The 57,671-nt window shown below is 40.6% G+C and carries 43 protein-coding genes (2 of these 43 only partly in view); 30 read left to right on the top strand and 13 right to left on the bottom strand.

The features are described 5' to 3' along the window. The 7 genes from gcvT to plsY all read left to right on the top strand — a co-directional run. Nucleotides 1-1,001 carry the 3' portion of a glycine cleavage system aminomethyltransferase GcvT gene (gcvT, locus tag IPM71_02410; GenBank protein ID QQS51598.1) on the top strand. The gene continues 82 nt to the left of window position 1, outside the view, so only the last 1,001 of its 1,083 coding nucleotides appear in the window; the start codon falls outside the window, past its left edge; its stop codon occupies nt 999-1,001. A 13-nt stretch (nt 1,002-1,014) separates the two neighbouring features. Beyond that, entirely contained in the window at nt 1,015-1,743 is a 729-nt protein-coding gene (locus IPM71_02405; protein QQS51597.1) for a 2-phosphosulfolactate phosphatase, read from the top strand. Between the two features lie 132 nt (nt 1,744-1,875). Then, nucleotides 1,876-2,946: a 3-phosphoserine/phosphohydroxythreonine transaminase gene (gene serC, locus IPM71_02400; protein ID QQS51596.1), complete on the top strand. Its 1,071-nt coding sequence runs from the start codon at nt 1,876-1,878 to the stop codon at nt 2,944-2,946. A gap of 19 nt (nt 2,947-2,965) precedes the next feature. Then, a complete protein-coding gene (locus tag IPM71_02395; GenBank protein ID QQS51595.1) occupies nt 2,966-3,889 on the top strand; it encodes a 3-phosphoglycerate dehydrogenase in 924 nt (307 codons plus the stop codon). 150 nt (nt 3,890-4,039) lie between these two features. Further along, the gene (locus IPM71_02390) at nt 4,040-5,290 is read left to right on the top strand and encodes a DUF1015 domain-containing protein (GenBank protein QQS51594.1); all 1,251 of its coding nucleotides are present in this window, start codon (nt 4,040-4,042) and stop codon (nt 5,288-5,290) included. 202 nt (nt 5,291-5,492) lie between these two features. Then, on the top strand, nt 5,493-7,100 hold the full coding sequence (pckA, locus tag IPM71_02385) for a phosphoenolpyruvate carboxykinase (ATP) (GenBank protein ID QQS51593.1): 1,608 nt from the start codon (nt 5,493-5,495) through the stop codon (nt 7,098-7,100). 400 nt (nt 7,101-7,500) lie between these two features. Further along, nucleotides 7,501-8,139 (top strand): glycerol-3-phosphate 1-O-acyltransferase PlsY, encoded by a 639-nt coding sequence (gene plsY, locus IPM71_02380; protein QQS51592.1) that lies wholly within the window; start codon nt 7,501-7,503, stop codon nt 8,137-8,139. Nucleotides 8,140-8,234: 95 nt separating this feature from the next. Here the strand turns inward: plsY and IPM71_02375 are convergent, their stop codons facing one another. Both IPM71_02375 and folP read right to left on the bottom strand, forming a co-directional pair. Then, nucleotides 8,235-9,032 carry a TIGR00159 family protein gene (locus tag IPM71_02375; protein QQS51591.1) on the bottom strand — a complete coding sequence of 266 codons (798 nt, stop codon included), beginning with the start codon at nt 9,030-9,032 and terminating at the stop codon, nt 8,235-8,237. Between the two features lie 15 nt (nt 9,033-9,047). Next, complete coding sequence (folP, locus tag IPM71_02370; protein ID QQS51590.1) at nt 9,048-9,947, bottom strand: dihydropteroate synthase; 900 nt, start codon at nt 9,945-9,947, stop codon at nt 9,048-9,050. 75 nt (nt 9,948-10,022) lie between these two features. Here folP and tmk point away from each other — a divergent pair, with 75 nt between their 5' ends. The 9 genes from tmk to IPM71_02325 all read left to right on the top strand — a co-directional run bounded on the left by tmk (nt 10,023) and on the right by IPM71_02325 (nt 24,299). After that, on the top strand, nt 10,023-10,730 hold the full coding sequence (gene tmk / locus IPM71_02365) for a dTMP kinase (protein QQS51589.1): 708 nt from the start codon (nt 10,023-10,025) through the stop codon (nt 10,728-10,730). Nucleotides 10,731-10,752: 22 nt separating this feature from the next. Then, nucleotides 10,753-11,985 carry a DoxX family protein gene (locus IPM71_02360; protein QQS51588.1) on the top strand — a complete coding sequence of 411 codons (1,233 nt, stop codon included), beginning with the start codon at nt 10,753-10,755 and terminating at the stop codon, nt 11,983-11,985. Nucleotides 11,986-12,117: 132 nt separating this feature from the next. Then, the gene (locus IPM71_02355) at nt 12,118-12,870 is read left to right on the top strand and encodes a triose-phosphate isomerase (GenBank protein QQS51587.1); all 753 of its coding nucleotides are present in this window, start codon (nt 12,118-12,120) and stop codon (nt 12,868-12,870) included. A gap of 98 nt (nt 12,871-12,968) precedes the next feature. Further along, complete coding sequence (gene prmA / locus IPM71_02350) at nt 12,969-13,802, top strand: 50S ribosomal protein L11 methyltransferase (protein ID QQS51586.1); 834 nt, start codon at nt 12,969-12,971, stop codon at nt 13,800-13,802. A gap of 191 nt (nt 13,803-13,993) precedes the next feature. Continuing rightward, nucleotides 13,994-18,475 carry a hypothetical protein gene (locus IPM71_02345; GenBank protein ID QQS51585.1) on the top strand — a complete coding sequence of 1,494 codons (4,482 nt, stop codon included), beginning with the start codon at nt 13,994-13,996 and terminating at the stop codon, nt 18,473-18,475. Nucleotides 18,476-18,537: 62 nt separating this feature from the next. Then, the gene (locus IPM71_02340) at nt 18,538-19,671 is read left to right on the top strand and encodes a BamA/TamA family outer membrane protein (protein QQS51584.1); all 1,134 of its coding nucleotides are present in this window, start codon (nt 18,538-18,540) and stop codon (nt 19,669-19,671) included. A 456-nt stretch (nt 19,672-20,127) separates the two neighbouring features. Beyond that, nucleotides 20,128-21,342 carry an IS701 family transposase gene (locus tag IPM71_02335; protein ID QQS52765.1) on the top strand — a complete coding sequence of 405 codons (1,215 nt, stop codon included), beginning with the start codon at nt 20,128-20,130 and terminating at the stop codon, nt 21,340-21,342. 173 nt (nt 21,343-21,515) lie between these two features. Continuing rightward, nucleotides 21,516-23,441 (top strand): caspase family protein, encoded by a 1,926-nt coding sequence (locus IPM71_02330; GenBank protein ID QQS51583.1) that lies wholly within the window; start codon nt 21,516-21,518, stop codon nt 23,439-23,441. A gap of 3 nt (nt 23,442-23,444) precedes the next feature. Further along, nucleotides 23,445-24,299 (top strand): hypothetical protein, encoded by an 855-nt coding sequence (locus IPM71_02325; GenBank protein ID QQS51582.1) that lies wholly within the window; start codon nt 23,445-23,447, stop codon nt 24,297-24,299. On the opposite strand, the gene IPM71_02320 is transcribed toward IPM71_02325, so the two are convergent. Continuing rightward, complete coding sequence (locus IPM71_02320; protein QQS51581.1) at nt 24,296-25,429, bottom strand: glycosyltransferase family 4 protein; 1,134 nt, start codon at nt 25,427-25,429, stop codon at nt 24,296-24,298. The two genes, IPM71_02325 and IPM71_02320, sit on opposite strands and share 4 nt — an antisense overlap. A gap of 105 nt (nt 25,430-25,534) precedes the next feature. Beyond that, entirely contained in the window at nt 25,535-26,026 is a 492-nt protein-coding gene (locus IPM71_02315) for a metallophosphoesterase family protein (GenBank protein ID QQS51580.1), read from the bottom strand. A 39-nt stretch (nt 26,027-26,065) separates the two neighbouring features. Between IPM71_02315 and IPM71_02310 the strand changes: the two genes are divergently transcribed. The 4 genes from IPM71_02310 to IPM71_02295 all read left to right on the top strand — a co-directional run bounded on the left by IPM71_02310 (nt 26,066) and on the right by IPM71_02295 (nt 33,169). Further along, nucleotides 26,066-26,770: a 16S rRNA (uracil(1498)-N(3))-methyltransferase gene (locus tag IPM71_02310; protein QQS51579.1), complete on the top strand. Its 705-nt coding sequence runs from the start codon at nt 26,066-26,068 to the stop codon at nt 26,768-26,770. A 92-nt stretch (nt 26,771-26,862) separates the two neighbouring features. After that, complete coding sequence (locus tag IPM71_02305; protein QQS52764.1) at nt 26,863-28,326, top strand: aminotransferase class V-fold PLP-dependent enzyme; 1,464 nt, start codon at nt 26,863-26,865, stop codon at nt 28,324-28,326. Nucleotides 28,327-28,470: 144 nt separating this feature from the next. Next, nucleotides 28,471-32,352 carry a response regulator gene (locus IPM71_02300; protein QQS51578.1) on the top strand — a complete coding sequence of 1,294 codons (3,882 nt, stop codon included), beginning with the start codon at nt 28,471-28,473 and terminating at the stop codon, nt 32,350-32,352. Between the two features lie 88 nt (nt 32,353-32,440). Continuing rightward, nucleotides 32,441-33,169, top strand: a complete 729-nt coding sequence (locus IPM71_02295; GenBank protein QQS51577.1) for a DUF2807 domain-containing protein — start codon at nt 32,441-32,443, stop codon at nt 33,167-33,169. Nucleotides 33,170-33,762: 593 nt separating this feature from the next. Here the strand turns inward: IPM71_02295 and IPM71_02290 are convergent. The 4 genes from IPM71_02290 to IPM71_02275 all read right to left on the bottom strand — a co-directional run bounded on the left by IPM71_02290 (nt 33,763) and on the right by IPM71_02275 (nt 36,180). Next, the gene (locus IPM71_02290) at nt 33,763-34,014 is read right to left on the bottom strand and encodes a DUF2442 domain-containing protein (protein QQS51576.1); all 252 of its coding nucleotides are present in this window, start codon (nt 34,012-34,014) and stop codon (nt 33,763-33,765) included. Nucleotides 34,015-34,090: 76 nt separating this feature from the next. Then, nucleotides 34,091-34,231, bottom strand: coding sequence for a DUF4160 domain-containing protein (locus IPM71_02285; GenBank protein ID QQS51575.1), 141 nt, complete (start codon nt 34,229-34,231; stop codon nt 34,091-34,093). A 663-nt stretch (nt 34,232-34,894) separates the two neighbouring features. After that, nucleotides 34,895-35,299, bottom strand: a complete 405-nt coding sequence (locus IPM71_02280) for a hypothetical protein (GenBank protein ID QQS51574.1) — start codon at nt 35,297-35,299, stop codon at nt 34,895-34,897. Nucleotides 35,300-35,637: 338 nt separating this feature from the next. Further along, entirely contained in the window at nt 35,638-36,180 is a 543-nt protein-coding gene (locus IPM71_02275; GenBank protein ID QQS51573.1) for a transposase, read from the bottom strand. 502 nt (nt 36,181-36,682) lie between these two features. Between IPM71_02275 and IPM71_02270 the strand changes: the two genes are divergently transcribed. Beyond that, entirely contained in the window at nt 36,683-37,381 is a 699-nt protein-coding gene (locus IPM71_02270) for a hypothetical protein (protein QQS51572.1), read from the top strand. 429 nt (nt 37,382-37,810) lie between these two features. Here IPM71_02270 and IPM71_02265 read toward each other — a convergent pair whose 3' ends face one another. The 3 genes from IPM71_02265 to IPM71_02255 all read right to left on the bottom strand — a co-directional run bounded on the left by IPM71_02265 (nt 37,811) and on the right by IPM71_02255 (nt 45,935). Further along, entirely contained in the window at nt 37,811-44,353 is a 6,543-nt protein-coding gene (locus IPM71_02265) for a VCBS repeat-containing protein (GenBank protein QQS51571.1), read from the bottom strand. A gap of 92 nt (nt 44,354-44,445) precedes the next feature. Beyond that, nucleotides 44,446-44,871, bottom strand: a complete 426-nt coding sequence (locus IPM71_02260) for a T9SS type A sorting domain-containing protein (protein QQS51570.1) — start codon at nt 44,869-44,871, stop codon at nt 44,446-44,448. Nucleotides 44,872-44,873: 2 nt separating this feature from the next. After that, on the bottom strand, nt 44,874-45,935 hold the full coding sequence (locus IPM71_02255) for a hypothetical protein (GenBank protein ID QQS51569.1): 1,062 nt from the start codon (nt 45,933-45,935) through the stop codon (nt 44,874-44,876). 815 nt (nt 45,936-46,750) lie between these two features. Between IPM71_02255 and IPM71_02250 the strand changes: the two genes are divergently transcribed. The 9 genes from IPM71_02250 to IPM71_02210 all read left to right on the top strand — a co-directional run bounded on the left by IPM71_02250 (nt 46,751) and on the right by IPM71_02210 (nt 55,300). After that, the gene (locus IPM71_02250) at nt 46,751-47,359 is read left to right on the top strand and encodes a TetR/AcrR family transcriptional regulator (protein ID QQS51568.1); all 609 of its coding nucleotides are present in this window, start codon (nt 46,751-46,753) and stop codon (nt 47,357-47,359) included. 4 nt (nt 47,360-47,363) lie between these two features. Continuing rightward, nucleotides 47,364-48,743 (top strand): TolC family protein, encoded by a 1,380-nt coding sequence (locus tag IPM71_02245; GenBank protein QQS51567.1) that lies wholly within the window; start codon nt 47,364-47,366, stop codon nt 48,741-48,743. 12 nt (nt 48,744-48,755) lie between these two features. Then, on the top strand, nt 48,756-49,682 hold the full coding sequence (locus IPM71_02240; GenBank protein QQS51566.1) for an efflux RND transporter periplasmic adaptor subunit: 927 nt from the start codon (nt 48,756-48,758) through the stop codon (nt 49,680-49,682). Continuing rightward, complete coding sequence (locus tag IPM71_02235) at nt 49,679-50,599, top strand: ABC transporter ATP-binding protein (protein QQS51565.1); 921 nt, start codon at nt 49,679-49,681, stop codon at nt 50,597-50,599. The genes IPM71_02240 and IPM71_02235 overlap by 4 nt, the downstream gene beginning before the upstream one ends. An 11-nt stretch (nt 50,600-50,610) precedes the next feature. After that, the gene (locus tag IPM71_02230) at nt 50,611-51,342 is read left to right on the top strand and encodes an ABC transporter ATP-binding protein (protein QQS51564.1); all 732 of its coding nucleotides are present in this window, start codon (nt 50,611-50,613) and stop codon (nt 51,340-51,342) included. Continuing rightward, entirely contained in the window at nt 51,339-52,442 is a 1,104-nt protein-coding gene (locus tag IPM71_02225) for an ABC transporter permease (protein ID QQS51563.1), read from the top strand. The genes IPM71_02230 and IPM71_02225 overlap by 4 nt, the downstream gene beginning before the upstream one ends. 26 nt (nt 52,443-52,468) lie before the next feature. Beyond that, nucleotides 52,469-53,584 carry an ABC transporter permease gene (locus tag IPM71_02220; GenBank protein QQS51562.1) on the top strand — a complete coding sequence of 372 codons (1,116 nt, stop codon included), beginning with the start codon at nt 52,469-52,471 and terminating at the stop codon, nt 53,582-53,584. Nucleotides 53,585-53,616: 32 nt separating this feature from the next. Further along, nucleotides 53,617-54,003, top strand: a complete 387-nt coding sequence (locus IPM71_02215) for a hypothetical protein (GenBank protein ID QQS51561.1) — start codon at nt 53,617-53,619, stop codon at nt 54,001-54,003. A 412-nt stretch (nt 54,004-54,415) separates the two neighbouring features. After that, a complete protein-coding gene (locus IPM71_02210; GenBank protein ID QQS51560.1) occupies nt 54,416-55,300 on the top strand; it encodes a DUF3078 domain-containing protein in 885 nt (294 codons plus the stop codon). A 77-nt stretch (nt 55,301-55,377) separates the two neighbouring features. Here IPM71_02210 and IPM71_02205 read toward each other — a convergent pair whose 3' ends face one another. Both IPM71_02205 and IPM71_02200 read right to left on the bottom strand, forming a co-directional pair. Beyond that, entirely contained in the window at nt 55,378-57,510 is a 2,133-nt protein-coding gene (locus tag IPM71_02205; protein QQS51559.1) for a M3 family metallopeptidase, read from the bottom strand. Nucleotides 57,511-57,661: 151 nt separating this feature from the next. After that, nucleotides 57,662-57,671, bottom strand: the end of a protein-coding gene (locus IPM71_02200) for a hypothetical protein (protein ID QQS51558.1). 188 nt of this gene lie beyond the right edge of the window; only the last 10 of its 198 coding nucleotides appear in the window; the start codon falls outside the window, past its right edge — the gene reads right to left on this strand; the stop codon is at nt 57,662-57,664.

Genomic DNA, 57,671 nt, shown 5'->3' with positions numbered 1-57,671 from the left:
AATATTCGGGAGTAATTAAAGAACACATGGCTGTACGCGATGCTGCTGGTATTTTTGATGTTTCGCACATGGGCGAGTTCTGGATTAAAGGTGCGGGAGCATTGCCTCTGCTTCAGAAAATCACCACCAACGATGTATCGAAACTGGCGTTGGGTCAGGCACAGTATACATGCATGCCCAACGGAAAGGGTGGCATTGTCGACGACCTGATTATCTACCACTTTGAGCAGGATAAATACATGGCTGTTGTCAATGCAGCCAACCTCGATAAAGACTGGAACTGGATGAACGAGCACAATACTTTTGGTGCCGAGCTGGAGAATGCTTCCGACCAGATCTCCTTGATAGCATTGCAAGGTCCCATGGCAAGGCAGATATTACAGCAGCTCACTACTTGTAGCCTCGATGGAATAGAGAGTTTTCATTTTAGCGTTGGTCCCGTGGCAGGAGCAGCTGAGGTAATTATTTCTGCTACAGGATACACTGGTGCAGGTGGGTACGAACTATATTGTTACAACGCCGATGCCGCAAAAATCTGGGAAGCACTTTTTACGGCAGGTCAGGAGTTTGGTCTTCAACCGGCTGGACTGGCTGCCCGCGATACCCTTAGGCTCGAAATGGGCTATTGCCTTTATGGAAATGATATAGACGATACCACTTCGCCTATAGAGGCTGGTCTTGGTTGGATTGTAAAGTTTGCAGAGAATAAAAACTTCATTGACCGGGAATTGCTTGCAAAACAGAAAAAAGAGGGTGTGTCGCGCAAACTTGTCGGCATAGAACTAATCGACCGGGGAATTCCACGACACGGATATCCTCTTGTTGATAAAAATGGTCAATCAATAGGAGTAGTTACATCGGGCACCATGTCGCCTATTCTTGAAAAAGGAATAGGCATGGCTTATATCGACAGCAACCATTCTGGCACAGGCAATACTGTTTTTGTACAGGTGCGCAACAAGAATCTCGAAGCCATGGTCGTAAAACTACCATTCATTTAATCAATCAGGTCTCATGTCTCCAAAAAGAAATATCGAAGTTTGTTTCACACCGGCTTCTTACGAAGTGTTTAAAAAAGATTCGGCCATTGTAGTGGTGGTTGATATTCTGAGGGCAACCTCGGCCATTGTCACTGCTTTTATGAATGGGGTCGACCGTATCATGCCGGTTGCTACACTCGAAGAAGCTCAGGAACTAAAAGACCTTGGGTACATGGTGGCTGCCGAGCGTGATGGCATCGTGCGTGATTTTGCCGATTTCGGCAATTCGCCCTATAATTTTACACCTGAAAGAGTAAAAGGAAAAGATATTGTATACAGCACCACCAATGGCACACGTTGTATCATGATGGCAAGCCATAGTTACCGTGTTCTCATTGGATCCTATCTGAATCAGCAGGCATTGGCCGATTTTGTAATAAACGAAAATCGCGACCTGATTATTCTCTGTGCTGGATGGAAAAGTAAATTCAACATCGAAGACAGTTTGTTTGCCGGTTCGCTTGCTAAGATTATGTTGCAGCACCCCGACTACTATACCGATTGTGATTCGACCCAAGCGGCTATCGATTTATGGGAACTGGCGAGCAAAGACCTTATGGCCTACATTGGCAAAAGTGCACAGCGTCATCGTCTGGCTAAAAACGGCCTCGATGATGTAATTGAATATTGCCATACACCTGATCTTACGCGCATTATTCCTGCCTTAAAAGAGAACTACATTGTTGACGTGTCGCGGTTGTAATTCTGTTTACAAACTGTTTGTAACTTTTATACCGATATTGTTATTCAAATAACATTGTTCGCCCTAATTATTTTATAACTTTACATCTCCAATTACAAGTTGTTAATGAGTTAACAATAAAAACAAATCTTTATGAAGAAACACAATTTTAACGCAGGGCCATCTATTCTTTCCGAATATGCTATTCAGGAAACAGCCAAAGGAGTATTAAACCTTAACGGCAGTGGGCTTTCCATTCTGGAAGTGTCGCACCGATCGAAAGAGTTTATTGCTATTATGGATGAGGCTGTAAACCTGGTGCGCGAACTACTTGATGTACCACAAAGCCATTCGGTAGTGTTTCTTCACGGTGGTGCTAGTTTGCAATTCTGTATGGTGCCTTATAACTTACTTAGTAAAAAGGCTGCCTATCTCGATACTGGAGAATGGGCTTCGAAAGCAATTAAAGAAGCCAAACTATTTGGTGATGTAGAAGTGGTGGCTTCCTCGAAAGATAAAACCTATAACTACATTCCCAAAAATTTCGTGATTCCTACCGATGCGGATTATTTCCACATTACAACCAACAACACAATATTCGGTACAGAAATTAAGAAAGATTTGGATGTATCCATTCCACTTGTCGCAGACGCTTCGTCGGATATTATGAGTCGTCCTTTCGATATTTCGAAATATGCCATCTTATATGCTGGTGCGCAGAAAAATATAGGACCCGCCGGAGTGTCGTTGGCCATTGTCCGTAACGATGTTTTGGGCAAAGTTGAACGCAGTATTCCTACGATGCTTAATTACAAAACCCATATCGACCAGGGATCGATGTTTAATACTCCATCGTGCCTACCGGTCTATTCGTCCATGTTGAACCTTCGCTGGCTTAAAAATGAAGGTGGTTTACAGGCAGCATACAAAAGGAATTTAGCCAAGGCCAACCTGCTCTATGACGAAATCGAACGGAACAAAGTTTTTGTTGCCACAGTGCCCAATGCCGAAGACCGCTCGATTATGAATGTAACCTTTGTGATGGCATCCGAATACGCAGAAAAAGAAGCCGAATTCCTTGCGCTTGCTACTTCTAAAGGTATTGATGGAATTAAAGGACATCGTTCTGTGGGAGGATTCAGGGCATCTATTTACAATGCAATGCCTATCAGCAGCGTGCAGGTATTGGTAGATGCGATGAAAGAATTTGAAGCCAAGTTATAATCGATTAACCCGTAAAGTAATGACAAAAGTACTTTTAGCAACCGATAAACCTTTTGCAGCCTCAGCTGTAGATGGAATAAAAGAAATATGCAGCGATGCCGGTTATGAACTGGTTATGCTCGAAAAATACAAATCGAAAGAGGAGTTATTAGCCGCCGTAAAAAATGTAGATGCCATGATCGTTCGCAGCGACATTGTCGATAAAGATGTGATTGCTTCGGCCTCGCAGCTTAAAATAGTTGTGCGTGCCGGTGCTGGTTACGATAACATTGACCTGGCGGCAGCTTCAGCAAAAAATGTAGTAGTAATGAACACCCCCGGTCAAAACTCCAACGCAGTGGCAGAACTGGGAATAGGCATGCTTATTTATTTAAACCGGAACGGATTTAACGGTAGTTCCGGAACTGAATTGCGCAGCAAAAAGTTGGGTCTGCATGCTTATGGTCATATCGGAAAAATTATGGCTCAGATCGGTAAGGGTCTTGGCATGAAAGTGTATGCCCATGATCCTTTTGTAGATCGAGTAATTATTGAGAATGATGGAGTTGTATGTGAAGAAAACGTATCTGACTTGTACAGAAAATGTCAATATATCGCTGTAAACCTCCCTGCCACCGAAAAAACTAAAGGATTTATCGATAGCGATCTCCTGATGTTAATGCCAGAAGGGGCTACCTTGCTCAATACCGCGCGAAAAGAGATTGTTAACGAGGCCGATTTGTTACGTATGTTTGCCGACCGGAAAGACTTCAGGTATGTAACCGATGTGGCTCCTGACTGTAGTGCTGAACTTGAAGCAAAATACCAGGGTCGCTATTTTGCTACCCCAAAAAAAATGGGTGCCCAAACCGAAGAGGCTAATATCAATGCAGGACTGGCAGCTGCCAGGCAAATAGTGTCTTTTATTGCAAATGGCGATACCACCTACAAGGTTAATAAATAATCAGCCCTAAATTACTTTTGCTTTTTTGGCCAGATAGCATTTTTGCCCGGTAATTCAGACGTTTTTTCGTCAAATTACCGGGTATTGCTTTTTATCATCCTATATTAGTGTGCTTTTTATTTAATTTTCACCTGCATAATATTTTTATTCATGGCTAAAGTAAAACCATTTAAAGGACTACGTCCGCCGGTAAAGATTGCAGCTGACCTTGCATGTCTGCCTTATGATGTAATGAACAGCAGTGAGGCTACGGCTATGGCGAAAGGTAAAGATTGTTCGCTTTTGCATGTAACAAGAGCCGAGATTGATTGTCCACCAGGAACAGATATACACTCCGTTGAAGTATATGAAAAATCGGTCGAAAGCTTTAAACTATTTTTAAAAAATGGATGGCTGGTGCAGGATCCGGAACCCAGATTCTATATCTATGCACAAACCATGAACAAGCATACACAGTATGGTATTGTAGGCTGCGCAAGTTGCGAGGATTACGAAAAGGGAGTGATAAAAAAACATGAACTAACCAGACCCGATAAAGAGGAGGACCGGATGATTCTAACCCGACATCTGAGCGCTAATGTCGAACCTGTATTTTTTTCTTATAAAGCAGTACCTGAAATTGATGCCATTGTAGAGGAAGTTGTTCTCACACAGAAGGCTGAATATAGTTTTATTGCGGAAGATGGTTTTGGGCATCAGTTCTGGGTAATCAATGAAGAAAGTAAAAACAAGCAAATTGAACGCCTGTTTCAAGAAAAAGTTCCATCGACCTATGTAGCCGACGGACATCATCGTACAGCAGCTGCAGCGCGCATTGGAGCCGAACGTGCAGCAGCTAATCCCAATCACACAGGTTCCGAGGAGTATAATTTTTTCATGGCCGTACACTTCCCCGATAATCAATTGAATATTATTGATTATAACCGTTTGGTGAAGGATCTGAATGGGCTTACTGTTCAGGAGTTTATCCATGCACTAAAGTCAGGATTTAAGATTGAGAAAATGGGTTTAGAAGTATTTAAGCCAGCCCGATTGCACGAAATTGCTATGTATGTCGAAGGAAACTGGTACTCGCTTCAGGCCAAAGAAGGCACTTTTAACGATGAGGATGTAATCGATTGTTTGGATGTGACTTTGTTATCTAAAATGATTCTCGATCCGATATTGGGTATCAAAGACCTTCGAAACTCCAGGCGAATTGATTTTGTAGGTGGTATTCGCGGATTGAAAGTTCTTCAGGAACGGGTCGACAACGGAGAAATGATAATAGCTTTTGCCCTGTTCCCAGTGAGTATGAAGCAGCTGATTGATATTGCCGACTCGGGCAACATTATGCCACCCAAAACCACCTGGTTCGAACCCAAACTTCGGAGTGGGCTGGTAATTCATCTGCTTGATTAATGGTATTTACATGATTTTTTCAATTAGCAAGATAAATAGAACAACCTCTGTAAGTAACAGGCTTTTTATAATAGCTTCTTTTAATTCAATCTAAATAATAAGGGATTTTGGCCTGCGGCAGGTAAAAAGTTTTGAAAACCAGTTTTTTTTTGCTTATTTGACCGAAATAATCATGTTTAATAATACCTAAATATTAAGTTTTATGCTCACACCCAAAGACCTTGAGGCCTACGGAATAAAGAATGTTTCAGAAGTAGTGCATAACCCTTCATTTGATGTGCTTTATGAGGAAGAATTAAAACCCGGACTGGAAGGATATGAAAAGGGATATCCTACTGAACTTGGTGCTGTTAACGTGATGACAGGTGTATTTACCGGTCGCTCCCCTAAAGATAAATACATTGTAATGGACGATACCACCAGGGATACTATCTGGTGGACCAACCCGGTTTCGCCCAACGATAATAAACCTGTATCGAAAGAGGTATGGCAGGAATTGAAAGAAAACTCGGCGAAACAACTTTCGGGGAAAAGACTCTTTATTGTCGACACATTTTGTGGAGCCAATGCCGATAGTCGATTGAAAGTACGCTTTATTATGGAGGTGGCCTGGCAGGCTCACTTTGTAACCAACATGTTTATAAGGCCCACACAGGAAGAATTAAAAAGTTATGGAAACCCTGATTTTGTTGTGCTTAATGCATCAAAAACTACCAATAGCAAGTATAAAGAACATAGCTTGAACTCGGAAGTATACACCGTATTTAACCTTACCGAGCGCATGCAGGTAATTGGCGGATCGTGGTATGGTGGCGAAATGAAAAAAGGTATTTTTGCCATGATGAATTATTTTCTTCCGCTCAACGGTATGGCTTCGATGCACTGTTCTGCTAATAAAGGTAAAACGGGAGATGTGGCGATCTTTTTTGGCTTATCGGGGACAGGTAAAACTACCTTGTCTACAGATCCGAATCGCGAGTTGATTGGCGATGATGAGCATGGCTGGGATGATGAGGGCATATTTAATTTTGAAGGTGGGTGTTATGCTAAAACCATTAACCTTGACAAAGATGCAGAACCTGATATTTTCAGGGCCATACGTCGCGATGCCCTTCTCGAGAATGTGACTGTTGACAAGGATGGAAAGATTGATTTTACCGATGGTTCAGTCACTGAGAATACACGCGTTTCATATCCGATTTACCATATCGATAATATTGTGCGTCCGGTATCAAAAGCCGGACATGCAAATAAAGTGATTTTTCTGAGTGCCGATGCTTTTGGTGTACTGCCTCCTGTTTCGAAGTTAACACTTGAGCAGACGAAATACCATTTTCTGTCTGGGTTTACAGCAAAACTGGCAGGTACCGAACGAGGCATTACTCAACCCCAGCCAACCTTCTCGGCCTGTTTTGGCAAGGCATTTCTTTCTCTGCACCCCACCAAATATGGCGAAGAGCTTGTAAAAAAAATGCAACAACACGGTGCTGAGGCTTATCTTGTAAACACTGGATGGAATGGAACCGGTAAACGTATTTCTATCAAAGACACCCGCGGAATTATCGATGCGATACTGAATGGAAGCATTGAAAAGGCCAAAACAAAGCTAATTCCAATTTTTAATTTGGAAGTACCCATAGAACTCCCTGGCGTGGATAGCAAAATTCTCGATCCACGAGATACTTATTCAAGATCGTCCGATTGGGAAGAAAGAGCCAAAGACCTGGCCTCACGTTTTATTAAAAACTTTATTCAATACACCGATAACGAAGAAGGAAAAGCACTGGTTAAGGCTGGGCCTCAACTTTAGTAATTTAAACTCTATCTGGTCATAGGTCTGTTTCTGATCCGAAACAGACCTTTTTTATATAGCCAAAACTCGTATAAATATTTTTTCATTTTTTAAGAAATGTTTTTTCTTTTAAATAGGCCTTTTTAAAAATATCTCAAAACTTAAGCCTGCTAAGAAAGGTCATTTCTGTGTGAATGAATTTTCAATCATAAGAACCTTTTTAAACCTTTGGCGTATATATGCTGCTTTCACCTTTAATTTTTATGGAATTAAAGATGTTGTCCACAAAAAAAAATTTTTTAGGTTCTTGCATGGTTTCGACACAGTTTAATTACACAACACACAGATAATCAGTAAAATTTGCTTTTATTATTTTTTAATTATATTTGTACGCTCTAATAAACGAAAAAAACTTATTATGTCATTGATTTTTAAGTTATTATTGGTTTTAGGGGCCTATCTTTTAGGCTCAATTCCTTCTTCGGTATGGATTGGCAGAAGGTTTTACAACACCGATGTTCGTGAACATGGCAGTGGTAATGCCGGTTTTTCTAATACTGTAAGAGTACTTGGTTGGAAAGCCGGATTACCTGTTTTTCTGATGGACATTCTGAAGGGTTACCTTGCAGTGAGTTTAGCCTATATTCCAGCCGATGTGGTTCCCGGTAGTATCTCTTTTATTAACATGCAACTCTTGCTTGGTGCAGCGAGCGTGTTGGGTCATATTTTTCCGGTATACGTAGGTTTCAAAGGAGGAAAAGGTGTTGCTACTCTTTTGGGGTTATTGCTTGCAATACAACCTCAGGTAACGCTAATTTGTATTGGAATATTTGTAGTAATTTTTTTTACTACCCGTTATGTATCTCTCAGCTCTATGGCTGCTGGCATTGCCTTTCCGATACTAAATATCTTTGTGTTTCATACCACTACAATTTCGTTGGTTATTTTCTCCATGATTGTTTCGCTGGTATTGCTTATGACACATCAGAAAAACATCGAAAGGCTTTTAAACCGCGAAGAGTCGAGGGCAAAGATTATCCGTCGCAGGAATCGATAACAAAACAAAACAATAATATTTCAATGCAGTCAGTGTACCTGGCTGCATTTTTTTTGACACCGCAGGTTGTTTTGAATTATAAAAGACAAAAATGTCTAAGCAGTTTGTAAAGGTGCCGGGGCAAACTTGGTAGCCAGAATATCTAAAAGTTCATCTTCCTTTATTGCCGGCAGTAGTTGCCCATGCTCGGCAATGGATATTTTTCCTCGTTCTTCCGAAACGATGATCACCAGGGCATCGGTATTTTCGCTTATGCCTAGCCCTGCACGATGCCTCATGCCGTATACAGGCGAAAGCTCTGTTTTGTTGGTAAAAGGGAGTATGCAACGGGCAGCTGCAATTCTGTTGTTTGCAATAATAATGGCACCATCATGCAAGGGACCGTTCTTCATAAAAATACTCTCAATCAGTCTGCTCGATATCTGGGCATTAATAATATCGCCGGTTTCTACATATAGTTCTAAGGATGAACTACGGGCAAGTACAATCAAAGCCCCAGTTCTGCTTCGCGACATATTGAGGCAGGCCTTTTGAATTGAAGCTAATTCAAATTCATTTTTGGGATGCATTTTCCGATGAAGTAAATGAGTGAGTGAAAATCGTCCCTGGGGGAAATAACGTGTTACTAAATACACCAAGAAACGCCGTAACTCCTGTTGAAAGAGGATAATTATCGCAATAGCCCCTCCTCCAATAAGAGTACCAAGGATAGTGGATAGCAATTTCATTTGAAGCAGGTCGACAAAAAAATAGAGAAATAGAATAGATAGGATCCCTATAAAAATGCTAAAGGCCACTGTCCCCCTGATCAGGAAATATATCTGATACATGATAAATGCCACCAGCAGAATATCGACAATATCGATAATACGTATGTTAATGAATAGAAGCATGATCTAAAAGAATACTTATCTTTTTAAGGAGGTGAGCAAATTAATGCTTTTTTCCGACTCAGCCTTTAGTTTTTCACAAATATCAATGGTATGCTTTGCCTCCTTCACATCGTGCACCCTCAAAATGGAGGTGCCCATTTGAAGGGCAATCGTATTCAAAGCAATGGTGCCGGCAAGCGCATCTTCAGGTCCGGAGCCAAGTTGTTTGTAAATCATCGATTTTCGCGATAGACCTGCTAAAACCGGAAATTCGAATATCCGAAAATTATCTAGCCCTGCTAGTAGTTGATAATTCTGGTCGAGGGTTTTTCCAAAACCAAAGCCCGGATCGATCACAATGTCGTTTATTTTCTTTTGTTGAAGCACAGCCAAACGGTTCGAAAAGAAATCGATAATATCTGTTACAATGTGCTCGTAATGCGGAGCCTGTTGCATATTCTGAGGAGTTCCCTGCATGTGCATGGCAATATAGGCTACTTGATTTTCGGCTACTACATCGAGAATTTCAGGTTCGATTATTCCGGCTGTAATGTCGTTAATAAGGTCAACTTTGTACTTTTCTATCAAAGCGGAAGCCACACCGGCGCGAAAAGTATCGATGGAAATAATAGCATCCGGATAACGTGTACGGATGAATTCCAACGCCGGCTCAATGCGCTCGAGTTCTATATTTTGTGGCACATCAGCGGCTCCGGGACGAGAAGAATATCCCCCCACATCGATGATGTCGGCACCGTCTGTAATCATTTGGTCGAGGTGCCGGTGTAAACTCTTAGGCGTGGTATATTTCCCTCCATCGTAAAACGAATCGGGTGTAAGATTGAGTATACCCATTACAAGGGGTTTGTCCAGCTCAATAATCCTGCTGTTGCAGCGAATTGTGCGTTTTTTGTAAAAAAATGTATCTTTAGCCATGTCAAATCTCGTGAGGGTAAAAATAGTAAAAGGCTAAGAGATATTGATTTATTCGCAAACCTTTCAAACTGTAGCATGAAATTTATTGTGATAGAGGGGCTCGATGGATCTGGAAAAACTACACAGCTTAACCTGGTAGAGGAGTATTTTAAGGCAAAAAAGATAAAATCTAAGTTTCTTCACTTTCCACGAACCGATGCACCATTTTTTGGTGAGCTGATTTCGCGGTTTTTAAGGGGCGAACTGGGAGCCATTGACAAGGTTGATCCCTATGTGGTGGCTATGCTCTATGCAGGTGACAGGCAAGATGCCTCGGAGATGATAAGGAATTGGCTCAATCAGGGCTATGCGGTGATTGCCGATAGGTACCTTTATTCGAACATTGCATTTCAGTGTGCCAAACTAACAGATCTGGCTGAGAAGAAAAAACTGGCTCATTGGATCAAAGACCTGGAGTATAATCATTATAAAATACCTGTTCCGGATTTAAACTTGTTTTTAAAAGTACCCTTCGAATTTACGCGTAACAGTCTTTTAAATAAGCGCAATGGCAGCGACCGCGATTACCTTCTCGGTAATCAGGATATCCATGAGGCAGATCTTGAATTTCAAAAGAAGGTACGCGAAGTTTATCTTTGGCAGATAAAGGAAAATTCCGATTTTCTGGAAATAGACTGCACCGATCAGGCTCACAACATGCTCAAACCACAGGAAGTGTTTTCGAAAATAAAATCACAAATCGACCAGACTTTAGACCAGACAAAACTCAAAAAATCCACCTAAAACATTGTAATCAAATAAGGCTATGAAGGCTATCAGAAATTTTTCGCGAATAATTATTGCACTTCTTTTTATTTTTTCGGGATTTGTAAAGGCAATCGACCCGCTGGGTTCAACCTATAAATTTTCTGATTATTTCGAAGCGTTTGGTATGGGATACCTTTCTCCAATGGCACTTTTTCTGGCTGTGTTGTTAAGCACTGCCGAACTGGTAATCGGGCTCAACCTGCTCATGGGGGTGGTGATGCGCTACACTGCTACAATTTTATTGGTGTTCTTGTCTTTCTTTACCCTGCTCACACTCATTGTTGCCCTTACCAACCCGGTAACAGATTGCGGATGTTTTGGCGATGCACTGGTGCTTACCAATTGGCAAACCTTTTGGAAAAACATTGTTTTTATGGTGCCAACACTGGTTATCTTTTTCAACCGCAAGCGCTTCAGGCCAATTACCTCCCTGGCTGGCGAATGGGGTATGATACTGGTATTTACCTTATCAAGTCTGTTAATCTCGATTTATAACTATCGAAATCTTCCTGCCATCGATTTCAGGCCATATAAAATAGGCACCCACATTCCATCGTCCATGGAAATACCCGAAGGAGCGCCCAGGGATGAATACGAGAATATTTTTATTTATGAAAAACAAGGCAAAAGGCAAGAGTTTGCAGTAGAAAATATTCCTTACTCCGACACAAATTGGAAATATGTCGACCGCAAAACTACCTTGATAAAAAAGGGTTACCAGCCACCCATCCACGACTTTTCTATTGTAACTACAGAAGGACAGGATATTACCGATTCGGTGTTGTATCAATCTGATTATGTATTGCTTGTGATCGCGCACAATTTGAGTAAAGCCAACGAAAAGGCCCTTCGTGATATCAACACTCTTGCCGGAAAGGTAAAGGGAAAAGGAATTGAAGTGTATGGAATGTCGGCTACAACGGGCAGTTCTCTGCAAACACTCAATGACAAGTATAAGTTTAATTACAATTTTCATACAACCGACGAAATTACCCTTAAAACCATTATACGGTCGAACCCCGGAGTGGTATTGTTGAAAGACGGGGTAATTCTAAATAAGTGGCATTATCGTAACCTGCCAGATGCGCAGAGTTTGGCGAAAAACACACTTTCTACTTCCATAAAGGAGATACAACAAGCCAAGCGCAGTGCAAGTATCAGGGTTTCTTTGCTATCGTTGCTGTCGTTGGTTACTGTATTGTTACTTTTGGTGCGGATAGAGAAACAATAAGCCGGGTTGTGGACAGATTTTTTTAGACTTGCAGCCTGTTTTTTTGGCTCAGGCACTATAAATATTTGCTTTCTAACTCATTCGGCTGTAATTTCGCAAGCCTGAAATTAATCATACAACACCTGATAAAAAATGAGAAAAAAAATTGTAGCCGGAAATTGGAAATGCAATACCACCCTGCAAGAAGGTATTCAACTTGCCACCGAAGTAGAAAAGCTTTATACCGAAAAGGGCGATAAAAATGTAGTGGTAGTGTTGGGTACTCCCTTTACACACCTTACCGAGGTAGTAAAATTTACTAAAAATGTGGCCGTATCGGCACAAAACTGTGCCGCCGAAGCATCGGGTGCTTATACCGGAGAAGTATCGGCCCAGATGATAAAATCTGTCGGAGCAGCTTATGTAATACTGGGACATAGCGAACGACGTGAGTATTATGGCGAAACCAGCGCCATTTTGAATAAAAAAGTTGCCTTAGCCCTTGCCAATGGCTTAACCCCCATTTATTGCTGTGGCGAAGCATTGGATATTCGCGAAAGCGGCAAGCAAAACGCTTATGTAATCAATCAGTTGAAAGAAACTGTTTTTCAATTGTCTGAAGCCGATTTCAGGAAGATTGTGATTGCCTATGAACCTATTTGGGCCATTGGCACAGGCAAGACTGCAAGCTCAGAACAAGCCCAGGAAATGCACAAAGCCCTTCGCGAAGCCATCAGCGCACAATATGGTGCGGCTGTTGCCAACGACACCTCGATACTCTATGGCGGAAGCTGCAAAGCCTCCAATGCTCCCGAATTATTTGCCAATGCCGATGTGGACGGTGGCCTGATTGGTGGTGCATCTCTTAAAGCCGATGAGTTTTTAGGCATTGTCAATGCATTCTAATTTCCATCGAAATAGATTAAAAGGCGGTCGGAATTCCGGCCGTTTTTTTTTGGTTTAAATCAGCTCGTTTATGCCAATAATTTCGTAACTTTTAAACTATGAAATACACAGCCATTAATATAGAAATCAGCGAACCCAACGGAGAAAAGCAGGAGATACTTGTGGCCATTCTCGATTCTCTGGGTTTCGAGGGCATAACCGAAACAACCACAGGTGCTGTGGGCTATATTTCTTCTCTACAATACGACCGAGATATGCTCGAATTATCACTTGCCGGGGTAAAAGATACCCTGCATGCCAAAATTGTTCACGAAGAACCAGTGGAGGAAAAGAACTGGAACGAAGAGTGGGAGAAAAATTTCAAGCCGGTAATAGTAGACCACCGTTGTGCCATCAGGGCACCTTTTCACGAGCAGTTCCGGAACATGGAATACGTGATTACACTTTCGCCCAAAATGGCTTTTGGCACCGGGCACCACGAAACCACCAGCCTGATGCTCTCTGCCATTTTAAATATGGATCTTGTCGGTAAAAGAGTGCTCGATATGGGTTGCGGAACTGCAGTGCTGGCTATTCTTGCAGCTATGCGCGGGGCCAAAGAAGTAGTTGCTATCGACAACGATAAATGGGCCTATGAAAATGCTCTGGAGAATATAGCGGTCAATGCTGTTAAAGTGGAAGTTATTCCTGGTGGTGCGGAAGTTATTCCGGTAAAAGAGTTTGATACCATACTGGCCAATATCAACCGCAACATATTAATTGAGCAATCGGCCAATTATGTGAGGGCGCTGAACGATTGCGGGCAATTGTTTGTAAGTGGTTTTCTGGCAGAAGATGTGGAAATAATCGAAGCCACTTTTGTCGATTTGGGCCTCACGCCTGTCAACCACCAGTCGATGGGCAACTGGCAGATGCTGGAGTTTGTAAAATAAGCGCCTTTCGGATGGAGCAGGTCGGAAACCGTTGCTCTCACGGTTTATATAATCTCCGCATTCATCACTCAATTTTTTCTAGCCTTTAATTCAGCTGGTTTAATTTGTTACTTGTCTGTTTGTTAGAATTCAGTTTTCGTCTTTCGGCAATTATCAGTATTTTCACACGATAACTGAATAAGCCCAGATACATGCGCTACCTATTTATTGCTCTTGCCTTTGTGTTTTTAGTGGGTTTTTCCTTTCTCTCGAGGCAGAACCCGAAGTTTAGCGGCGATCCGGCGAATTACCCTAGTGAGCTGAAGGAATTTCTGAAGAACATTTCAGACCAGGACAAACCTACGCTTGAAGCATTTCTAAAGGCGTGGCAGGTTGACAGCTTGTTTAGTTACGCCGAACAATCGAACATAGTGAGGCATAGTCAGAAGATGCTTGAACGCAAAGCCCGACCTTTTCCGCATTTTATTTTGTACATGGATTGTATGCTGGCCATTAAAAACAGCACCCTGAAACAAAGCAACTATACCAACTGGGTAAACAGCATGGATTTGTTGCTCGACAACCGCAAGACCTTGCCGACACGCATTCAATCTTACCTGAGTTTTTCTATCAACCTGCTTCAGAATAATTCTATTTATAAATCAAGTTCCACAGAATGGAAAGCCAGTTCGGACGATTATCAGATATTAATCGAAGAGGAAGCCATATTTGTTGAATTCAAGGCCACGGATCTTACCTGTTTTACTCGCACCGACAGCATAGTATTGTACAAAACCAAAGGAAGAGTAAACCCTCTGGCAAATGAATGGCAGGGGCAGGGCGGTTTGGTAACCTGGGAGCGTGGTGGATTTACTCCCGAAGAAGTGTCGGCAACTATAAAACAATACACCATCGACTTAACCAAGTCGGAATATACTGCTGAGAATGTAAGCTTTACCAATACCAACTATTTTAAAACTCCCATCGAAGGTACCCTCAACGATCAGGTTAAACGCATTGCCTCGCCAGAGCAGGCTACCTTTCCGAAGTTTTATTCCTATACCAAATCCTTCAACATAAAGAATATTTACAAAGGCGTGAATTATGAAGGAGGCTTGTCGATGCAGGGTTCAAAAATGGTAGGCACGGGCACCAGCATTAATCCGGCCCGTATTCATCTTTATCGAAACGATACCCTGGTGGTGGAATGTGCTTCGTTGTATTTTGGATTTAAATCGGACCGGATTGTGAGCGAGCGCACCAGCATCAATATAAAATTAAAGAAAGACTCAATTTTTCATCCCGACTTATTTTTTGATTTTCGCACAGAAAACCGGGAAGTAATTCTTCTCAAAACCGATAACTTCACCTCGCAGGGGCCCTATTCCAACTCTTATCACCGTGTGGAGATGAACTTCGACCAGTTGGTGTGGCGCATCGACGAGAATTATATGCGCTTTACTGCCCCAAGGGGGTCCACCGTAGGAAAAGCTTCCTTTGAATCGGTCAATTTTTTCAATTACAACCGCTACCTCGACATGCAACTGATGGACGAGGAACATCCACTTTTGTCCATAAGGAGTTTTTCGCGCAAAATTAACAGCGAAACTTTTCTGGTCGACGATTATGCCGATTATTTGCGCATGTCGGTCGAACAGGTGAAGCACCTGGTGATGCGCATGTCGTATGGCGGATTTGTCTATTATGAGATCCATACAGGCATGGTAACCATCAAACCCCGCCTTCACGATTACATCGCTGCCAGTGTGAACAAGATCGATTACGATGTGATTAAATTCAACTCCACGGTTGAATCGCCAGTAGAAAATGCCATTTTCGATTTACGCACTTATGACCTGATGATTAACGGGATACCTCGCATACAAGTAAGTGATTCGCAAAGAGTGACAATTTTTCCGAAAAATGCCCGGATTATTATGAAGGAGAACCGTAATTTCCAGTTCGACGGGACCATTGAAGCCGGATTGATAACCTTTACCGGCAGCAACCTCTTTTTCGATTACGATTCGTTTAAAATCAACCTGCAATTGGTGGATGCTGTAAAACTTGATTACAAGACCGATACCATCGATAATTTTGGGTTTGCTGTGGAAAGCACTATCAATTCGATGATAAACGGGCTTACCGGGGAGCTTTTAATTGATCAATCGGATAACAAATCGGGCCGGGTAGATTATCCCGAATACCCTATTTTCAGAAGTCGCGAAAAGTCGTATGTGTATTTCGATGCACCTTCGATCTACGAGGGTGTGTACGATGCCAACGATTTTTATTTTGCTGTCGACCCCTTTGTTTTGGATTCTTTGGCTAACCTGACGGCCTCGTCGATGATATTTGAAGGTGAGTTTGTTTCGGCTGGTATCCTTCCTGCCATTCGCCAAAAATTGGTGTTACAGGCCGACAATTCGCTGGGATTTCAGCATCAGACCCCGGCAGAAGGTTTGCCGCTTTATGGTGGAAAGGGAACTTTCACCAACCAGATCTGGCTATCGAACCAGGGTTTGAAGGGAAATGGAACAGTGAATTACCTTACCTCTACTTCCTGGTCAGACGATTTTATTTTTTTCCCCGATTCTATGCTGGCCCTTGCCCAGCGCTACGAAATTGTAAAGCAAACCACTGCTACCGAATATCCTCAGACATCGTCGTTGAATAACAATATCCGTTGGAAACCATACCAGGATGTGATGTGGGTTTCTAAAACCACCGAAAACTTTAAAATGTTTAACGACTCCACTTTTCTCGTGGGCGATCTTCAGCTTGAACCTACCGGTCTTTCCGGTTGGGGGAAAATGGAACTAAGAAGTTCTGATCTATTTTCGGATTGGTTTAGCTATAAATCGGAAGAGATTCTGGCCGACACCAGCGATTTTTACCTTAAATCGCTTCAAAAGGAAGGGTTTACCGTATTAACTGAGAATGTTGACAGCCGGATCGATTTTCGTCAGCAGAAAGGTTGGTTCAGGTCGAACGACGGTTATTCGCTTGTAACCTTCCCAGAGAACAGGTACATCAGCTACATCGATTATTTTATTTGGGATATGGCGAAAAAGGAATTGGCGATGGGTTCGCAAGCCACTCCCACAATACCGGATTATACCCTGGAAGATGCCGAACCTGAAGGGCCCCGGTTTATTTCTACCGACCCAAAGCAAGATTCACTCAATTTTGTATCTCCGCTGGCCTATTACGATTACCAGAATAACCTGATCAATGCCACGGGGGTAAAATTTATCGAAGTGGCCGATGCCAGAATTTATCCAAAAGATGGCCTGTTAACAGTAAATCCCGATTACAGGTTACGTACCCTTGAAAATGCCTGGCTAAAAGCAGACAGCAGCACACAATACCATCGCTTGCATACGGCTACCATTTCGGTGGCGGGTCGAAAAAAATACTCAGGACTGGCCAACTACAATTATGTCGATGAGAACGGCGACGTGCAGATTATTCATTTCAGCGAAGTAAAATCCGACACTAACCATCGCACCATTGCTACCGGCGAAATTTTTGAGGTAGCCAATTTCAGACTTAGCCCCGTGTATCAGTATCAGGGAAAAGTGCGGCTTTTTGCCAACGATTCACTGCTTACCTTCGATGGAGCAGTGAACATTGAACATGGCTGCGACAAGCTCAAAACAGCCTGGCTTGCCTTCGAATCGACTATCGATCCGAACAGTATTTATATTCCTGTCGATGCTGCTCCTGTCGATGTAAACGGCACCAAGCTTTTTAATTCATTTTTGGTGTATTACGATTCTGTACACATGTACCCGGCATTTTTGTCGGCCCGAAAATCGTACAGCGATAACCCTCTTATTCAACCCCAAGGCTACCTCTATTACGACAAAGCCCGGGAGATGTATAAAATTGGCTCAAAAGAAAAAATCAGCGATTTTAGCCTGAGCGAAGACTATCTTAGTTTTCACCGCGAGCGTTGTGAACTGTATGGCGAAGGAAAAGTAAAGCTTGGAAACGACTTGGGCATGGTGCAATTGACCAATTATGGCAGCATCAGCCACGAGCTCGACGAGCAAAAAACCGAAATCAACCTGGTAATGGGCATCGATTTTTTTATAGATGAATCGATGATTAACCTGATGGGTACTGAGATTGACAGTTTTCCTAACCTCGATGCAGTAAACCTCAGCAGTCCATTAATAGTTAAATCGACCAATGCATGGGTAGGAGAGGAGAAGGCCAAACAGATACAGGATGAGTTAAATCTGTTTGGAACTGTGAAATTCTTACCAAACGAATTAAAGCACACCATTTTGTTGAATGACCTGAACCTGGTTTGGAACGACAACACAAATTCCTATCAGTCGGTAGGGAAAATTGGCATAGGAAGTATCAATGGCATCCAGGTCAATAAGAAAGTGGATGGTTTTTTTGAATTGCGCATTGTACGCAGTGGCGATATTATGGACCTTTACCTTCAGCTCGACCGGCGCAATTACTATTATTTTGGTTATACCCGGGGGGTCATGCAAACCCTGTCGCATAACCGTACCTATGTCGAGACTATTATGAACATGAAAGAGAAGGACCGGAAAATGAAAACACCACGGGGCGCAACCCCTTATAATATTTTAATTTCGACCGACCGGAAAAAGGATAATTTTTACATGCGCTGGCAGGAAGTGCTTGAAGAAAGAAATGGTGAAAAGTAATTTTCTTTTTTCAGATTTAATATGATTGCTTACAAACTGAGAAAGTGGTTTACCATCTACCAATGAGAAGAAGTATAATATTTGCGATATGTTCAGTGTTTCTTGTAGCTAGCATTCCTATCCTAGGCCAGGAACCTGCAAAAAAAGTATCTTCCTATCGCGACAGCCTCGATCATGCTATCGATATGAGCGATTGGCTCGTACAGAAAAAAGGCTTATTGATAATACCCTCGATTATTACTGAGCCGGCTATGGGGTATGGTGTGGCTGGTGCGGCTGTATTCTTCCATTCGTCTTACACCGAAAAGCAAGGACCACCCTCCATGTCTGGTATTCTTGGCGCAGTAACCGAAAATGGAACATGGGGCTTTGGTCTTTTTCATATTGGCTATTGGAAACAAGACAGGCTCCGCTACATGGGGGCAATTGCGAAAATTGATGCCAACCTGGGGTATTATGGTTCAGGAAGATTGGAAATATTAAAAGACGAATCGATTAATTTAAATCTCAATTCATGGTTGGTGTTCCAGCAGTTAAAGGGCAGAATAGGCAACTCTGATTTTTTTGCCGGGGGCAAGTATATTTTTTTTTCGACCGACAACACCTTGGGCGATTCCTTGAGCCTGTCTGAGTTTAATGGTTTAGAGTTCAGTTCAACACTAAGTGAAGCCTCAATCATACTCAATTACGATTCGCGTAACAATGTTTTTTCCCCAAAGAAGGGGTTCTTTATCAATTTCACAACTACCTACAGCGATCCCTGGTTTGGAGGTGAAGGAATCTATGGTCGGCTTGGAACTGATATTCTTGGATATTTTCCAACATCGGAAAAATTGATGGTAGGAATGCGCTATGGGAGTTTGTATGCTCTGGGCGATGTGCCTTTCTGGGCACGCCCTTTTGTGCAACTGCGCGGTGCACCTTTGATGAAATACCAGGACAATGCCGTAACACTTTTCGAAACAGAGGTAAACTGGAATTTCTACAAAAGATGGGATCTGGTAGGTTTTACAGGCATGGGGAATGCTTTTTCAAGTTACAGTGAATTTGAAAATGGGAAAAGCGTGCATACCCTTGGAATGGGATTCCGCTATTTACTTATGCGGAAATTGGGTGCTAAAATGGGTGTAGATGTGGCTATGAGCCAGGACGATTTTGCGGTGTATATTGTCTTTGGAAATGCATGGTTAAGGTAGATATTCGATTTGCTTGCGTTTTGCCATTACAATAAAAAAGGAGCAACAAAACTACCTTTTACACTTAACCCTGGCATTGACATCGATACAATGATTGCTTAACTTTGAAAAAAAGCCGAGGGGACTGTATCGCTACAAATAAAGAGGATTCTTCTTTAACCCTCATAGCAGTATTATGATCAATTACTTAATTCTACTTTAACAGATTAAACAAAACCCTTGTAAACATTGATATTTCAAGGAAATTCAGTATCTTCAATGCACAGAAAAACAGGCTTATCGTTCCGAAAAATGTTTAATACAACGTAAAAATAATAATCGATATGGAAAACACTGACCTCTGTAATAGAGCGAGTTAGTGTTCACCTTAATGATTATCAGCATGTATTTTGTAATTCAACAAAGAAGTTCTTTGACAAAGCACAGCAATATTCATTAGGAATAATACAAAGTCAGATGCGCAATATTGAAAGAATAAGCGAAGATTTGGGAGCTAACTACCATCAAATGCAGCACTTTATAACTGAGTCTAACTGGGATCATCGAGTTTTGATAAATCAAGTAGCCCAGGAAGTAAGCCAGGTTTTACCCAAAAGAAAACTTACAGGATTGATTATTGATGAAAGTGGTTGGGTAAAAAAAGGCGACCATAGCGTAGGCGTTGGACATCAATATTGTGGGAATGTAGGGAAACTATCAAATAGTCAGGTTGCGGTATTTGCTTGTTTAAGTAATGGGGATTTTGCATCAATGGTTGATGCCCGACTATACCTTCCCAAGGCTTGGTGTGACGACAAGACAAGATGCGAAAAAGCAGGCGTTCCTGTAAAGCACCGAACATTTAAAACTAAGCTCGAACTGGCATTAGAAATTATTCGCCAGCAAGTAACCAATGGCATCATCTTCGATTTTATTGGAGGCGATGGTTATTATGGTAACGATGTGGATTTTGCCAGCAGCATAGATTTGCTTGGTTATCTGTACATGCTGGATATCCATAAAGACCAAAAAATATATTTGGAACGTCCTGACTTGGCTATTCCCGAGCGAAAAAGCAATAAGGGTCGTGAACCCAAGAAATTAAAAGCAACTACAGACGAATTAAGTGTATCAAAATATTTACAGACTTTAAATGACGAAAATTGGCAGCGTATTAGTGTTCGTAATACAGCCAAAGGAGTTCTTGTAGCTGACTATCATTTTATAAAGCTTTGGATAATCAATAACAGTAAAATGCAAGTAGAGCAAAGGTTACTGGTTATCCGTAAAACGAAAACCAAAGAAGGCAAGGACGAAATAAAATATTCTTTTACCAATGCTAATCTTGAACAATACACTAAGAAAGCTATAGCCTATATGCAAGCACAACGGTACTTTGTAGAACATTGCATAAAAGAATCAAAACAGATACTCGGGCTAGACCAGTTTCAGACACGAAAATGGCTTGCATGGCAACACCAGGTTGCATTAAACTTTTTGGTCTCGTCATTTATTTTAAAAGAAAAATTGCATTGCTTTGATGATTTACCTTTACTATCGGCTCGTGATATTAAAGAATTTATCACTTTTAAACTTTATAAACAGATGACCGAAGAACAAATGATTGATAGAATTTATGACCGGCATTTAAAACGACAGCGTGATATAAATTACTCATATTCAAAATTGTAAATCTGTTAAAGTAGAATTAATACAATCGATTATGAAACACCCATGTTTTGCAAATGCAACACACATTTATTATGAAATCAGCAACCTGGGTGTTGCATCATACCTTATAAACTAATTTTATTAGGATGAAATATTGATTAAATTTCGTTTACCTCAACAAACCTTTACATCCTATGCAATCATTCCCCCAAATCAACGATCTGTTTCTGAAAGTCAGGAATCGAACCACAATTTTATTGTTTTCTTTACTTCTTGCTGCCTCCATACTGGCAGGTGGCATTGATATTGACCCTTCGACCTTTAGCATGAATGGTTACCCTTGCGGAAGTTCATTTTTACCTGGCGAAAAAGTATTACTTGGGTTTAATGCCCACGATTATTCTTATTCAGGTACCGAAGATGAATTTGAGTATTATGTTTTTCGGATTACCCAGATAGTAGCTATTGACGCGAGTGTAGGTTTGAATGCCGTAAACAATAAGAAAGATGTGTTAACCATTCAAAGTGCGCTAAGTGCCTTGTCTTATTACAAGGGGCCTCAGGATGCCGAGGTAAGCCAAAGCCTCATCGAAGCTATAAAACAATTTCAGCACTCTTTGCAAATCCAAAATCCTGATGGAAGGATAGATCCTGACGGGAATACACTTAAGCACTTGAAAGTACCTCCATACTATGCCATTAAGTTAGCCAGGGATTATAAAGAAGCCAGGATCGACTATCAATTTAATCACGAAATGGAATTGATCTTACCCTCGCGAACCGGCACTTTTCGGCTGGAGTATAACCGCATTGGTTTGTTTAGGCCTTTTGTGTTAGGCGTTAAACTCAGCGATATAAACATACAGCTCAATCAGCAAGCCATTAAAGAAATAGAAACACATGCTACTCAATATTCTTATTCCTTTGCCACTCTTTGTATGTTTAATATTCATTCCAATACAATAGATACTGACAATAGTTTAAAAGTATACTTAAGAGTAAATAATGAGATGCCTGCCGGAAACGGACAGTTTCAGGGTGGGGTAAGTCCTAAACCCCTAGCATTATCGTGGTTTGCAAGAAATATGGAGGGCAGAAAGGATATTTTGTTTCGATACAAACTATTTCCCATCGACAATGACTGGTCGCCATGGACATCTGAGTTGGAGGTAAGCTATTTTTTTATTCCGGCCGGAAGCCATCAGTTTATGCTTGAGTGCCGCTACCTGGAAAATCAGGAAATAAAAACAACCCCTGTGGTACAGTACAATTTCTTTTTAAGCACCCCGATGGTAGCTTCCCCAGAAGCCTATGTCGCTCCCATAGCTGAACCAGGCGTGGAATATATCGATAAGGGCGATATCAGAAGAGTGTCTGCCTCCTCTGCTGAGGTAATTGCCAATGTGTACGATAAGAGTGTAGCCCTTTTAATTGGCGTAGAAACCTTTTCAGATCCTACGCTGGGGGCATTGCCATACACCAAAAACGATATAAGCAACCTGGAGAAAACACTGAGGGCTCAGAAGTTTAGTATAGAAAAACCATCTTCTGATAGTCGTTCCGATATTCTCGCTGCTATTCGAAAAACACTCTCGTCTGCCGGAAAAAATGACCGTGTTGTAATTTATATTTCCTCACATGGCATCGTAGATAACATCAATCCATCGAAAGGATATCTGGTAACCTCCGATTGTTCTCAGATGAAACCCGATGACTGCCTTTCCATATCAGCAATCGAAGAATTAATTGAGGGTTCAAAGAATAATACCAAACACGTATTGCTAATACTCGATGCTTGTTTTTCAGGACTTGGCGTAATTGATAAAAGTGCTACTGGTGGTGCAATCAAAACGGTTGCCACCAAAGAAGGTACGCATATCCTCACCGCCGGCATGAATGACCAGGTGGCAAAAATGTACCATACAATTGAACAAAGCGTGTTTACCTATTTTCTGATAATGGGACTTACAAATCAGACGGCTGATTATACGAAAGATGGTATTATTACCTTAACCGAGTTGCTGGTGTATGTGCAATATAATGTAGCCAATTATACTGGAGCCAAACAAACGCCTATGCTAGGCCGGATATCGGGTTCAGGCGAAATGATATTTGAATAGCTTATGAAGAAGAATGAACAAAAAGTCAGTGGAGGCTTATCCGATATGGATGAACTGAAAAAGCAGCAGCTTGCTGCAGAAGTAAAATCTTTAAAAACGCAAAGGCTCCTATCTGTGCTTACAGCCATTGGTGCTTTAATCGCTTTTATGGTAACCAATCTAACCGAAATAAACCAGCTTTTTACAGGAAAAGGAAGCGTAAGGGTTGCCACAGATGAAATGTTTGTTAGGGAGCAAGGGCTATTCACGTTGTCACATTTGTCGGACGGAGACTATAAAATAATAGCCGATTATCGATATTCTGACATCTCAACAAAAGTAAAGACCGATCCTGGTTCTTATCGAATCTCATTACAGATCGATAGCAATACCCTTTGGACAGGGAATTTTTCAATTGAGAAGAGCGAAGATGAAATTATTTCTGTTCCCCGTATATTTGATGGGCAAATGTTTGTGACAGTGCAGAATAATTCACCCGTGATATTGCCGGAAAGCCAGGTGAATATAAGCGTTAGCTCAAGCGGGAATGGCTATCTGTGGATTTTCGAAAAGATCGATACACAGAATTATGCATTGCGTTACCCACCCGATAAGGAATATACCTCGAACGCCATATCGGCCAATGAGACTTTTCAGTTCCCCGATGCCAACCAAATGGCACTTTTTTCGGGTAGTGAGCTGAAGATGGAGAATTATGTGCTGTTGGTTACCTCGGTGAACGATTGGGAGTATGCCCACGACCTTCTGGAATTGGTTACTGGAGGCAATTCTATTAGCAAGGGTACATTCCGGCAGCGAAAGCTAAATTGGGGTGCTGCACACTTCGAAATAACTATTAATAGTCTAGATTCAAATTAATTATTGACCCTTGCAAGTTCCACTACTTCTGCCAAACGGCTCATCTCGTTTAAATGGGAGTATTCGACAATGGCCTTTTGTTTGGCATTGGCAGACATAGTTTTTATTTTATCAGGGTGCTGAAGTATCCATTCTACCTGTTCACAAAAACTATCGATTTGATCGTATCGGTACAATCTGCCCAATTCGCCATGGTTCAGGATTTCAGGTGAACCTCCGGTGTCGGCTGCGATAATGGGCAATTCCGACAACATAGCCTCGATGGTTACCATGCCGAAAGTTTCGCTTTCTGAAGCAATGGTGAAGATATCCACCGCATTGTAGAAAGACTCGGTATCGGCCGAGAATTCACGGAAGTGTATTTTTTCAGATAGTTTATTTTCAAGCACGTATTGTTTAATCTCCCGCTCATAGGCCTGGCATTCGGCATCGTTGATGGTGGCCGAACCAAAAACAAGTAACTCCACTGCTACATTCTTTTTGAGAAGGCTTTCGATAGCCTTAATTACAAATCCCTGTCCTTTTTTTGGCGATATGCGGCCGATAATTCCAATGAGAGTTACTTTTGGTTCGAGTTGCAATTTTGCAAGCGCTTCGCTTTTCGTGTATTTTCTGTTTGTGTAACGTTCCACATCGGCACAAAGCGGAATAATTTTCACCCGATCGAGTGGGTAACGAGTATTTTTCCCGATTTCCTCTTTTAGCCAGTTAAGCGGACTAATCCAATAATTGATGCTATTAAACCGGAAAGTGTGCAGAAAGTCACGTTTATTAATTCCAATTTGCATTTGCTGGTGGTAAATCACCTTTAATTTGGGAAAGAACAGGCGTTTAGTCCACGAGATGACATCGATGTCGCGGTTGTCGTTTACAATAAGGCTTTCTATTTGATTGGCTTTTAAAATACCGGCAATTTTTTTCGCCGCTGTAAAATCGAAATATTTACGGGGAATCGGAATTTTGATGAGAGAAGCCAGCTTGCCTTCTGCTTCTGTGCCTAGCCTTGAATTATTGCCGGTAATAAGACTAACCTCATAGCCTTTGTCCTGCATGCCTAAAGCCATTTTTAGAACATTCATTTCGAGTCCGCCCCATCCGGTAGTAGTGATAAAAAATGCAAGCTTAGCCATGGCAAAAAATTTAATTTTCAGGTTTCAAACATATTAAAAACAAGTGGTACTGACAAGGGCATACCGTTTTCTAGTTTCTGCAAAGGTATTGTACGACAACACACTCTATTTTTGTATCTCAATTACCTCGAGGTCTTTAAACTGACCCTCTTCGATGGAAAGCCGGATAAGCGTACGTACCTTATGAAAACCACTTATGCCTGCTGCACCAGGATTGATAAAAAGGAGTTGGTGCTTCTTGTCGTACATGACCTTTAAAATGTGCGAGTGACCGGCAATCAGCAATTTTGGAGGATTTTGAACTAACACATCTTTCATCGAGGCATCGTACCGCCCCGGGTAACCCACAATGTGCTTGATAAGTACATCAGCATCCTCAAGCTTAAACCGGTTTAATTCAGCACAGCACTGCCTGATTTCATGACCATCGATGTTGCCAAACACCGCACGCAGCGGCTTGAATTTTTCAAGCTTTTCGAAGGTAAGCAGGTTACCAATGTCTCCCGCATGCCATATCTCGTCGCAAGCCTCAAAATGCCTGAAAATAGGTTCGTCCAGATGTCCATGCGTGTCGGAAAGAATTCCAATTCGTTTCAATGGCTTGTTTTGTTAAATTTGTTCAAAATTACATTTCTTATGCAACTTTTTTATACCCCCGGAACAATTGGCGAAACCTACAAGCTAAGCGAAGAAGAATCGAAGCATTGTATTCGGGTTTTGCGCATGCAAGCAGGCAATACTGTTTACCTTACCCAAGGTGGCGGTGAATTATGCAAAGCAGAGTTGGCCGATGCCAATCCCCGTGGATGTATGCTCAGGGTAGTGGAAAGGTTTGCAGATTATAACAAACGTAACTACAGCTTGCATGTAGCCATGGCACCTACTAAAAACATCGATCGTTTTGAGTGGTTTCTCGAAAAGGCTACCGAAATAGGTATCGACGAAATTACACCCTTGATTTGCTCCCGTAGCGAACGGAAAACAATCAATGCCGACAGGTTGGAAAGAGTGATTGTTGCTGCCATGAAGCAGTCCATTAAGGCCTATAAACCTCTCCTTCACCCTCAGGTATCATTTGATACTTTTGTGAAAAGCCGGAATCAACTCTCGAAAAAATACATTGCCCATTGCCAGGAGGGTTTTAAACAAAATTTCAGGAAGTTACTGGTTCCCAATTCCGAATCGCTGGTGCTGATTGGTCCCGAAGGCGATTTTTCGCCCGAAGAGGCTGGTTTTGCCACGGCAGCAGGTTATGTTCCTGTAAGTCTCGGGCAGGAAAGGTTGCGTACCGAAACGGCAGGGGTTTTTGTTTGTTCGGCTTTTAGTCTTATTCATCAATAAGGATTATTTTCCTTTAAGATATTATTAAAGATGATTTTATATGTATGGGAGAAAATCATTGGCTGCTTCAGCCCTCGCAATTAATTTTCGGCATGCTAGAAGAATACTTTTCAACTTTCAGAAACCAGGTGGTTGGCATCGATGCCAGGTATACCACCCCTTATGGCGAAAAAAAGATTGTGTATGCCGACTGGACAGCCAGCGGACGATTGTATGCACCCATTGAACAGCGACTGCTGCAGGATATTGGGCCCTTTATTGGGAATACGCATACCGGCACTACGGTAACTGGCAAGCGTATGACCGATGCGTATCATTTTGCACTGCAGTACATCAAAAAACATGTCAATGCTGGCCCCGATGACGTAATTATTTCGTCTAACTCGGGTATGACCGGCGTAGTGAATAAACTCCAGCGCATGCTTGGACTTCGCATCCATGAGCGATACCAACGTATGTTACACATCAAGCCCGAAGACAGGCCCCTGATATTGGTGACCCACATGGAGCACCATTCGAACCAAACCTCGTGGATTGAAACACTTGGCGATGTGGTGGTGATACCTTCAGACCGCGAAGGTTTGGTAGACCTCGACGCGCTGCATAAAATTTTGCACCGTTATTACCGCAGGCGAACCAAGATAGCCGCTGTAACATCCTATTCCAATGTAACCGGGGTGGCAACCCCATATTACCAGATAGCCGAAATAATGCACCAGCATCAGGGTCTGTGCTTTGTCGATTTTGCTGCTTCGGCTCCCTACATCGATATCGACATGCATCCTGAAAATCCAGGACAGAAACTCGATGCCATTTTCTTTTCGCCTCATAAAATGTTAGGTGGTCCGGGTGGAACAGGTATTTTAGTGTTCGACCGTAGTTTGTACAAAAACAAAGTGCCCGATTGTCCGGGAGGTGGTACCGTAGAGTGGACTAACCCCTGGGGCGATCACCAGTATGTGGATGATATCGAACAGCGAGAAGATGGAGGAACTCCTGCCTTTTTACAAACCATTAAAGTAGCCCTGGCTATTCGCCTGAAAGAACAAATGGGCGTAGAGAATATACGCCGCAGAGAAAAAGAAATCAACGAGATGGTTTGGGGAGCCTTGACGGGTATACCAAATCTGCATATTCTGGCCGAAAATATCAGGGATAGGCTCAGTATTTTTTCTTTTTACATCGACAAAGTGCACTACAATTTTGTAGTCAAGTACCTGAACGATAAGTATGGCATTCAAACCCGCGGCGGTTGTTCGTGCGCCGGAACCTATGGACATTTTCTGCTGCATGTAGATATCGATACCTCGAAAGCAATTACTTCCCAAATCAGTCACGGCGATTTGTCGCTTAAACCTGGCTGGGTAAGGGTATCATTCCATCCGGTAATGACCAATGCCGAAATTAGTTATATTCTTGAAGCCATCAAGGAAGTGGCAGAACAGGCTTGCACTCTGATGAAGGATTATTTTTACGATGCTACCAAAAACGAGTACTTTCATAAGTCGGAGAAATTCGATGACAATCAAATAAACAGCTGGTTTAGCAATGTTTAAACCAAGTCAAAAAAGAAATAATTATATTTCTTAAAAATGACTGTTGCCACCATGGTATTCTGAAAGAAGGATTTGTATCCTTTCATTTGCGTTAAATTTCATTCATTATTAGTATATTGGAGTTTGTTTTTCAGGTTTAATCGCATGAAGTTTTCATTTGTATTCGCATTCTTGGTTTGTTTTCAGGTAGCTCTCTGGTCTAATCCCGAGTTGAAGTTTTACCATCTCACGCATGAGCAGGGATTGTCGCAAAGTACCGTAAATTGTATTTTAAAAGACCATCAGGGTTTGTTTTGGTTTGGCACCAATAATGGACTAAACCGATGGAATGGATACGAGTTTGAAATATTTTATCATATCGAAAACGATCCAAAGTCCGTTGCACTGGGGCGGATTAATGTATTGTTCGAAGACGAAAACAAGGTGCTCTGGATAGGCACTTCTCAAGGCGGTTTAAGCAGGTATATTCCTGAATCTAATAGTTTCGAAAGTTATACGCTGCACAACAATTCAAAAACCAACAGCCAGTTTAACATTACAGGCATTGTTTCTTATGCAGATGAATTATTGGTTTCTACTTTCGACAAGGGATTATTTTATTTCGATAAGCAAACACTGGTATTTTCATCAGTTTTAATATACGACGAGAAGGGTAACCCGATTTCAAGTCTTACAGATGCCCGCTTGCAAAAAACCAACGATGGAGTCCTTTGGCTTATTGCTTATAATGAAGGTGTTTGTAGAATTTTCAAGGATAAAACAACATCGAAAGGGGAAAGCCTTAGAATAGAGCGATTTCTTGCTCATGAAAACGTGCTTGATGTGTATCAGGACAAAAATCAGAACTACTGGTTTGGCACCTATGAGTCCGGTGCCTATCGCATGGATAGCCAAACTGGCGAATTCTTTCAATTAAAGCACGGAAAGGCAGATTCCTATCATCTGAATCACCCTATTGTGCGTCGTTTTATGGAGGACCGCGAAGGAAATCTTTGGATAGGTACCGGGGGGGGTGGTGTCAACATTTACAATCCGTCAACACAGAAAATAAGTTATTACACTCCTCACCTGGGAAATATTTATGCCATTAATTCCAACATTATCTATTCTATTTTTCGCGACGAAGAGATGAACCTGTGGATTGGCACTTACAATGGAGGTATTTCCTATACCAGCTGGCACAAACAGAGTTTTAATCACATTCGTAGTTTTGGGTCGGAAGGTGAGTTGAATAACAATGCTATTCTTTCTTTTTGTGAAGACCCGGCTGGTCGGCTCTGGATTGGAACAGACGGGGGAGGAATCAATGTGTACGATCCAGTTACTGGTAATCATCGCCTTATTGATAACCCTAAGTTGGCAAAACCAAAAGTGATTACCAGCCTGAAAGCCGATAGCAAAGGAAATATTTATATCGGAACCTACCGGAATGGGCTTTTAGTTTACAATTATTATTCTGGAATTGTACGAGCGTATACCACCAACAATGGTTCAGCTTCTTTAAACAACAACGATGTGTGGGATATTGTCCTGAGTAAGGACGAAAACACAATTTGGCTTGCTACCTTGGGTGGCGGGTTAAATAAAATAGACTTAAAGACTAATCAGGTAAAATGGTATACCGCATCAAACAATGAGCCCAATTCCATTACCGATGATTTTCTGAGCTGCCTATGGTTGGATTCTGACGAAAACCTTTGGATAGGCACCTATCACGAAGGTATATTGCGGATGCCAGCCAGCCAGGAAGGATCTTTTGAGTCTTTCCGTAAAGACACACTGTCGAAACTGAGCAGCAACGAAATCAGAGTTATTTTTGAAGACTCAAAGAAACGCATCTTGGCCGGAACACTTGATGGAGGCCTCAATCTTTTTAATGCCGAAACAAAAAGTTTTTATTCTTATACCATAGCCGATGGTCTGCCTGGAAATACCATTCAGTCCATTCTTGAAGATGCTGACGGAAATATCTGGATAGGGACCAACAATGGTTTGTCGCGTTTGAATATTTTCGAAACCAGCCTGATGGATCTTGAAAACTTTGCCCCTTTCGATGGCTTGCAGGCTTATGAGTATAACCTGCACTCCTCTTTTAAAACAAGAGATGGCATGCTTTGCTTTGGAGGTGTAAATGGTTACAATGCCTTTTATCCCCATGAGATAGAAGAAGGAAACAAGGTAGGTAAGATCGTACTTACACGTTTTTTTATCTTCGATGTAGAGATGGTTCCTGGAGGACAAGAGTCGCCACAGGAAAAAAGCCTGATGTATACCCAACGGATTGAGCTTAAGCATAGCCAGTCTACCATTTCGTTCGCCTTTGCAATGCTCGATTATACGGTGCCGGAATACAACACCTACGAATTCCGATTAAAAGGTTTTGATAAAGAGTGGGTCAAGTCTGGGACCCGCCGCCTGGCTAAATATACCAACCTCGATCCGGGCGAATACCAGTTCGAAGTACGGGGCTTAAACCGTCAGGGCATGCCTGCCGAAGCAAGTGTATCGGTTTCGGTATACATTGCCCCGCCTTTTTACCAGACACCTTTTTTTCGGTTCTTACTGATCCTTTCTGTGGTACTTATTCTGTTAAGTATTTATCGTTTTCGGGTTCGGTCGTTACGTATTCAGGGCGAGTTACTCAAATCGACCGTAGAGGAGCGAACGAAAGAATTACGCATGCTTAACCGGGTGCTCGAACAACAAAATACTGAAATAAACAAGCAAAGTGAAGAACTGATCGCTCAGCAGCACAATTTAGTGGAGGCTAACCAGAAACTTGAAGGCAGTTACCGAAGAATTGAACATCAGAATATTGAACTCGCAGAACACAGGAATAACCTCGAATCGATTGTAAAGGAACGTACGGTAGAATTAGAGCAAGCCAAATTGAAAGCCGAAGAATCAGAACAGTTGAAAATGGCTTTTCTTTCGAACATGAGCCATGAGATACGGACACCCATGAATGCCATTGTAGGTTTTGCTTCGCTTCTGGCTGACGATACCCTTACCGCCAAAGAAAGGCAGGAATATATCCAGCAGGTGAATACTAACAGCGACTCTCTTCTTATACTTATCGACGATATCCTCGACCTTTCTAAAATAGAAGCCAATCAATTGAGGGTTAAGACGGCTGTTTTCGAAGTGAATACTTTTGCCAACGAGCTGTATTTTAACTGGAAGCATCTTCAGTTAGGCAAGAAAGCTGAAATCGTTTTCGAACTGAAAAATCAATTACCAGCCCAGGATATTTTTATTCACAGCGATGAGATCAGGTTAAAACAGATCATGAACAACCTTCTCGACAATGCATTCAAATTCACAGATCACGGTAGCATTGTGCTGGAGGTGAAGCATGAACAAAATGAAATCATTTTTAGTGTTACGGATAGTGGTATAGGCATTTCGCATGAGAACCTGCATCTTATTTTCAATCGTTTCCGTAAGGCCGAAGAAACAGGCAAAAAGCTTTACCGTGGTGCCGGACTCGGCCTTACCATTTCAAATCGCCTTGCCAAAATGCTAAACGGAAGGCTTTGGGTTAGTTCCTCTGCCGGGAAAGGATCTTCATTTCACCTTGCTTTGCCAATTACCGATGAAGATTTTGATATACAAATAAAAGACATTCAGCCCATAAAGGAAGTTTCCGATGCCGATTATGCGGCCTTGCGCATTCTTGTTGCTGAAGATGAAGAGACCAATTATAATTACCTGTATGGGATTCTTAAGAAAAAAGGTGTAAAAGTCGATTGGGCTTGCGATGGTGAAGAAGCGCTTAGAATGAATGCAGTAAGCAGTTATGACATAATACTCATGGACATAAAAATGCCAGTGATGGATGGCATGGAAGCTACCCGGCGTATTAAGGAGATGTTTCCAAATCAGATTATCATTGCGCAAACAGCATTTGCCCGACCTGAAGAAGAACTCGAATTTCGTAAAGCAGGATTTGACGATTATATCGCCAAGCCCATTAAAAGTGAAGACCTTCTGGCTATGATTGCCAAATTCATGCCTTCTGTCTAGTGCATCCTTCCATCCCTTGTTTTCTTAATCGCCTGACAATAGTGCAACTTATCGGCTTATTTCCTGTCGTTAAAGAAAAATACTTGGTATGAATTCTTACTATGGCTTTAGAAATATCTTGTTGATCCTGCTTACTCTATCAATTTTTCCGAGCTGCGAAACTGAAAAAGACCTCAATGGCAATGGTAAGGTTACAACCCGCTCTTACAAAGTCGAAAGCTTTAATCAACTAAACATCGATGGTGTACTTACAGTTTATTTTCAACAGGGCGAGAAATATGCTGTGGAAGTAAAAACCGACGATAACCTGCACGAGATTGTTTCGGTACTAAGCGAAGGGGAATCCTTAAAAATATTTACCAATACTAAAGATAACTTTCAGGCCACGGTGCTCAATGTGTATGTGACTGCACCTTCGGTCGATGCTATTTTACTCAATGGTGTAACAGCTCTTTACATCACAGATACTCTTGTTCAGGATGAGTTATTGGTCACCAAGGAGAATACCGGGGTTTTATCGCTGAATTTAGAGTTGGAGCATTTTCTGCTGAATTCTGACGGAGTAGGAGAAATTCTGCTAAAAGGCAGGGCAGATAAAGCTTACATCCACAATATCATGCTGGGCGACATCCATGCCTTTGAATTTATTGTCCGAAACCTTGAAATTTCCCATCAGGGCACAGGCAACATCGAACTCAATGTGATCGATAAGTTGGAACTGGATTTTCAGGGTGTGGGAAACATTTACTGCAAAGGAAATCCTACAGAGGTGATAAAGAAAGGGAATGGTACCGGAAATGTTTTTCTATTGGAGTAATTTGTTTTGTTATTGCGTTTCGCCCTCCATACACTCTTTTACTAGCGCGCGTTTAGCATTTGCGTAACGCGTGTTCATTTTAATCTAACAACTGTAATTAAACGCCCTCTCTGGTTGTAGTTTGCAACTACAACCCTATATTTCATCTATTTCGATTAAACCTGTCATCTCAGAAAAATTCCTGGCACTACTATACAAGTAATCTTCTGGATTTTCAACCCAGCCTGCTCTTACTGGATTTTCATGAATATAATTAATTCTGGTGCCCAAGTGTAGTTTTGATAACTACACTTAACTATTTGTTTTCAATACCCAAAAAAGATAAAAGGGCGTAGTTGCTGAAAACTACGCCCAGTGCTCTAATTAAGCTTATTACTATTTTTTTGGCATTCTACGCCCTGAAGGGGCCAGCAATAATTAAACGCTAGTTCGAGCTTGCAGCTCGGACTTCCTAAACTCATATAAAAATAAAAAACCAGCAGTTGTGCCAGTTTTTTAATAATATCTATGCTACACCGGCACGAGCTACAAGCTCGCGCCAGCTAGGGGCCAATGCCTTTTTCTTATTTAGTACCTTGCGCCAGTTGTGGAATTTAGTAACCGAATTTCCCTTCTAAAATTCCAATCAGCGATAGGTCTTCGTCTAAATCGGGCCAATTTAGCCCTGTGCCGGAACAAATAATTTCTATATTGTTTCTTTGAGAGTCTGCAGCATTGCGAAGTTTCGTATTTTTTTCAACAGGAAACCGTATTTCCTTATCATCTGACATTTTAATACATATCATGCCATTCTCAAACCATGCGTTGGTGGCAGTAAACATCAGTTCAGTTACCATGTACTTCATGCCATTTTGATTTAATAAATTCTAAATGAGATAGAATGAGTTGTTCTGCGTTTTTTAAATCATTCACCTTCATACCCTATGAAAATTCCAATTCAATGGGTTCTATCCAGTATTTAGCAAAACCTCCTGCCTTTCTTACATGAATATGCATAGGTTCGTTTCCTTCATTCGCATAAAAAAAGAAAACAAAACCAAATTCTCGAAAAACTTCAGGCATAGTGATAAAGTAAACTATTTTACTTCAAAGATACTACAAAAACTACTTTTTGAATTTAGAAATTTAATACAAATATGACTAAGGCACTTAAGTTGCTCATTAGGCCTTTCTCTGGTTGTAGTTTGCAACTACAACCCTATATTTCATCTATTTCGATTAAACCTGTCATCTCAGAAAAATTCCTGGCACTACTATACAAATAATCTTCTGGATTTTCAACCCAGCCTACTCTTACTGGATTTTCATGAATATAATTAATTCTGGTGCCTAAGGGTAGTTTTGACAACTACACTTAAATATTTGTTTTCAATAGCTAAAAAAAGATAAAAGGGCGTAGTTGCTGAAAACTACGCCCAGTGCTCTAATTAAGCTTAGTGCTATTTTTCTGGCATTCTACGCCCAGAAGGGGTTTTTTATTATTATCTATGCTACATCGGCACGAGCTACAAGCTCGCGCCAGCTAGGGGAACAAGCAACTACAAATATTATTTAGCACTTATGCCGGCAATGCTGCCTAAGTGTAGTTTTAATAACTACACTTAACTATTTGTTTTCAATACCCAAAAAAGATAAAAGGGCGTAGTTAATGAAAACTACGCCCAGTGCTCTAATTAAGCTTAGTGCTATTTTTTGGGCATTCTACGCCCAGAAGGGGGATTAAATTTATGTGAAAATAACATATAGTAAAGGAATGCCAACAATTGTAAGGAATATGTATAACATTATTAGCCAAGCATTTCTATTTTTTATCCCGGGTTCTTCATTTTTCCATAAATCATGAAATATTTTATAATTGTCATTTTTTAAACTCGATTTGTAACGCAAATGATTCAAAATTCCTACAACTAATAAAAGCGGAAGACTCCATAACCATTTATTATAATTTTGCATAGGAAATTCGAATTCAAAAATAAATCTTAGAATCATAATAATATCAATTATGATGAACCCTTGTAATACTGCAACTAAATTCGTTGCTTTTTCATCTGAAATATCATCATTCCTTTTTTGTAAGAAAGAATATGTTCTATAAAAAACATAATCAAAGAAATTTAAAAATTTGCACATCGTTTTACATTTAATATTTACCAACTACCTCCTCCACCATATTGTGGGTCCCATTTTTGATCTGCTCTTTCACCTAATGAAAACCCTGTAAAAACATCGAATCCCAAATCTGCAATATATTATAATCCAGCTCCGATTGAACCATATCCAGTAAATGATATTACACCCATCCCTGTGTTGATGTAATCTGATGGTCTAATTTCTTGATTAACTAAAACATTAGTACCAGTAACCAAAAGCCCAAAACCAGCAAACCTATTACTCCAACTTTTTGCAGACTTCAGAGTATTATTTACAACTTTATAACCCCTCTCTGGTTGTAGTTTGCAACTACAACCCTATATTTCATCTATTTCGATTAAACCTGTCATCTCAGAAAAATTTCTGGCACTGCTATACAAGTAATCTTCTGGATTTTCAACCCAGCCTGCTCTTACTGGATTTTCATGAATATAATTTATTCTCGATTCAATCATCTCACTGGTACTAAGCTCCACAGCATGATTCTCGTGTGTCCATAATTGCCTATCACCAGCACGTTTATTGAATTTGGCGTGGTATTTAAAAATCATTTCTAACCACTCACGCCTGCTTTCATTGTTTGTATTTACTGCCTCAAGTATTTGCTTTGATGTGTGTTTTTTAAAATCTCTAACTATATCAGACAATAGTCCCTCTTTGCTTCGCAATATAGCGTGAACATGATTTGTCATGATAACATATGCAAATATTTCCAATCCTTTATTTCGTCTACAATATTCAAAACTTTCAATAATGATATCGCGATATACTTTCCTGCTAAAGATATCTGCCCAACCTACAACTTGAAATGTCAAATAATATGTTGCTTCCTGGTCTTTTATCTGATATGCATTACCCATAAAACAAATATATTGAATTCTACATTTTTCTTTAATACGTAACAGCCAAGCAACTACAAATATTATTTAGCACTAATGCTGGCCATAGTGCCTAAGTGTAGTTTTAATAACTACACTTAACTATTTGTTTTCAATACCCAAAAAAGATAAAAGGGCGTAGTTGCTGAAAACTACGCCCAGCGCCCTATAAGCTTAGTGCTATTTATCTGGCATTCTACGCCCAGAAGGGGGGAAGCTTTCAACTGCTCTAATTAAGCTTAGTGCTATTTTTCTGGCATTCTACGCCCAGAAGGGGAAATTAAACGCCCTGTTTATAGGGCTTATAAGCCAATAATATTAAATCACCGAGTTTAGTCGGTTAATAGTGATATTCTTTATAAAACAACCATGTAATTAGTTTATAAATATCATTTTAAATGATATTTTAGCAAAATGCTTAAAGCTAATGTGTAACTCACGGACTCCTGTTTGACAAACAATTAAGTTTAAAAATAAAACTAAAATGAAAAAAGGCGTAATACTTGCAACTGTTGTTGCCTCATTAATTTCTTGCTCAAAACCGAAAATAGAAGATTTATCGAGCTACTATTTCCCATTTGGTGAACTCAATAGTGGTAAAGAGTACATTTATGAGGTTAAAACAAACAACGAGGTTAGTTCATTCACAATAAGACTTAAAAGTGAAATAGCCGGCAATAAAAAATACTTATACACTCAAAATTTTGTAAATAACAATCTTGTTTCTGATAGCAAAGAGATTGTACACTCAGACAACTCAGTTTTACTAAATGGTAGATTTTACGAACCTGCTAATAATGGCTCGCCAATTGCAATGAAAAGTAAAATAGATGAAAAAGAAAATATTGTATTCTCTTTTAATACTTCTAAGGGAGAAGGTTATTCTTTACAAGTGAGTAACCAAAGTAATTTAAACAACACCACCATTAATTACAGACGAAAACGAGAGTTTGCTGGTTTCTCACAAATATCTTTTCAGGGTAAGAAGATTAATTGTATTATAATAAAATGCAAAGAACAATTCACATACCCCACATCTGAACTGACTTTAGATGTAAAAGAATATTTTGGACAAGGTATTGGTTTAATAAAAACTGAAAAGAAAGCCCCCGGATTGGTCATAGAAACTACTTTAAAACAAATCCTCCCACTAAACGAACAATACCCCTATTCTTTTAATTAATTACGAGATGGATAATATTATACCAGAATTGATTGTTACAAGCACGCTATATGTATTAATATTAGGGTTTAATAAGAGATTGCAAAACATCAACTTTTATTTAATAGCCAGCATAATTGTAATATCGATAATTGTAGGGGCTTTTTACTTATTCAAGTTAAAATTTGCATTTTTAATAATTCCATTAACCCTAATAATTATCTTTCAACCCACGAGATTTCTATTTAAAAAGTACCTACAGAGAGAACCCATCCTGCATGCCAGAGGTATCTATTTAACTCCGGAGGAAGAAGACATTATAGCGTTTCCAGATTATGTGTTTACAGCAGTTTTAATTGTTATCCCTTTACTTAGCCCTCTTTTTTGTATATAAAAATATGCTGTCCATAATTATAAACAGCATATCTTTGACTAATTGAAAATACCTTTCTATTCTTCTATTAAGATACTCTCTTCTAGTTTAGTAATCCTTTCTTGCTGTAGCAAAATTAGTTCATTTTGTTCCTTAATAGCTTCCAATAATACCGGAATAAGTTTGTAATAATAAACTTTTTTATGGCCTGCTACTGTGTCATCAACAACCATTTCAGGAAATACTTTTTCGAGATCTTGAGCAACTAAACCAATATCAGGCTTCTTGGCTGCATCCTCTTTCCATGTGTAAGTATATCCATTAATATGCTGTATCTTATCAAGAGTATTCTCTAATGGCTCTATATTTTCTTTGAGAGTACTATCGGATGGCCCTAAACCGCCAACCATATGGTAATACTGATAGGGCACATTATATTGTTGGAAATTTGCCGCCCCATTATCTCTAGCAGTTTTCAATACAGGAGTAATAGCACTCCATGCAGTACCATATATTCCTGGTAGAAAAAGTGAGGGTATATCAAATATAATATCTGACACGCCTTTAACTACTGCCTCTGTTGGGTTGGCACTATAGTTTGCTTGACTAATACTATATCCACTATACCCAATGGATGCTAAGGTGAAACCATACCCAACTAATCCGGAAGCACCAGGTACTTTTGAGGGAACGACTTTAACTTGGGGTCCTAAGTTCTTCAAGCTATAAATCTTTCTTCCATCAAACATAAAAAAATCATATTTAGAAGCAATTTTGTAATTGTCATAAATCCTAGCCCCTTCACTTATTATTCCAGCTCCAGTGGAGAAGTTTCCAAGGTTATCAGTAAACCAGTTACCATCCCCTCCAGATTGGGCAATTCCAAAATTAATAGTATAAGCTCCATTATTATTTGTTCCTATTTTTATCCAGCTTGCTTGGCCAGGTGTGTTTAAGTATATTCCTCCACCTTCTGGACCTTGAAATACAGCAATAGCAGCATCAGGAAATATATAAGATAATTCGTTTTTTGTTGGTGCTCTAAATTCTCCTCCATACAATGCTAAATTTCCGTTAACTGCTGTCTCAAAGCTTACACTCTCCCCAGTTGCATTGTCATAATATCCGCCATCTCTATATTCATAACCAAGAGAACCTGACCTTCCGTCACTATCAAGGTTTAGACGTGGCCGCCTAAACCAACGTGGATTATATACTATGTAGCCCGAAGGATCAACTGCATTCAGCGGATTATTCCAACAATACGAATAACGGTTATAATTAAGTGCCGCTAAAGGGTTTTGAACAAATGGATCGGCGCTGAGGAACTGCCCCATTACCGGGTCGTAGGCACGGCCATTCATGTTTATGAGTTTAAATTCATCCATGTGTTCGTGCATGGTAAAACCTCGGCTTGTTATGGATGTGCCGGGTACAGCTGTGTATGTCCAGTCTGTTGGGTTACGGCGCCTGCCCCATGGATCGAAGCTGTATTCCTTTAGTTTTGTTCCGGTAGAATTGGTAATTACGTTAACCGAGCCTAGATGATCGGTTAATAAGTAATACAAAGTATCCTGGCCGCTGCTGTTTTTTACAAACAATGCCCAGCAAGAGCCACCAAGTGGTATGTAATGCATGGTGCGGGTTGTGGCACCTATTTTCTCAATCTCATAGCCACCTGGCACATAAACTGTTTCCTTAATTTTAATATTGCTGCTATTGTACAAACGGCTTACCCTACGCTGGTTATCGGCAGCATATTTGTACTTTAAGCTGTAACTCGAGGCTTCGTATATTGAGTCGATTTTATTGAATGCTGTATAATTAATGTTACAGCTTGCATTGGTATAGGTGCCGGGGTTATTGTTTAAGCCAGTTACCTGGTGCACCGCCGGGGTGTTACTATACACATAAGTACCGGCATCGGTTTTGGTGTTCATTCGGCCTGTGCCATCGGTTAAATACGAAACCGAATAGGTATTTGCCCCAATGTTCCACGAAGTTAACTTGTTATTGTCGTAGGTGAAATTTTCCTGAAGATTTTTCAACACATCTTTTCGGTAAGTTAAATTACCAGTTTCGGCATTAAAGGAGTATTGTAGGCTTTGAACACTACCGGTTACTATGGTAGCAGGCATACCCCAGGTATCGTAAGTTAACTGCCTACTAATGTTCGAACCGAGAACGAAGTTATTCCATTGCCCAAGAGCATTTACATCACCGGCGGCCCAAAGCTGTGCACTGTTGTCAGTACGGTTAATAGTTGTAAGATATCCCTTGGTATCGTATGCATAGCTAACAGCAAAGTTCGAAGGATAGGTAAGCTTTTTAAGATTGCTATACGCGTTATATTCATAGCCAGTAATGTATTGTTGCCCCTCAATGGTTTCTTTTTGCGAGGTGGTGCGTCCGTAGGTATCGTGTATATACTCTGAAACCGTACCATTAGAATGGCTTACTTTACACAATGCCCCTTTAAAATCGGTATCGTATGTATAGTTTATTGTGCTACCATCGGAAGAAGTTTGTGTAAGTGGGCGACCTAATTTATCTTGTTTTGTAATACGGAACCAGTTGCCCTTTGCATCTTTCTGATAAACACTTTCGCCATATGCGTTAAATTCATATTCGGTGGTACCTAAACTGGGGTCGATAAGTTTTTTCTGCGATCCGTATTTATCGTATTCGGTTGTGATCACACTCTGTGGGGCACTTACCTGCTTAAGATTGCCAGAAGCAAAATAAGTATAATTGATTGTTCCGTTTGGATCGGTTGCTTGAATAAGGTTTCCAACAGCATCGTAAGTTTTGGTATATACCTGAGATGTGTTGTTCAGGGTCTGTGTTATTTTGTTTTTATTGTATGAGAAGGTAACTTTTTTAATGTTGTTATCGGTATATTGTGTTGCCAACCTGCCATCGTTGTAATAAGTTGTATAATTCCAATGTATGGTTTCACCTTTAAAGTACGGAAGAGAAACCTGTACCTGTTGTCCTTTATTATTATACACAGCATCGACAAAAACAAGTTTGTTGTTTTGTGCCTCACTTACTGTGCGCAATGCATGCCCAAGAGCATCGTAATATGTTTTTATGTAGGGTCTTGCCGTTGTGCTAACAAGAGTATAATAAACTGAATATGCAGGAGCATCGGCATCGGATGTAGTAACCCATGCTGTAGTAATGGTCTGGTCCGACTCATCGATATTGTTAATTTGTATAATTTGCCCTAATCCGTTGTAGGCATTGGAAACTGTATTCCCATTGGGTTCCTGCTGACTTATTATCTGTCCATTATCGTTTATTACAATATTGTAAGTATGCCCAATTGCATTGGTTACAGAAGTTGTAAAACGGCCTTTGGTATCAAAAGCAGAACTAGCCGTTCTTTGAATATTGCCCAACTGATATGTTTGTCCGGTAACATTACCCTGGGTGCTGTAGGTATAGGAAATAGTATCAACATCGGTATCTTCGACACCTGCATTTGTAAAATAATAAATGAATTGTTTACTTACCCTGCTGCTGTTTGCATTGATAAATTCAAATACATTTTTAGCCTTACTATCCGATTCTCCGGGGCGTTGTTTGGTCGATAGGGTTGATTTCAAGCGGTAATATTTTCCACTATTAAAGGTTTCATAAGTATTTACTACAGAAACAGCTGCTTCAAGCTGAGGAGCAGAAGCTACATTATAATAACTAATATTGGCATTGCTCCAGTTACCATGTTGAAAATCGCTAGCTGTGTATGTATAAGTACTTTTCACCTTAAACATTTTTAAGTAGTCCCAACTGGAAGTGGTATCGGGGTATATAAGGTAATGTTTCTGCCCGTTTGTACCGTATGAATATACTTTATATGCAGAAAAAGAACCCGATATTTTTGTAGGCGTTGTACCTGTGGTAGTCAATAGCGACGATTTTGGCACAGGCTCATAAAAAGTATTATCATAAGCCATTAAGCTGGTTGCAACCAAACCGGTAGCCTGGTTGGTAATAGTTGTCTTGCCAAAACCCAGAAAACCTTTGCCATCGATATGTATTCTGGCATTTTCGTAAAAATGGCTTACAAGAGTTTGTCCATTCAATCCGTTATCGCTTTTAACATCTTTTACCACAATAAGTTTTGGATTAATAGTTCGTACTGGTGATGTAATAACTTGTGTTTCGTTATTGGCATATACATCCGGGGACGTAGTAAACGAATAGCTTACTTCGGTTTTTCGGTTAAAACCATCCAGTACAGAGCCCATTAAAAGGTCCAATCGTTCAACGACAATAGGGGTGATTTTTAAAATCTGAAGAATATGTGGATAATTATAGGTGGCAGTTTGCCTTACCCCCAGATAATAATATAACTTTTCGGTAATGCCATCGCCATTGAAATCGCCATATAGCAATTGAGAAATTAGGAAATCATTATCTAATTGTTGAATATGGTTTGAAGGTTGCCCTGTATTATAATATGTAGTTAGTTGGTGGCTGTTAATTCCAATTTTAGCCTCTATTAACAGTTCGTTTTTCCCATCTCCATTAAAATCAGGTCCAATATTGTACATGGTATTATCAATCCATTTTTCTTCAGCAATCGGGTTATCTACACCTGTTGCATAAAAAATAGTTCTTTTACTATTATTCAGAATATCAACTTTCCCATCGCCATTAAGGTCTCCGAAAGAAAGATTAAATATTCCTTGATTATAAGTTTTAATTGTATTCCAGCTGCCAAATGCATAGCCACTCTGTCCGGCAATTTTATTGACGTAATTTATTTTGATACCAATAGAATCGCTGCAAACTAAATCCTGCTTGCCGTCCCCGTTGTAATCAACAGCACTTAAGTTACCAGTCATGGCAAAAGTACCCTCACTTCGCTTCACAAAGGAAATATTTCCAGAAACTACCTCTGCCAGATACAATTGGTAAGGCATTGAAACAGAATCTTTGCTTATAAACAAAAGATCTGTCAACCCATTGCCATCAAAATCTCCTTGAATAAAGCTATAGGGGCGATTTAAAAGTCCGGTAATTCCATAATTATTGGATGTTGAAATGGGGATTAAGGCATTATTTTCAAATTTCATTATCTGAAACTGCAAATCGCTAAAGGCTATTGAATCGGCACCGCAATATGTTTGTGATGAATTTAAAGTAAAACCATTCATAAAAGTAGATTTGACACCTTTATGAAAAAGTAGTTCCTCCTTACCATCGCCATTATAATCGATGGGTACAGCACCTTTATAATTAGCAGGTAGGGCACTTGAATAGGAATTAGCTAGTCCGTTGTATTTAAGACTCAAATTCTTTATGCTATTCTTTATTGTAGGCATTTCTAAAACATCGCTCTTGCCATCGCCATCGGCATCTAAAACAGTATAATAAAAAAGAAGATTTTTCAGATTATGGATTGAAATCAAACCATCTATGGTATTGGGATAACTAATATCGTTAAGGTTATAGCTATTTTCATTAATTATAGTCTCGCTTGTACTAAAACTAGTAGTTGGACGGGTTATCCAATTAATTTGAGTGCTGTTTATTTTTTCATCATTTTGGCCGGTAAGTTCCACCGTTGATAAATACGATTCGCTGTTGCTATTAATAAAATAATTGAAAGCATAATCCCGAACTTTATCGCCATGCGAATACACCGATATGCGCCGAAGAATATTATCCTCCTCGGTTTTAATGCCGGAACTATATTTCATCATGTAGTCGCTACGAGAATTCTCGTAAACAAACTGTATTTTATTAAAGGCATCGAAAGAGCTTGTTTTTGTATATTCAATTCTATCGAGAAGAACTGTATTGCTGCCAGAAGTGGTTTTATAGTGATAATTTATTGTATTCCCAAATTGGTCAACAACCCTGGTTAGGTACCATTTTAAAATTTCGGTACTGCTTTTTTTGAATCGTGCTTCGGTTGTTTCACCATAATACCTTTTATAGCCGTCGGAAGTTTCTACTTCAAACCCGCTGCCTGTATATTTTATCCGCTGGAAAGATTCATTTTGGGTTTTATATTCCGAATTTGTTGCAAACCAGGTTCCATTACTTAAAATCAATCGTTGGCCATCAAGTTCAAGTCTGTCCGTTACATAATTAACTGCTGTTATATCGCCTTCATTAAACCTGTCCTGCCCAACACGGGAAATTGTCGACACCCCGCCAATATTCCAACCTATGCCCATAATTCCATTTCCGGCCATACTATTGTAGGACAATGAAATACTGGGTTGCATTCCAGCAGTACCCGGTGGGACCTCAATCGGAATAGTATAAGTAGCCGCACCAACAGAATTTACCCCAAAATTTCCTGGGAGAGATCCTACTGCTTTTGTAAGATCCAGAGTTCTTGTTGCTGGCGGCTGATCTGCCAGGTAGGTAGTATTAAAAATTAATCCTTCATCCACAATCGCAGAAAAAGGATATTCGTATGTTCCTAGGCTCAAGGTAATCGCATCGCGGGCTTTAACTGAGTCGCATTTAGTATTTAGTTTTTCACTGTAATTTACTGTTATTCCATCACATGCTACTGGAATCTGAGTTTTAGCTTCTCTATTAATTAAAACCAGAGCGACTATACAGAGAAGTATATTTATATTTTTAAACATTTTCGATTAGTTTTTAGAATTATCGATGCAGTAACAAACAGAAATTCAATTGTTTTACAGCTTCATAAACAATCAAACCCTAATTACATTTTTTACTTTTTAATGATTGTGAATTGTTTTTTATCATCATTTACCAATATATCAAGCAAGTATATTCCATTCTGCTCTTTGGAGATATCTAATGTAAATGCATTTGTAAAAAACTCTTCATCAAGAATCAGACTGCCGTTAATTGTATAAACTCTTGCAGTTATTATGAAATTTGTCGTACTGCCCAAATTCTCTATCTCAAAATTTAAAATGCCCGAAGTTGGATTCGGAAAAACCATTAGTTTGTAGTCCTTATCCAGGGAATATTCAACCGGGGTTTCGGAAAACTCCTCTGCTGATTTTAAGGGTGGGGTAACAATGGTGCGCGAAGTGCGGTTTCCGGCCTGGTCGTAGGTAAACGCGACAGACTGGGAATATACACTGTATTGCATGGCAAACAGAGCAATTAACAATAAAACTTGTTTCATGATTATTTTACCTCTAAAGTTTCAACCTTCTGCTGTAACTGTTCAATAAGCGCTTGTTGTGCTTCAAACAATTTTTGCTGCTCGATAATGTAAAGGGTAAGTTCTTCTACCTTGCGCAGCAGGATATCGTCCATTTCGCCCACGCTATAGCCGTTTTCTTTAAACTCGGCAGCGCTGGGTACCTCGGGCAAGTGTTTGTTTTCTTTCACGAAGGCCTCTAATTCGGTAAGGCTGCGGAGATTGTAGTCTTCTTCGAAAACGAAGTCGGAAGCTGGCACAGTGCCAATCACATCTATGCGTTCTGCCAAAATATCTCCATTGACAGTAAGAGTGGCTGTGGGTTTAATCGTGCCTATGCCCATTTTACCATCTTTTCCGAAGTGATAGAGTGAAGCGTTTGAGCTATTGGTAATCTGAAGGTTTCCGGTATTGTCCATTCTTAGTTTTAGGGTTCCAACTGCATCAGAAAGTTCCATTTGTGCATTGGTGGCCTGTATTTTAATACCATTGCCATCCTTTACGTGAAGTTGATTGCTTGGTGCAATAGTATTTATGCCAATGTACCCCTGGAAATAATTCCTGAAGGTTGATCCTGTTTGGTAAATTGCATACCTGTTTGTCATGGTAGCACTACCACCTGTAAGTCCGTCGAGGTACAAACCATACACATTGGTAATGGTACCAGCCCCTGCTCCGGTAAAGGAACCGAATTGGATTCTTAAACCAATTTGTTGGCTTAAAGTTCCTAGAAAATCAGAATTTTTCACAAAGGTATTTATGTTCATTCCCATTCTGTAACCAAGATCAGTCATACCTGAGGGTATTTTATAGGTATTAAAGTTATCGATATGACTAGCAATTTTGTAGTTTGTGCCAGGGGCTGGAATTGAAAATGTAGGATGCACAACCACGAAAGGATAGGTTGGATTGGTTATCTCTCCAACACCTACATTACCAGATCTGTAAGCATTTCCTGTGCTGGTGGTTGAACCTCCCCAGGTTTGTGCGTGTAGATTGAAAACAAGTGCTGCCAATAAAGTTGTAAGTGCAAATAACTTTTTCATAATGTATATTTCTAAGGTTTATTTTTTAGGTTTAATGAGTATACAAATTTTTACTCTCTATGCCTTTTTCAAAGCAATCGAAAATTATTTTTATCGCTCATCTACCTGCTTTTCGGCAAAAGAATGGTCTATGCAATCAACTTAAAAACAGCAATCGGTAAAAAACCACCACCATATTTCTCTAACCTGCATGCGGTAAGGGCAAATCCGCAAATAACCTGTGTTTTTTACCAAAATAGAGCACTTAAGGGTCAGATACTGTTGTATATTCTCTGTGTGCAAGAGTATAAAATTCCATGATAATTTTCAATATACAGCTGCAATTTGAAATCTTTCTAAATTATTTTTTGTGCGTGTATGGCTTGATTTCATTGTAGAATTGCACAAACAGCTAAGCATTAAAAATTTACAAGTGGGTCAGCAACATATTTGTTAGCACGCGTTACGCAAGCTAAACGCGCGCTAGTGAAGAGTGTTTAATTGCCCCTGGCTTAACTTAGCGCAGCGTTTTCACGAACGGAGTGAGTAACCCAGGGGCAATTAATGCCCGATTAGCCCCACTAGCGCCGATTTGCAATCGGGGCCTTGCCAATAGGAAAACTTTCGAATTTTTCAAAGAAAGGCCACAAATCATATACATATGGCAGTTGGGGGAAGCAACCTTTTTATTTGCACGCGTTACGCAAGCTAAACGCGCGCTATTGTTAGTTTTGGGAACTTCTGTTCTATTTTCAATAAAATTATTTTAACCAAATGGATAAATCATTTGGATAATATAATTATCTGCACTACATTTGACCAAACAGTTAAATGATATGGTTAATTTTTCTGAAACGGAAGAAAAAATTTTACTAGCAGCCCGCACTGTCTTTATCCGTAAGGGTTTATCAGGTGCGCGTATGCAGGAAATTGCCGACGAGGCAGGTATCAACAAAGCACTTCTTCATTATTATTTCCGAAGTAAAGAGAAGCTCTTCGAGCGCATATTCGAAGAGGTTTTGAAGAATCTCGCGACAGGGATCAGCGAAGTGCTTTCCAGTGATATTCCTATTCTGGAAAAGCTGGATAGTTTTATCGACAAATATTCCGAGGCTTTGTCGGCCAACCCTTACCTGCCGGTTTTTGTGCTCAACGAAATGAGCCAGAATCCTTCGCGCATAAAAGCCTTTTTCGAGAAAGGAGTTTTGCCGGCCATGATTAATTTCTTTGCACAGATTCAGCGCGAAGTGGGTGAGGGGAAGATAAATCCTATTAATCCTGCTCATCTGCTTTTAAATATTATGGGAATGCTTGTATTGCCCTATGCAGTAAGCCCCATGATTGCGCCAGTGCTTAAGGAAAACATGGGTATTAGTTATACCGATATTTTGGCCGAACGAAAAAAAGTGATTAGTGCATTTGTGCTTGCCGCATTAAAAAAATAAAGTAATGAAACAAACAATAGTAAACGCAGAACAATGTCCTCTAATCACAATTGAGGATCATTTTTTTAAACCTTGCAAAGGTCTTTTCGGAAAAAAGGTTTCTCAAAGGAAAATTACAGGTGTAATAATCGGTAAATTTCTTTTTTCGTTTTTTTTACTACCAATATTTGCGCAGGCTCAACCCTTAGAGCTTCAGGATTGCTATCGGCTCACAAGGGCCAATGCCCCTCAGATCAAACTACTGGCTTTGAATGCTGAAGAGCTTAAAGTGGGTACGAATAAACTCGAAAGTACAAACATGCCAACTCTAAAGGCATACGGATCTGCCAGCTACCAAAGCGAAGCTGTTCGGGTGGCTTTTCCGATTCCGGGTGTGGAACCTTTCGAACTTGATTTGTTTCAATACAATGCAGGAGTTATCATCGACCAGAAGATTTACGATGGCTCCATGGTTAGCCTTCAAAAAGATATAAAAGCCATACAAGCATCCATTCAGGACCTTGAGAGTGAGTTGGCTATTTACCAGCTAAACGAACTGGTCAATAAGTATTTTTTTGGTGTCGCACTGCTTCAAAAGTCAATTCGCATTCTTGAATTAAAAATTGAGGTGTTAAACCAACAGGAGCATAACCTTCAATCGGGTGTACAGCAGGGGTTCTTTACCGAAAGCGAGTCAGGTCGTCTTGCTGCCGAGCGTCTTACTGCAGGTCAGCAACTGATTGAGACCAATCTTTCCTTGGTCAGGTTAAAAGAAAGCCTGGGCATGCTCGTTGGCTTGAGTGGGAGTGAGCTGGAAATTGTGCTTCCCGATAGCCTCGATGTGCCCGATAGCCTTAACCGTTTAGAATATAGTTTGTTTGACGAACGTCGTAATTATTTCGACGCGGCCAGTAAGCTGTACGACCGGCAATATCTACCCCGTTTGAATGCTTTTGGTCAGACAGGTTATAGTTATCCCGGTTTGAATATGTTCGAAAATGCATCGGACTATTATTATATCGTGGGAGTGAAGTTAGGCTGGAACCTGTTCGATTGGAACCAGGCAAAAAAAGAAAAGCAGCTTCTAACGATTCAGAAAAGCAGAATCGATATTGCGGAGCAGGATTTTGAGCGGAATATCAATCTTGCATTGAAAGTGTGCATGCAGGAAATTGAAAGCCTGAGGACAATGCTTAAAAGTGATGAAGAGATTGTGAAGTACAAGGAAAATATTCGCAATACCAGTGCCTCTATGCTGCAGCACGGAACCATTACTCCGGCCGATTACCTGCGCGACCTGAACGAGGAGTTACATGCCAGATTTGTGCTCGAGCAGCATCAGATTAAATTAATAGAAGCACAGGCCATGCTTGCATATTATTACGGAATCCCATCAATTAATTAAAAAATGAAATTTATGAAATCTGCTACAGCCATTGCCTATCCAATCCTATACATCTTGCTTATACTTTTCTTAGTTGCTGGATGTAATGGCAAGAATAATACTCCCGATGCTTATGGCAATTTCGAAAGCCAGGAGGTGATTGTTTCTGCCGAAACACAAGGGCGTTTAATCATGTTCGCGATAAAAGAAGGAGACACCTGCCAGCCAGGTTCCATTTTAGCCATTGTAGATACCCTGCAGTATAGCCTTAAGAAAAAGGAACTGATGGCTAAACGGTTTGCGGCCCACTCTCAAAAGGCCACCATACATGCCCAGGTCGAAGTGTATAAGCAGCAATTGGCTACAATGGATATCGAACATAAAAGAATTAAAAACCTGCTGAACGACAAGGCGGCAACAGCCAGACAGCTCGATGAGGTGGAAGGACAAATTAACCTGGTTCAGAAGCAGGTTTTGCTTACGCAATCCAATTTATCAAACGTCGATGCAGAAATGATGGCTTTGGATGCAGCCATTGAACAGGTGAACGATTTAATTTCACGATCAATTATAAAAAGCCCGATAGCAGGTACGGTACTCTCCAAATATGCCGAAGCCGGTGAAATAGCCATTACGGGCAAGGCATTGCTTAAAATTGCCAACCTCGATGAGCTCGAAATAAAAGCGTATGTGTCGGGCAACCAATTAAGTCAGGTTGTTATCGGCAACGAAATTCAAGTGGCTATTGACGGGCCCGACGACGATTTGATTTTTTACCCAGGCATTGTATCCTGGGTATCTCCCAACGCAGAATTTACGCCTAAAAATATACAAACACGCCACGAAAGGCAGAACCTGGTTTATGCCATCAAGATAAGGGTGAAGAATGATGGGGGCATAAAAATCAACATGCCAGGCGAGGTGTATCTGTTCCCGCACAATCAAAATATGAATAAATGATTTCGCTACATCAGGTCAGTAAAAGTTTCGGTCCGGTTGCTGCACTCAGCGACATAAACCTGGAGGTGATGCCCGGAGAATTGTTTGGTCTTATTGGACCTGATGGTGCTGGGAAAAGCACACTTTTCAGGATTCTTGCTTCGTTGCTTTTACCCGATAAAGGCACGGCAAAGGTTTTTGGATGCGATGTAAACAAAGATTACCGGCAGATACGTTCTTTTACCGGTTACATGCCCGGACGATTCTCTTTGTATACCGACTTATCGGTAGCCGAGAATCTGGAGTTTTTTGCAACGGTGTACGGCACTTCAGTGAAGAAAAATTTCGACCTAATAAAAGAGGTGTATGAACAAATAGAACCCTTTCGCGACAGGCTGGCTGGTAAATTATCTGGTGGAATGAAACAAAAACTGGCCTTGTCCTGCGCCCTTATCCACAGGCCAAAGTTGCTGATTCTGGACGAACCTACCACCGGTGTCGATGCGGTTTCGCGGAAAGAATTCTGGGATTTACTCAAATCGTTAATAAAAAACGATATTACCATCATCGTGTCGACACCTTATATGGTTGAGGCCGAATTGTGCAGCCGCATTGCGCTGATACAAGCAGGCAGGCTAATGGCCATCAATACACCCGATGGAATTAAAACTGCTTATCCCCGCATTATTTTTTCGGTTCAATCCAATCAACCTTATCAATTGCTGGCCGATTTGCGCCGTTTTAATAGCCAGGCAGCAGCAATTCCCTTTGGCAGCGATGTGCATTATACCCCTAATGCCGATGGATTTGATAAGGCTGAATTAGAAAGCTTCCTCAAGGAGCAAGGCCATGAAAATATTGTGATTCAACCTGCACAAGTGCAGATAGAAGATATTTTTATAGACCTTATGTCGCAACAAAAAATCGTTTCTGCTTAAATAATTTAACCATGAGCGAAAAGCAAACAGTAATATCGGTGGCGAACATGTACAAAAGGTTTGGCAACTTTGTGGCCAATGAAAATCTTAGTTTCGAGGTTTATAAAGGAGAAATATTTGGGTTTCTGGGTGCTAATGGTGCAGGAAAGACCACAGCCATTAAGGTTTTTTGTGGTTTGCTTGCGCCAAGTACTGGTCGTGTACAAGTGGCAGGTTTCGATGTTTACACCCAAACGGAAGAAATAAAAAGAAACATTGGTTACATGTCGCAAAAGTTTTCGCTTTACGAAGATTTAACGGTGGCTGAAAATTTCAGGTTTTATGCGGGTATTTACAGGGTATCGCGTTCAGAAATAGCTTCTCGTATGCAACAGTCGCTGGAGAATGTTGGATTATCAGGTCAGCAAAACCATTTAATCTCTTCACTTCCGTTAGGGTGGAAACAAAAGCTGGCCTTTGCTGTGGCTACTTTTCACCAGCCGGCAATCGTATTTCTCGACGAACCAACCAGTGGAGTGGATCCTATTGCGCGTCGAAATTTCTGGGAGTTGATACAAAAGACCTCAGAAGAGGGTACCACGGTGTTTGTAACAACTCATTACCTCGATGAAGCTGAGTATTGCCATCGGATTTCGATTATGGATAATGGGCGGATAATGGCACTTGATACTCCCAAGGCCCTAAAGAAAAAATACGAAGTAGATAATATTTTCGATTTGTTTTTAAACATTGTGAGGCAATGAACCGGTTTATAGCTTTTGTAATAAAAGAGTTCAGGCATCTGTTGCGCGATCCGCGCACCATGATTGTTTTATTTGCCATTCCGGTTATTCAATTACTCCTTTTCGGATATGTGATATCTACCGAAATAAAAAATGCCCGCATTGCTATTCTCGATTTATCAAAAGATTCGATGACAAAGGAAATTGCCAACAAATTGCGTGCAACCGGTTACTTTACCATCGAAAAATACCTGAACAATACACACGACATCGAAACGGAGTTCCAAAAGGGAAGCATTAAGGAAGTTATTATTTTCTTGCCTGATTTTGAACGGCAATTAATACGCGATGGTGTAGCACCTCTTCAGATTATTGCCGATGCCAGCGACCCGAATATGGCCTCTTTGCTCGATGCCTATTCGCGCAGCGTCATCTACGATTTTATCGAAGAAAGGAACCATGCAAAGGGAGTAGGAGTGATAAAAACGGAATTCAGAATGGTTTATAACGAACAATTGCGATCGGCTTACCTTTTCGTGCCTGGCACCATGGCACTTATCCTCATGCTCATTTCTGCGCTCATGACCAGTATTTCCATTACACGAGAGAAAGAGTCAGGCACTATGGAAGTATTGCTGGTATCGCCCCTGCGACCCATACAGATTATATTGGGTAAACTTACACCTTATTTAGCCTTGTCGGTGGCAAACATGATTGCCATATTGCTTATTGGCTATTTTGTATTTAAAGTACCCATCAACGGAAGTCTTATCCTGCTTGCTTTCACTTGTATTCTTTTTATTCTGCTTGCTTTAAGCCTGGGGGTAATGATATCGACCATTGCGAAAACACAGCAGGTAGCCATGATTATTTCACTTATTGCACTAATGCTTCCCACAGTGTTGCTATCGGGTTTTATCTTTCCGATAGAAAATATGCCCAAAGCCTTGCAGGTTTTGTCTATTTTCATGCCCCCCCGCTGGTTTCTGTTGGCACTTAAATCGGTGATGTTAAAGGGTCTTGGGTTAGGCTATATCTATAAATACCTACTGGTAATGATCCTTATGCTGAGTGCATTTATTATTATTAGCGTCAGAAATTTTAAAATCAGGCTTGAATAGTGCATTCGACTTAATAGAAAATTATTATGCGAACCATACTTTACCTCATACAAAAAGAATTCATACAGATAGCCCGCGACAAATTCATGGGCAGGGCTATTTTATTGATGCCTCTCATTCAGATGATTATTCTGGTGTATGCAGCTACTTTCGAAATAAAAGAGGTGCAGATGCTGATTGTCGATCGCGATGGGAGCGAGACCTCCATTGAGTTGATCCGGAAGTTTTCTGCCAGCAGGTTTTTCAGAATAGATGTACTTCCCCTTAGCCAAAGTGAAATCGATGAGTCGATTAAAAGAAGCAAATACGATGTGGCAATGGTAATACCTTCCGGATTCGAGGAGAAATTTCAGAACCTGCAAACTGGCGAAGTGCAATTGCTTATTGATGCTGTAAACGGCATGGCGGCCGAATTGTCTTTGGCCTATTGCAGAGCCATTGTAGCAGATTATAACAAGGAGCTTGTGGTTGAAATGATGGGTCCAAATATTCCGTCAGCCTCTTCCATTCAGGTTTCTACTAACTTTTGGTACAACCCACTTCTTGACTACAAGATATACATGGCCCCGGGCATATTGGTGATACTGATTACTGCCATTGGCTGGTTTATGGCTGGAATGAACCTGGTGCGCGAGAAAGAAACCGGCACAATCGAACAGATCAATGTTTCGCCCATACAAAAATACCAGTTTATTGCAGGCAAGATGATACCGTTTTTAATTATCGGCCTTGCCGATTTGGTATTTGGCCTGATTCTGGCAAAAGTGCTGTACCATGTTCCTTTCGAAGGCAGCCTGATTACCTTGTTTGTGTTTGCAACGGTTTACCTTATTGCAGTGCTTGGTATTGGATTGTTTATTTCTACTGTTTCGAATACGCAACAGCAGGTGCTTTTTATTTCTTTCTTTTTTGTAATGGTGTTTGTGCTTATGAGTGGTCTGTTTACTTCGCCAGATAACATGCCGCGCTGGGGTCAGGTAATTAATTGGTTCAATCCGCTTGCGTATTTTATCAAGGTAATTCGCATGGTTTTGTTAAAGGGTTCAAGTCTTACAGACATAAAAGCTGAAATATTTCAGATGTTGTTGTACGGACTTTTGGTCAATGCTTTGGCCATCTGGCGATACCGTAAGGTGAGTTAGCAATTGATTTGCAGAATTCCTATATTCGTGCCATGAACCTGGCACTTCAAGACAGCGACCTTCGAAATTATTACGACAACGAAGAAATCATCCGGCAAACAGCTCTTCAGGTTATAAAAGACTTTTCTCTGTTTGGCCTCCAGATTGAATTTCCCGAAGATATTCAGTATGCCTATTTCCATTTGTTTCATCAGCTGGTAAACGAAGTGTCTGTGTTGCTCGACCGGCATAACACCAAACTGCTTTCTATCCTTTATCAGATTGATATTCCAGAAAAAGTTATCAGAAATGCAGCCGAATCTATGCCCGATAAAGCGCTGGCAGAAGTAATTACCGAGTTAATTTTAAAGAGAGAGCTGAAGAAAGTGCTTACACGACTTTATTTCAAACAACAATTTGAGTCAGGGACAATTATTTAGTCCGCCTGGCAGGTTTTTTTAGATTAAATTGGCATTATCATACCAGTACGATAGAATAAGCTTGTATTATTATTAATTTCAAGCATTTGTTCGTTATTTGCTAACAGACGCTTTTTACCTCCTTTGTGGGAAAAGCGCGGGGTCATCCCCTTTAGGGGAAAGAGGGGTGAGCGTGGGCAAGATTTATAATATGGTTGTAATTGGCATAATAGAGGGTAATCGTATTTTTTCTTTTCTTTCAAATATTATTTTCGATGTGGAAATAGAAAGAGCCGATTTATCTGTTGTACAAATTTTTAATACTCATTTAAACAATATTTTGAAAACCTTGTTAATGGGGTCAGTGAGTTAATCCTGAGTACACTGAAATCAATCTAATTCAATACAATACAAACAAATAACTTTAACCTGAATGAAAAATTTATTATCACTTTTTATCCTTCTTGCCTTTCTTCCTGTGTATGGACAAGATACCGTGAAGAAAGACTCTGCCTGGAAAGCCGGCGGACTGCTTAGTTTAACCATGGCGCAGGCTAATTTTAGCAATTGGGCTGCGGGTGGTGAAAACAGTTACTCTGCTAACGGGCGCGCTGGTATCTTTGCCAATTATACCCGTAATATGATTGCCTGGGAAAACAACCTCGACATGGCCTATGGTATCTCAAAGCAGGGAACATCCACCATGCGGAAAACGGACGATATTTTCGAAATTAATTCGAAACTGGGTTACAAAGCCAGCGAAAAATGGTTTTACACTGCCGTGTTCAATGCCCGAAGTCAGTTCGATAAGGGGTATCAATACTCCACAGTCGATTCGGTTGAGGATTTGGTGATATCTGAACCCTTTGCCCCTTTATACCTCAACCTGGCTATTGGTATGGACTATAAACCAAACCAGTATGCCTCACTTTTTCTTTCGCCGCTTAACATGAAAAATATTTACGTATACGATACAAAATATGCCTTGCGGTATTCCATCGATTCGGCCCAAAACATGCGCACCGATGTAGGAGCCATAATTAAATTTAAATACGAACGCAAGTTGATTGAAAATGTCGATTTTCTTACCAAACTCGATGTTTTTGCTAATTACCTCGAGTTAAAAGAAATAAAAGATGTGGATGTGAACTGGGAAATACTAATTAACCTCAAGGTATGGAAAGCACTGGCAGTGAATCTGAACACCAATTTAATCTGGGACAAAGATGTAAAGTACATCGAGTCTGATGGTTCTGCCGGCAATGCCCGTGTGCAATTTAAAGAAGTATTTGGTGCCGGCTTGGCTTATAAGTTTTAGAAATACATATACAAAAAATAAGAGGCGGTTGCATTGTTTGCAACCGCCTCTTTATTTTTAGAATTTCTTGTCAATTTCTAATTAAGTCCTTTGCGCACTAGGAGAGGTGCTACGCTAGGTTCCTGCCCTCTGAATTTCAGATAAGCTTCCATTCCTTCCATATCGCCACTGGTAGCCAGACAGAACTCTCTGAATTTAGCTGCGAGTTCTGGATTGAATATATTACCCGATTGTTTAAAAGCTTCGAAGGCATCGGCATCGAGCACTTCAGCCCACAAGTAAACATAGTATCCAGCTGAGTAATATTCGTCGCTGAAGATATGTCCAAAATAAGTGGTACGGTAGCGTGGCACTATCTCCTCGATGAGTCCAATCTTATCCATGGCAGTTTTTTCGTAGGCCACAACATCGGTAATAGAGTCCTTATCTGAGAGGGCATGGAAATTCAGGTCGAGAAGGGCTGCAGCTATATATTCAACCGTGTTAAAGCCCTGGTTAAACTGACTGCTTTTTTCGAGTTTCATCACCAGATTTTCTGGAATAATCTCTCCTGTTTTATAATGTTTGGCATACTCATTCAGCACGAGAGGTTCTGCAGCAAAGTTTTCCATTATCTGCGAGGGAAGCTCGACATAATCGCGTGGTACATTGCCTGCTGTGAGCGAATATTTTCCATCGACAAATAAAAAGTGGAGTGCATGTCCAAATTCGTGGAATAGAGTAGTAACCTCATCCCAGGTTAAGAGCGAGGGTGTTTCTGCCGATGCCTTTGTAAAATTACACACTATCGAGATTACAGGAGGAACAAGTGTATCGCCACGATAATGTGCATCGCGGTAACTGGTGCACCAGGCACCTACCTGTTTACTTGCTCGTGGATGGTAGTCGAGGTATAAAATTCCAGTATGCGAACCATCGGCTTCGGTTACTTCGTAGGCTTCTACATCTGGATGATATACCGGAATGGAGTCAATTTTTCGGAATTGAATACCATAAAGTTGTTTGGCTACCCAGAACATACCATTGCGTACATTTTCCAGCTGGAAATAGGGTTTTAGCTCAGCCTCGTCCAGGTCGTATTTTTGTTTCCGGAGTTTTTCGGCATAGTACCACCAATCCCACGATGCCAGTTTAAAGTTACCACCTTCTGCATCGATGATGGCTTGCATTTCCTTTGCCTCATTTTTTGCCTTTGCAAGGGCTTTTTCCCATAGCTGGTCGATAAACTTATATACATTCTCCGGTGTTTTGGCCATATTTTGTTCAATCACATAGCTGGCATGGTTTGCATAACCGAATAATTTTGCCCGTTCAGCCCTTATCTGAACAATGCGGCTAATTTCGTCTTTGTTGTCAAATTCGTTTGTGTTGTTACCCCGCATGGTATAAGCGCGGTAAAGTTTTTCGCGTAATCCACGGTTTTGGGCGTATTGTAAAAATGGAATCATGCTGGGTTTTTGCAAGGTGAAAATCCATTTTCCATCCAAGCCGTTTTCTGTTGCTGCTTCGGCCGCCGAGGCAATTAATTCGTCGGGTAAACCGGCCAGATCTGCTTTTTGGTCGATTACCAGCATGAAATTCTTGTTAGTCTCTGCCAATAAATTTTGTCCGAACTGAATGGTGAGTGTAGTGAGTTCTTCGTTCAAAGCGCGGAGTTTCTCTTTGTCTTCTGGCGAGAGATTGGCGCCATTGCGCACAAAGGACTCGTAAAGTTTCTCAATCACATGAATTTGTGCGGAATCGTAAGGCATTTTTCCTTCAGTCATTGGTGCATAACGCGAATCGTACACCATTTTTACTCGTTGAAAGAGTTTTTCGTTCAACATAATGTTGTCGTTATGTTGCGAAAGTCTTGGACCAATTTCGCGGGCCAATGCCTCTTTTACACTGTCGGTATGTGCACTATTCAGATTATAGAATACCAGAGATACTCTTCTTAAAAACCGACCAGACTGGTCAAAAGCCAACACGGTATTTTCAAAATCCGGAGTCTCAGTATTGTTAGTAATAGCCATAATCTCAGCTTCGTGCAGTTTTATGCCTTCTTCGAAGGCTGGCATGAAGTGTTCGTTGGTTATTTGTTCAAAAGGAGGTACGTTAAAGGGAGTAGAGTACTCACTAAAAAAAGGGTTGACCATTTCGTTTTTTTTCTGGTTGCAGGATACCACTAACAAAATGCTAATGGATGCAACAATTAATAATTTATTCATAGGTTGATTTTTCGTAATGATTAATTAACGACTTGAGATTCTATAATTTCATTGCGAAAAATATTAAAAAGACATTAAGGTTTATATTACAAAAGTCATAAAAAAAACCGGAAGTGGCTCCGGTTATTAGATTTTAGAGAAATATATCCAGCTAGATGCTG

It is taken from the genome of Bacteroidota bacterium (genome assembly GCA_016699695.1).
Classification (GTDB): Bacteria; Bacteroidota; Bacteroidia; order Bacteroidales; family UBA10428; genus UBA10428.
Note: the sequence above shows the minus strand (reverse complement) of the source record. Positions and strands in the feature narration are given on the sequence as shown.

Excerpts from the sequence above, each read along its gene's own strand:
- IPM71_02405 (QQS51597.1), top strand. The coding sequence starts at position 1,015 with ATGTCTCCAAAAAGAAATATCGAAGTTTGTTTCACACCGGCTTCTTAC.
- serC (QQS51596.1), top strand. The coding sequence starts at position 1,876 with ATGAAGAAACACAATTTTAACGCAGGGCCATCTATTCTTTCCGAATAT.
- IPM71_02395 (QQS51595.1), top strand. The coding sequence starts at position 2,966 with ATGACAAAAGTACTTTTAGCAACCGATAAACCTTTTGCAGCCTCAGCT.
- IPM71_02390 (QQS51594.1), top strand. The coding sequence starts at position 4,040 with ATGGCTAAAGTAAAACCATTTAAAGGACTACGTCCGCCGGTAAAGATT.
- pckA (QQS51593.1), top strand. The coding sequence starts at position 5,493 with ATGCTCACACCCAAAGACCTTGAGGCCTACGGAATAAAGAATGTTTCA.
- plsY (QQS51592.1), top strand. The coding sequence starts at position 7,501 with ATGTCATTGATTTTTAAGTTATTATTGGTTTTAGGGGCCTATCTTTTA.
- IPM71_02375 (QQS51591.1), bottom strand. The coding sequence starts at position 9,032 with ATGCTTCTATTCATTAACATACGTATTATCGATATTGTCGATATTCTG.
- folP (QQS51590.1), bottom strand. The coding sequence starts at position 9,947 with ATGGCTAAAGATACATTTTTTTACAAAAAACGCACAATTCGCTGCAAC.
- tmk (QQS51589.1), top strand. The coding sequence starts at position 10,023 with ATGAAATTTATTGTGATAGAGGGGCTCGATGGATCTGGAAAAACTACA.
- IPM71_02360 (QQS51588.1), top strand. The coding sequence starts at position 10,753 with ATGAAGGCTATCAGAAATTTTTCGCGAATAATTATTGCACTTCTTTTT.
- IPM71_02355 (QQS51587.1), top strand. The coding sequence starts at position 12,118 with ATGAGAAAAAAAATTGTAGCCGGAAATTGGAAATGCAATACCACCCTG.
- prmA (QQS51586.1), top strand. The coding sequence starts at position 12,969 with ATGAAATACACAGCCATTAATATAGAAATCAGCGAACCCAACGGAGAA.
- IPM71_02345 (QQS51585.1), top strand. The coding sequence starts at position 13,994 with ATGCGCTACCTATTTATTGCTCTTGCCTTTGTGTTTTTAGTGGGTTTT.
- IPM71_02340 (QQS51584.1), top strand. The coding sequence starts at position 18,538 with ATGAGAAGAAGTATAATATTTGCGATATGTTCAGTGTTTCTTGTAGCT.
- IPM71_02335 (QQS52765.1), top strand. The coding sequence starts at position 20,128 with ATGCGCAATATTGAAAGAATAAGCGAAGATTTGGGAGCTAACTACCAT.
- IPM71_02330 (QQS51583.1), top strand. The coding sequence starts at position 21,516 with ATGCAATCATTCCCCCAAATCAACGATCTGTTTCTGAAAGTCAGGAAT.
- IPM71_02325 (QQS51582.1), top strand. The coding sequence starts at position 23,445 with ATGAAGAAGAATGAACAAAAAGTCAGTGGAGGCTTATCCGATATGGAT.
- IPM71_02320 (QQS51581.1), bottom strand. The coding sequence starts at position 25,429 with ATGGCTAAGCTTGCATTTTTTATCACTACTACCGGATGGGGCGGACTC.
- IPM71_02310 (QQS51579.1), top strand. The coding sequence starts at position 26,066 with ATGCAACTTTTTTATACCCCCGGAACAATTGGCGAAACCTACAAGCTA.
- IPM71_02305 (QQS52764.1), top strand. The coding sequence starts at position 26,863 with ATGCTAGAAGAATACTTTTCAACTTTCAGAAACCAGGTGGTTGGCATC.
- IPM71_02300 (QQS51578.1), top strand. The coding sequence starts at position 28,471 with ATGAAGTTTTCATTTGTATTCGCATTCTTGGTTTGTTTTCAGGTAGCT.
- IPM71_02295 (QQS51577.1), top strand. The coding sequence starts at position 32,441 with ATGAATTCTTACTATGGCTTTAGAAATATCTTGTTGATCCTGCTTACT.
- IPM71_02290 (QQS51576.1), bottom strand. The coding sequence starts at position 34,014 with ATGAAGTACATGGTAACTGAACTGATGTTTACTGCCACCAACGCATGG.
- IPM71_02285 (QQS51575.1), bottom strand. The coding sequence starts at position 34,231 with ATGCCTGAAGTTTTTCGAGAATTTGGTTTTGTTTTCTTTTTTTATGCG.
- IPM71_02280 (QQS51574.1), bottom strand. The coding sequence starts at position 35,299 with ATGTGCAAATTTTTAAATTTCTTTGATTATGTTTTTTATAGAACATAT.
- IPM71_02275 (QQS51573.1), bottom strand. The coding sequence starts at position 36,180 with ATGGGTAATGCATATCAGATAAAAGACCAGGAAGCAACATATTATTTG.
- IPM71_02270 (QQS51572.1), top strand. The coding sequence starts at position 36,683 with ATGAAAAAAGGCGTAATACTTGCAACTGTTGTTGCCTCATTAATTTCT.
- IPM71_02265 (QQS51571.1), bottom strand. The coding sequence starts at position 44,353 with ATGTTTAAAAATATAAATATACTTCTCTGTATAGTCGCTCTGGTTTTA.
- IPM71_02260 (QQS51570.1), bottom strand. The coding sequence starts at position 44,871 with ATGAAACAAGTTTTATTGTTAATTGCTCTGTTTGCCATGCAATACAGT.
- IPM71_02255 (QQS51569.1), bottom strand. The coding sequence starts at position 45,935 with ATGAAAAAGTTATTTGCACTTACAACTTTATTGGCAGCACTTGTTTTC.
- IPM71_02250 (QQS51568.1), top strand. The coding sequence starts at position 46,751 with ATGGTTAATTTTTCTGAAACGGAAGAAAAAATTTTACTAGCAGCCCGC.
- IPM71_02245 (QQS51567.1), top strand. The coding sequence starts at position 47,364 with ATGAAACAAACAATAGTAAACGCAGAACAATGTCCTCTAATCACAATT.
- IPM71_02240 (QQS51566.1), top strand. The coding sequence starts at position 48,756 with ATGAAATCTGCTACAGCCATTGCCTATCCAATCCTATACATCTTGCTT.
- IPM71_02235 (QQS51565.1), top strand. The coding sequence starts at position 49,679 with ATGATTTCGCTACATCAGGTCAGTAAAAGTTTCGGTCCGGTTGCTGCA.
- IPM71_02230 (QQS51564.1), top strand. The coding sequence starts at position 50,611 with ATGAGCGAAAAGCAAACAGTAATATCGGTGGCGAACATGTACAAAAGG.
- IPM71_02225 (QQS51563.1), top strand. The coding sequence starts at position 51,339 with ATGAACCGGTTTATAGCTTTTGTAATAAAAGAGTTCAGGCATCTGTTG.
- IPM71_02220 (QQS51562.1), top strand. The coding sequence starts at position 52,469 with ATGCGAACCATACTTTACCTCATACAAAAAGAATTCATACAGATAGCC.
- IPM71_02215 (QQS51561.1), top strand. The coding sequence starts at position 53,617 with ATGAACCTGGCACTTCAAGACAGCGACCTTCGAAATTATTACGACAAC.
- IPM71_02210 (QQS51560.1), top strand. The coding sequence starts at position 54,416 with ATGAAAAATTTATTATCACTTTTTATCCTTCTTGCCTTTCTTCCTGTG.
- IPM71_02205 (QQS51559.1), bottom strand. The coding sequence starts at position 57,510 with ATGAATAAATTATTAATTGTTGCATCCATTAGCATTTTGTTAGTGGTA.